General features: G+C 28.1%; 52 protein-coding genes, 2 tRNA genes and 1 pseudogene (1 of these 55 running past the window's edge). 15 read left to right on the forward strand and 40 right to left on the reverse strand.

All coding sequences use genetic code 11. The features are described 5' to 3' along the window. Window positions 1-149 precede the first annotated feature (149 nt). The 10 genes from B5D11_RS03880 to B5D11_RS03925 all read right to left on the reverse strand — a co-directional run bounded on the left by B5D11_RS03880 (window position 150) and on the right by B5D11_RS03925 (window position 7,084). Window positions 150-225 (reverse strand) — tRNA-Thr (locus tag B5D11_RS03880). A 29-nt stretch (window positions 226-254) separates the two neighbouring features. After that, window positions 255-328 (reverse strand) — tRNA-Gly (locus B5D11_RS03885). A gap of 80 nt (window positions 329-408) precedes the next feature. Next, window positions 409-1,053, reverse strand: coding sequence for an RNA polymerase sporulation sigma factor SigH (sigH, locus tag B5D11_RS03890; protein WP_078681749.1), 645 nt, complete (start codon window positions 1,051-1,053; stop codon window positions 409-411). Window positions 1,054-1,124: 71 nt separating this feature from the next. Continuing rightward, a complete protein-coding gene (locus tag B5D11_RS03895) occupies window positions 1,125-1,637 on the reverse strand; it encodes an NYN domain-containing protein (protein WP_078681750.1) in 513 nt (170 codons plus the stop codon). Window positions 1,638-1,639: 2 nt separating this feature from the next. Then, window positions 1,640-2,485: a 23S rRNA (guanosine(2251)-2'-O)-methyltransferase RlmB gene (gene rlmB, locus B5D11_RS03900; RefSeq protein WP_078681751.1), complete on the reverse strand. Its 846-nt coding sequence runs from the start codon at window positions 2,483-2,485 to the stop codon at window positions 1,640-1,642. A 1-nt stretch (window position 2,486) separates the two neighbouring features. After that, entirely contained in the window at window positions 2,487-2,918 is a 432-nt protein-coding gene (locus B5D11_RS03905) for a Mini-ribonuclease 3 (RefSeq protein ID WP_078681752.1), read from the reverse strand. 6 nt (window positions 2,919-2,924) lie between these two features. After that, window positions 2,925-4,322 carry a cysteine--tRNA ligase gene (gene cysS, locus B5D11_RS03910; RefSeq protein WP_078681753.1) on the reverse strand — a complete coding sequence of 466 codons (1,398 nt, stop codon included), beginning with the start codon at window positions 4,320-4,322 and terminating at the stop codon, window positions 2,925-2,927. A 344-nt stretch (window positions 4,323-4,666) separates the two neighbouring features. After that, window positions 4,667-5,362: a 2-C-methyl-D-erythritol 4-phosphate cytidylyltransferase gene (ispD, locus tag B5D11_RS03915; RefSeq protein ID WP_078681754.1), complete on the reverse strand. Its 696-nt coding sequence runs from the start codon at window positions 5,360-5,362 to the stop codon at window positions 4,667-4,669. 21 nt (window positions 5,363-5,383) lie between these two features. Beyond that, complete coding sequence (locus tag B5D11_RS03920) at window positions 5,384-6,487, reverse strand: PIN/TRAM domain-containing protein (RefSeq protein WP_078681755.1); 1,104 nt, start codon at window positions 6,485-6,487, stop codon at window positions 5,384-5,386. A gap of 123 nt (window positions 6,488-6,610) precedes the next feature. Continuing rightward, entirely contained in the window at window positions 6,611-7,084 is a 474-nt protein-coding gene (locus tag B5D11_RS03925) for a CarD family transcriptional regulator (protein ID WP_078681756.1), read from the reverse strand. Between the two features lie 262 nt (window positions 7,085-7,346). Here B5D11_RS03925 and B5D11_RS03930 point away from each other — a divergent pair, with 262 nt between their 5' ends. Beyond that, window positions 7,347-7,751 (forward strand): DUF1573 domain-containing protein, encoded by a 405-nt coding sequence (locus tag B5D11_RS03930; RefSeq protein WP_078681757.1) that lies wholly within the window; start codon window positions 7,347-7,349, stop codon window positions 7,749-7,751. A gap of 139 nt (window positions 7,752-7,890) precedes the next feature. Here B5D11_RS03930 and disA read toward each other — a convergent pair whose 3' ends face one another. From disA to B5D11_RS03975, 9 genes are all read right to left on the reverse strand, one after another. Next, complete coding sequence (gene disA, locus B5D11_RS03935; RefSeq protein ID WP_078681758.1) at window positions 7,891-8,955, reverse strand: DNA integrity scanning diadenylate cyclase DisA; 1,065 nt, start codon at window positions 8,953-8,955, stop codon at window positions 7,891-7,893. Between the two features lie 126 nt (window positions 8,956-9,081). Next, window positions 9,082-10,446 carry a DNA repair protein RadA gene (gene radA, locus B5D11_RS03940; protein WP_078681759.1) on the reverse strand — a complete coding sequence of 455 codons (1,365 nt, stop codon included), beginning with the start codon at window positions 10,444-10,446 and terminating at the stop codon, window positions 9,082-9,084. Window positions 10,447-10,701: 255 nt separating this feature from the next. After that, window positions 10,702-11,460, reverse strand: a complete 759-nt coding sequence (nagB, locus tag B5D11_RS03945) for a glucosamine-6-phosphate deaminase (protein WP_078681760.1) — start codon at window positions 11,458-11,460, stop codon at window positions 10,702-10,704. Beyond that, entirely contained in the window at window positions 11,457-12,182 is a 726-nt protein-coding gene (locus tag B5D11_RS03950) for a GntR family transcriptional regulator (RefSeq protein ID WP_078681761.1), read from the reverse strand. Before B5D11_RS03950 ends, nagB begins: the two co-directional genes overlap by 4 nt. Before the next feature lie 162 nt (window positions 12,183-12,344). After that, window positions 12,345-14,393 (reverse strand): penicillin-binding transpeptidase domain-containing protein, encoded by a 2,049-nt coding sequence (locus B5D11_RS03955; RefSeq protein ID WP_180376949.1) that lies wholly within the window; start codon window positions 14,391-14,393, stop codon window positions 12,345-12,347. A 115-nt stretch (window positions 14,394-14,508) separates the two neighbouring features. Continuing rightward, window positions 14,509-16,974 (reverse strand): ATP-dependent Clp protease ATP-binding subunit, encoded by a 2,466-nt coding sequence (locus B5D11_RS03960; RefSeq protein WP_078681763.1) that lies wholly within the window; start codon window positions 16,972-16,974, stop codon window positions 14,509-14,511. A gap of 22 nt (window positions 16,975-16,996) precedes the next feature. Next, the gene (locus B5D11_RS03965; RefSeq protein WP_078681764.1) at window positions 16,997-18,028 is read right to left on the reverse strand and encodes a protein arginine kinase; all 1,032 of its coding nucleotides are present in this window, start codon (window positions 18,026-18,028) and stop codon (window positions 16,997-16,999) included. Between the two features lie 14 nt (window positions 18,029-18,042). After that, complete coding sequence (locus B5D11_RS03970; protein WP_078681765.1) at window positions 18,043-18,561, reverse strand: UvrB/UvrC motif-containing protein; 519 nt, start codon at window positions 18,559-18,561, stop codon at window positions 18,043-18,045. Window positions 18,562-18,589: 28 nt separating this feature from the next. Then, on the reverse strand, window positions 18,590-19,042 hold the full coding sequence (locus B5D11_RS03975; RefSeq protein WP_078681766.1) for a CtsR family transcriptional regulator: 453 nt from the start codon (window positions 19,040-19,042) through the stop codon (window positions 18,590-18,592). Window positions 19,043-19,599: 557 nt separating this feature from the next. Here B5D11_RS03975 and argH point away from each other — a divergent pair. Continuing rightward, window positions 19,600-20,916, forward strand: coding sequence for an argininosuccinate lyase (argH, locus tag B5D11_RS03980; protein WP_078681767.1), 1,317 nt, complete (start codon window positions 19,600-19,602; stop codon window positions 20,914-20,916). Between the two features lie 92 nt (window positions 20,917-21,008). Here the strand turns inward: argH and B5D11_RS03985 are convergent, their stop codons facing one another. Then, complete coding sequence (locus B5D11_RS03985; protein ID WP_078681768.1) at window positions 21,009-21,644, reverse strand: HAD-IA family hydrolase; 636 nt, start codon at window positions 21,642-21,644, stop codon at window positions 21,009-21,011. A gap of 403 nt (window positions 21,645-22,047) precedes the next feature. Between B5D11_RS03985 and B5D11_RS03990 the strand changes: the two genes are divergently transcribed. The 5 genes from B5D11_RS03990 to B5D11_RS04010 are packed head-to-tail and all read left to right on the forward strand — an operon-like array spanning window position 22,048 to window position 26,336. Continuing rightward, entirely contained in the window at window positions 22,048-22,587 is a 540-nt protein-coding gene (locus B5D11_RS03990; protein ID WP_078681769.1) for a helix-turn-helix domain-containing protein, read from the forward strand. Between the two features lie 24 nt (window positions 22,588-22,611). Then, window positions 22,612-23,670 (forward strand): spermidine/putrescine ABC transporter ATP-binding protein, encoded by a 1,059-nt coding sequence (potA, locus tag B5D11_RS03995; protein ID WP_078681770.1) that lies wholly within the window; start codon window positions 22,612-22,614, stop codon window positions 23,668-23,670. Further along, window positions 23,670-24,500, forward strand: a complete 831-nt coding sequence (locus B5D11_RS04000) for an ABC transporter permease (RefSeq protein ID WP_078681771.1) — start codon at window positions 23,670-23,672, stop codon at window positions 24,498-24,500. The genes potA and B5D11_RS04000 overlap by 1 nt, the downstream gene beginning before the upstream one ends. Further along, the gene (locus tag B5D11_RS04005; RefSeq protein WP_078681772.1) at window positions 24,494-25,285 is read left to right on the forward strand and encodes an ABC transporter permease; all 792 of its coding nucleotides are present in this window, start codon (window positions 24,494-24,496) and stop codon (window positions 25,283-25,285) included. The genes B5D11_RS04000 and B5D11_RS04005 overlap by 7 nt, the downstream gene beginning before the upstream one ends. After that, window positions 25,278-26,336: an ABC transporter substrate-binding protein gene (locus tag B5D11_RS04010; RefSeq protein ID WP_078681773.1), complete on the forward strand. Its 1,059-nt coding sequence runs from the start codon at window positions 25,278-25,280 to the stop codon at window positions 26,334-26,336. Before B5D11_RS04005 ends, B5D11_RS04010 begins: the two co-directional genes overlap by 8 nt. A 94-nt stretch (window positions 26,337-26,430) precedes the next feature. Here the strand turns inward: B5D11_RS04010 and B5D11_RS04015 are convergent, their stop codons facing one another. The 18 genes from B5D11_RS04015 to B5D11_RS04100 all read right to left on the reverse strand — a co-directional run bounded on the left by B5D11_RS04015 (window position 26,431) and on the right by B5D11_RS04100 (window position 45,259). Continuing rightward, entirely contained in the window at window positions 26,431-27,375 is a 945-nt protein-coding gene (locus B5D11_RS04015; RefSeq protein ID WP_078681774.1) for an acetyl-CoA carboxylase carboxyltransferase subunit alpha, read from the reverse strand. 17 nt (window positions 27,376-27,392) lie between these two features. After that, window positions 27,393-28,283 carry an acetyl-CoA carboxylase, carboxyltransferase subunit beta gene (gene accD / locus B5D11_RS04020; RefSeq protein ID WP_078681775.1) on the reverse strand — a complete coding sequence of 297 codons (891 nt, stop codon included), beginning with the start codon at window positions 28,281-28,283 and terminating at the stop codon, window positions 27,393-27,395. A gap of 21 nt (window positions 28,284-28,304) precedes the next feature. Next, window positions 28,305-29,654 carry an acetyl-CoA carboxylase biotin carboxylase subunit gene (locus B5D11_RS04025; protein ID WP_078681776.1) on the reverse strand — a complete coding sequence of 450 codons (1,350 nt, stop codon included), beginning with the start codon at window positions 29,652-29,654 and terminating at the stop codon, window positions 28,305-28,307. Between the two features lie 41 nt (window positions 29,655-29,695). Next, the gene (gene fabZ / locus B5D11_RS04030) at window positions 29,696-30,118 is read right to left on the reverse strand and encodes a 3-hydroxyacyl-ACP dehydratase FabZ (RefSeq protein WP_078681777.1); all 423 of its coding nucleotides are present in this window, start codon (window positions 30,116-30,118) and stop codon (window positions 29,696-29,698) included. 15 nt (window positions 30,119-30,133) lie between these two features. Beyond that, on the reverse strand, window positions 30,134-30,598 hold the full coding sequence (accB, locus tag B5D11_RS04035; protein ID WP_078681778.1) for an acetyl-CoA carboxylase biotin carboxyl carrier protein: 465 nt from the start codon (window positions 30,596-30,598) through the stop codon (window positions 30,134-30,136). A 16-nt stretch (window positions 30,599-30,614) separates the two neighbouring features. Next, window positions 30,615-31,850 (reverse strand): beta-ketoacyl-ACP synthase II, encoded by a 1,236-nt coding sequence (gene fabF, locus B5D11_RS04040; RefSeq protein ID WP_078681779.1) that lies wholly within the window; start codon window positions 31,848-31,850, stop codon window positions 30,615-30,617. 69 nt (window positions 31,851-31,919) lie between these two features. Beyond that, window positions 31,920-32,660 carry a 3-oxoacyl-[acyl-carrier-protein] reductase gene (gene fabG, locus B5D11_RS04045; protein WP_078681780.1) on the reverse strand — a complete coding sequence of 247 codons (741 nt, stop codon included), beginning with the start codon at window positions 32,658-32,660 and terminating at the stop codon, window positions 31,920-31,922. A gap of 2 nt (window positions 32,661-32,662) precedes the next feature. Then, window positions 32,663-33,604, reverse strand: a complete 942-nt coding sequence (gene fabD / locus B5D11_RS04050) for an ACP S-malonyltransferase (protein ID WP_078681781.1) — start codon at window positions 33,602-33,604, stop codon at window positions 32,663-32,665. 12 nt (window positions 33,605-33,616) lie between these two features. Continuing rightward, window positions 33,617-34,552: an enoyl-[acyl-carrier-protein] reductase FabK gene (fabK, locus tag B5D11_RS04055; protein ID WP_078681782.1), complete on the reverse strand. Its 936-nt coding sequence runs from the start codon at window positions 34,550-34,552 to the stop codon at window positions 33,617-33,619. Window positions 34,553-34,660: 108 nt separating this feature from the next. Beyond that, on the reverse strand, window positions 34,661-35,641 hold the full coding sequence (locus B5D11_RS04060) for a beta-ketoacyl-ACP synthase III (RefSeq protein WP_078681783.1): 981 nt from the start codon (window positions 35,639-35,641) through the stop codon (window positions 34,661-34,663). Window positions 35,642-35,742: 101 nt separating this feature from the next. Continuing rightward, window positions 35,743-36,231, reverse strand: coding sequence for a MarR family winged helix-turn-helix transcriptional regulator (locus tag B5D11_RS04065; RefSeq protein WP_078681784.1), 489 nt, complete (start codon window positions 36,229-36,231; stop codon window positions 35,743-35,745). 302 nt (window positions 36,232-36,533) lie between these two features. Then, on the reverse strand, window positions 36,534-37,370 hold the full coding sequence (locus B5D11_RS04070; RefSeq protein WP_205693957.1) for a carbohydrate ABC transporter permease: 837 nt from the start codon (window positions 37,368-37,370) through the stop codon (window positions 36,534-36,536). 14 nt (window positions 37,371-37,384) lie between these two features. Continuing rightward, the gene (locus tag B5D11_RS04075) at window positions 37,385-38,341 is read right to left on the reverse strand and encodes a carbohydrate ABC transporter permease (RefSeq protein ID WP_205693959.1); all 957 of its coding nucleotides are present in this window, start codon (window positions 38,339-38,341) and stop codon (window positions 37,385-37,387) included. A 58-nt stretch (window positions 38,342-38,399) separates the two neighbouring features. Beyond that, complete coding sequence (locus B5D11_RS04080) at window positions 38,400-39,626, reverse strand: ABC transporter substrate-binding protein (RefSeq protein WP_078681785.1); 1,227 nt, start codon at window positions 39,624-39,626, stop codon at window positions 38,400-38,402. 149 nt (window positions 39,627-39,775) lie between these two features. After that, window positions 39,776-40,798 (reverse strand): LacI family DNA-binding transcriptional regulator, encoded by a 1,023-nt coding sequence (locus tag B5D11_RS04085; protein WP_078681786.1) that lies wholly within the window; start codon window positions 40,796-40,798, stop codon window positions 39,776-39,778. Between the two features lie 70 nt (window positions 40,799-40,868). Next, window positions 40,869-43,151 (reverse strand): glycoside hydrolase family 65 protein, encoded by a 2,283-nt coding sequence (locus tag B5D11_RS04090; protein WP_078681787.1) that lies wholly within the window; start codon window positions 43,149-43,151, stop codon window positions 40,869-40,871. A 433-nt stretch (window positions 43,152-43,584) separates the two neighbouring features. Further along, on the reverse strand, window positions 43,585-43,773 hold the full coding sequence (gene dmpI, locus B5D11_RS04095) for a 4-oxalocrotonate tautomerase DmpI (RefSeq protein WP_078681788.1): 189 nt from the start codon (window positions 43,771-43,773) through the stop codon (window positions 43,585-43,587). Window positions 43,774-44,026: 253 nt separating this feature from the next. Beyond that, complete coding sequence (locus B5D11_RS04100) at window positions 44,027-45,259, reverse strand: competence/damage-inducible protein A (RefSeq protein WP_078681789.1); 1,233 nt, start codon at window positions 45,257-45,259, stop codon at window positions 44,027-44,029. A 221-nt stretch (window positions 45,260-45,480) separates the two neighbouring features. On the opposite strand from B5D11_RS04100, the gene B5D11_RS04105 reads away from it, so the two are divergent. Beyond that, window positions 45,481-45,900: a hypothetical protein gene (locus B5D11_RS04105; protein WP_078681790.1), complete on the forward strand. Its 420-nt coding sequence runs from the start codon at window positions 45,481-45,483 to the stop codon at window positions 45,898-45,900. 128 nt (window positions 45,901-46,028) lie between these two features. Here B5D11_RS04105 and rd read toward each other — a convergent pair whose 3' ends face one another. Further along, window positions 46,029-46,190: a rubredoxin gene (gene rd, locus B5D11_RS04110; RefSeq protein WP_078681791.1), complete on the reverse strand. Its 162-nt coding sequence runs from the start codon at window positions 46,188-46,190 to the stop codon at window positions 46,029-46,031. A 766-nt stretch (window positions 46,191-46,956) separates the two neighbouring features. Here rd and glgB point away from each other — a divergent pair. Genes glgB through B5D11_RS04135 form a run of 5 tightly spaced genes read left to right on the forward strand, consistent with a single transcriptional unit; the run spans window position 46,957 to window position 55,152 of the window. Next, window positions 46,957-48,903, forward strand: coding sequence for a 1,4-alpha-glucan branching protein GlgB (glgB, locus tag B5D11_RS04115; RefSeq protein WP_078681792.1), 1,947 nt, complete (start codon window positions 46,957-46,959; stop codon window positions 48,901-48,903). Between the two features lie 47 nt (window positions 48,904-48,950). Next, complete coding sequence (locus tag B5D11_RS04120) at window positions 48,951-50,078, forward strand: glucose-1-phosphate adenylyltransferase (RefSeq protein WP_078681981.1); 1,128 nt, start codon at window positions 48,951-48,953, stop codon at window positions 50,076-50,078. Window positions 50,079-50,089: 11 nt separating this feature from the next. After that, window positions 50,090-51,199, forward strand: a complete 1,110-nt coding sequence (gene glgD / locus B5D11_RS04125) for a glucose-1-phosphate adenylyltransferase subunit GlgD (RefSeq protein ID WP_078681793.1) — start codon at window positions 50,090-50,092, stop codon at window positions 51,197-51,199. 23 nt (window positions 51,200-51,222) lie between these two features. After that, window positions 51,223-52,653, forward strand: coding sequence for a glycogen synthase GlgA (gene glgA / locus B5D11_RS04130; RefSeq protein ID WP_078681794.1), 1,431 nt, complete (start codon window positions 51,223-51,225; stop codon window positions 52,651-52,653). A gap of 60 nt (window positions 52,654-52,713) precedes the next feature. Continuing rightward, on the forward strand, window positions 52,714-55,152 hold the full coding sequence (locus tag B5D11_RS04135) for a glycogen/starch/alpha-glucan phosphorylase (protein ID WP_078681795.1): 2,439 nt from the start codon (window positions 52,714-52,716) through the stop codon (window positions 55,150-55,152). Between the two features lie 69 nt (window positions 55,153-55,221). On the opposite strand, the pseudogene B5D11_RS12515 reads toward B5D11_RS04135, so the two are convergent. After that, window positions 55,222-55,302 (reverse strand): annotated as a pseudogene (locus tag B5D11_RS12515) (methionine gamma-lyase family protein); the annotation flags it as partial. An 83-nt stretch (window positions 55,303-55,385) separates the two neighbouring features. On the opposite strand from B5D11_RS12515, the gene B5D11_RS04140 reads away from it, so the two are divergent. Both B5D11_RS04140 and B5D11_RS04145 read left to right on the forward strand, forming a co-directional pair. Continuing rightward, window positions 55,386-55,814: a hypothetical protein gene (locus B5D11_RS04140; protein ID WP_078681796.1), complete on the forward strand. Its 429-nt coding sequence runs from the start codon at window positions 55,386-55,388 to the stop codon at window positions 55,812-55,814. A gap of 245 nt (window positions 55,815-56,059) precedes the next feature. Beyond that, window positions 56,060-57,671, forward strand: the 5' portion of a protein-coding gene (locus tag B5D11_RS04145) for a sensor histidine kinase (protein WP_078681797.1). Its footprint extends 155 nt past the window's final position; the window shows 1,612 of its 1,767 coding nt (coding positions 1-1,612); it begins with the start codon at window positions 56,060-56,062; its stop codon lies off the right edge, out of view.

The following is a 57,671-nucleotide window of genomic DNA, read 5'->3' on the forward strand; positions in this document are numbered from 1 at the left end:
ACCATGGTCTACGTGTCCTATTGTTCCAATATTTACATGTGGCTTGCTTCTTTCAAATTTTGCCTTTGACATTTTTATTTCCTCCTTTATTTCAAATACACTTACCCTGGTGTGTTATTAAATTAAATAACATAAAAAATATATTTTTATGGAGCCCATAACCGGGATTGAACCGGTGACCTCCACCTTACCAAGGTGACGCTCTACCTACTGAGCTATATGGGCAATTCAAACTTTTTAATAAATTAAATTTTTGGAGCGGGTGAGGGGAATCGAACCCCCGTAACTAGCTTGGGAAGCTAGGGCTCTGCCATTGAGCTACACCCGCTCATTAATTAAATTATATGTATATCACATACCAATTACTAATTTTAATATAAAGATTTTTATATGTCAATAGGTATTTTTTTACTTACCATATAGACTTTTTTCAAGTTTTCTTTTTACTCTTTGAAGTGCATTATCTATAGATTTTGCATGTTTATTTAAATCACATGCAATTTCTTGATAAGACTTTCCATCAAGATAAGAAGATAAAACTTCCAATTCCAAATCGGACAAAACTTCTCCAATTTCTACTTTTATATGTTTTAATTCTTCTTGGCTTATTACAATTTCTTCAGGATCTGTTACCTTAGCCATTGATAATATATCAAGCAAAGTCCTGTCCGACTCTTCATCATATATAGGCTTATTTAAAGATATATATGTGTTAAGCGGAATATGCTTTTGCCTAGTTGCAGTTTTAATGGCTGTAATAATTTGTCTTGTGATACAAAGTTCTGCAAAAGCTTTAAAGGAAGTCATTTTATCATTTTTAAAATCTCGTATAGCTTTATAAAGGCCTATCATACCTTCTTGATATATATCTTCCTTATCAGCTCCAATTAAAAAGTAAGATTTTGCTTTTGCTTTAACAAAATTTTCATATTTATTAATGAGGTATTCTTGAGCTACAGTATTACCATTTTTTGCTTCAATTGCTATTTCCTCATCTAGTTTGTTTTCAAAGTCAGAAAAATTTTTTGTAGAAAATATAACGTTTTTATACAATATAATCCCCCCAAGTATGCCATGCCCTAAGATTAATTATACATTTAAACTATTTTTTTCGTCAAGAGGTTTTACTTGCTTCTTCGTATTTTTTCAAGTTTTTCCAAAATATCTTTTTGAATTCTATCTTCTATTAAATGTCTTTTCTCTGAATACTTTTTTTCTGATTTAGTTCTAATCTTATTTTCAGCTTCTTTTACTTCAAAGTAAAATTCCAAAGATGACATTCTTATAGCTCCTCTTTGAAATGTAACCTGTTGTTCTAAAGAATCAGAAGTTACTACACAAACCTCTGTATTTCTGCCAATTTTATTTACAGTTTTTTCAATATAACTATCAGCAGTTTCTCCTTCTTTTGTATATACAATTATGAGATTATCTGTAATTTTTTCTTTTTTCTCTAAACTCCCACTGACCATATGAGCATCAAACACAATATAAACTTTATATCCCTTAAAGGTAGCATAATTTTGAATGTAATCTATAAGTTTTACTCTAGCTGCTTCTAAACTATATTCTTTAATTTTTTTAAGTTCGGGCCAACTATTTATAACATTATATCCATCAACAAAAACGTTTCTCAATTTTAATCCCTTTTAATCCTTTGTTTCAAAACTTCATACATCATTATTCCACCAGCAACAGAAGCATTTAATGAATTAATTTTACCTACCATAGGTATTTTTACAAGCATGTCACATTTACTTTTAGTAAGTTTTGAAATTCCTTTACCTTCGCTTCCTATAACAAGTGCTATTGAGCCTTTTAAATCTACATCAAAGCAATAACTCTCTCCTGCCATATCTGCTCCATAAATCCAAATATTTTTTCCTTTAAGTTCATCTATTACCGAATTAATATTTGTAACTTTTGCTATTTTCATATGTTCTACTGCTCCTGCAGAAGACTTATATACTGTTGAAGTTATACCTACATTTCTTCTTTTTGGTATAATAATTCCATGAGCTCCACAAACTTCAGCACTTCTTATTATTGCACCAAAATTATGAGGATCTTCAATTTCATCTAAAATAATTATAAATGGATTTTCTTTTTTTTCTTCTGCATATTTTAGTATATCTTCTACTTCAAAATATTTATAAGGAGTAACTAAAGCTATAACTCCTTGATGTGCTCTGGAGGCAGACATGCTATCTAATTTTTTTCTATCTACTTCTTTTATAACAATGCCCTTATCTTTAGCTAGTGCTATTACAACATTTATAGAACCTTGAGAATCGCCTTTTGCAATCATAATCTGTTCTATTGTTCTATCAGATCTTAAAGCTTCAATAACTGCATTTCTACCTTCAATAATATCTTCTCTAACTGGTGCATTTTCAATATTTTTTTTATATAAATTATCATTTTTAGCCGCCCGAACATTTTCATACTTTTCTTTTAATTCATCTTTAGTTTTTTCTTTTTTCATTTTATCCCTTCCTTTGATCTTCACATCTTAATTTTATAACAGTATTTAATATATAATTAAGTCTTTCATTTTGCTCTGTTAAGTATAAAAAACCTAATAGACTTTCAAAACCTGTAGCTATTCTATACTCCTGCACGTCAGCATTTTTAGGTACAGTTGCTGATTTTGAATTTCTTCCCCTTTTAAATATTATTATTTCCTCTTTTGAAAGTTCATTTTCTAATTTTTTCATAAACTCACTTTGAGAGTGAGCTTTTACAAAAGAAATGGCTTCTTTATGAAGTTTATGCACAGACATATCTCTATTTTTATCTATAAGATATGTCCTTATAAAAACTTCATATACAGCATCTCCTACAAAAGCAAGTACTAAAGGATTTAGCTGCGCTGCTTCTTTTGTTGTAAATTTTTTCTTGAATAAATCAAAATCCATTAAATATTATACCTTCTTCCATCTTACTCCTTGTGGAGTATCTTCAAGAATAATTCCTTTAGCTTTAAGCTCATCTCTTATTTTATCTGCTAAAGCCCAATTTTTATCTTTTCTAGCCTGCTGTCTTTTAGCTATAAGTTCTTCTATTTCTTTTTCTAAATTTCCTTTGGTAGATTTTTGGAGTATACCAAGAGGTTTACCAAGTTCTCTTATAAGATCTAATGACAATTTTACAAGTTCTTTTGAAGAAGTTAATGTTACGTTAGTATTAATATCTCTTACTAAATCAAATATAACTGAAATAGCATCTGCAGTATTAAAATCATCATCCATCTTTTCTATATATTTATCTCTATAGCCATTTAATTTTTCTAAATAATTTTTTTCATCTTCATTCATTTTATCTATTTTTACTTCTTCTAAAAGACTTTCAAGGTTAGCTATAGCGTTATATAATCTTTCTAAAGAAGCTTTAGAAGCTTCTAAAAGTTCTTCACTAAAATTAAGAGGAGTTCTATAATGTGCTGAAAGCATAAATAATCTAATAACATCTGCATCATATTTTTCTAAAACTTCTCTTGCAGTAAAGAAATTATTTAATGATTTAGACATTTTTTTATTATCAACATTTATAAAAGCAGAGTGCATCCAATAATTTGCAAATGGTTTTCCGTTTCTAGCCTCACTTTGTGCAATTTCATTTTCATGATGTGGAAATGCTAAATCTTCTCCCCCAGCATGTATATCTATTGTTTCTCCTAATAGTTTATATGCCATGCATGAGCATTCTATATGCCAGCCTGGTCTTCCCATTCCCCAAGGACTTTCCCAAGCAGGTTCTCCTAATTTTTGTTTTTTCCATACCGCAAAATCCATTGGATCTTTTTTTCTTTCATCAATGCTTATTCTCGCTCCAGCTTGAAGCTGTTCTAAATTCTGCCCTGAAAGCTTACCATAATCTTTAAATTTTTTTGTACTAAAATATACATCTCCATCAACTTCATAAGCATACCCTTTATCTATTAAATCTTTTACAAAATTAATTATTTCAGAAATAAATTCAGTAGCCCTTGGATTAACAGTTGCTCTTTTTATATTTAATGCATCTGCATCTTTATAATATTCTTTTATAAATTTATCTCCAAGCTCTTTAACTGTTATATTTTCAGCATTAGCTCTATTTATCATTTTGTCATCTATATCTGTAAAATTTTGAACAAATTTTACATTATATCCTTTATATTCTAAGTATCTTCTAAATGAATCGAATACTATAAATGTTCTTGCATTACCTATATGAAAAAAATTGTAAACAGTAGGTCCGCACACATACATACTTACTTCATTAGGCACAATTGGAACAAATTCTTCTTTTGTTTTTGAAAGGGTATTATATATTTTCATATTTTTCAACTCCTTTATAACTAATATTCTACCATACTTTTATTTTTATCCTATATATAATACTACAAATTAATATATATTTGCTACTTTAAAGTTAATTTTAGTCATAGTTTATAATAATCTTTATCGTAAAATCAATTAATTTTATAATACTTTCCCCTAAAAATTATATCATAAAAAAAATACTCACCAAAAGGCGAGAATTTATATTTAATACTATATATTTTTTATATAGATATAAAACTTAAAAATTTAATATAGCTTCATGATAAAATAATCTTCTTTGTTATAAACAAAATATATTATATACTTGGATTATTATTTTACTTAATTATATTTAGTTTTTATGTTGTATGTCTATACTCTAATATTTTTTCTCCAATAATTAAGTCTTCAGGTGTAGTTATTTTGATATTATTATAACTTCCTTCATAAAAATATACTTTGTTTCCAAAATACTCAGCAATGCTTGTATCATCAGTAAATTTAATATTATATTCAGCTGCTTTTTTATGGCAATTAAATATAATATCATATTTAAAACATTGAGGTGTCTGAACAGCAAAAAGTTTATCTCTATCTAAAGTTTCTTTAGAAAAATTATTTTCATCTATAATTTTTATTGTATCTTTAACCTTAACTCCACAAGCAGCCGCTCCAAATTTTTCAGCATATTTTATACCTTCTAAAATATTTTTATTATCTACAAAAGGTCTTGCTCCATCATGAATTAATACTATATCATACTCTGATGCAGCTTTTAATCCATTATACACTGAATGCTGTCTTTCTTCTCCACCGTAAACTACAGCTGAAACTTTATTAATGTTATATTTTTTTATTATTTCATTTTTACAATACTCTGCTTCTTTTTCTGATGTAACAAGAATTATACTGTCTATTAGATTGCAATTTTGAAAAGCCATAAGTGTATAATAAAGTATAGGTTTATCTTTTAATTTTAAAAATTGCTTATTTATATTAGTACCCATTCTTTTACCTTTACCAGCAGCAACTATAATTGCACAAACTTTATCCATAAAATACACCTTAACCTTTACTTAAGCTTCCATTTCTTCTTTACGTCTTGCAAAAATCATTCTTCCTGCAGCAGTTTGAAGTACAGAAGTTACTACTACATCTTTTGTTTCTCCAATATACTTTCTTCCGCCTTCAACTACTATCATAGTACCATCATCAAGATAAGCTACCCCTTGTCCTGATTCTTTACCATCTTTAATTATTTGAATTTTCATCTCTTCGCCTGGTAAAACTACAGGCTTAACTGCATTTGCTAATTCATTTATATTAAGAACTGAAACACCTTGAAATTCTGCAACCTTATTTAAATTATAGTCATTTGTTATAACTTTTCCGTTTAAAACCTGTGCAAGTTTTAATAATTTACTATCAACTTCTGCTATATCCGGAAAATCTTTTTCATATATTTGAACATCTATATTAAGTTCTTTTTGAATTTTATTTAATATATCTAGACCTCTTCTTCCCCTGTTTCTTTTTAAAGCATCTGAAGAATCTGCAATATGTCTTAATTCTTCAAGTACAAAATTAGGTATAATAAGAGACCCCTCTATAAAACCAGTTTGACATATATCAAATATTCTTCCATCTATTATAACAGAAGTGTCTAAAATTTTTGCATCTCCCTTTTGGGGTCCTTTAGATTTTTTTTCCTTTGAAACACTTCCTTTTTTTATATTTGAAAAGAAATTTATAAGTTCTTCTCTTTTCCTTACAGCTATATCAGCTCCTATAGATGCTAAAGCCACAGCTATAAGTACAGATATAATTGTCCAAAAAAATGATATTTGTGCAAGTAGTATTCCAAATAATGATGCAATAATAAGTCCTACAATACCTCCTGTTGTAGCAAAAATAATTTCATTTACAGGAATTTTTTGAATGCTCTTTTCCATATAATCAATTGCAGCAAATATAAACTTGTTAATCCAAGGAGAAATTAAAAATAAAATAAATCCAAAAATTAATGTACATAAAATTAAAAATATTACTTTTAAAATAATATTACTATTGAAATAGTTTAAACTGTGGAAATAATTAGGTTTTAAAAGAAATTTTCCAATAAAAAAACCAATTATTAACCCGGTTGCAGTAAAAAGACCTCTAAAAATCTTTTTAAGCAATAAAATCACCTCCCTTTACATTATTAGCAAATTTTTCAAATTTAAATCTGTTTATATCTAATATATATTATAAAAATATTTTTTTCAATAATTAGAGGCCTTATTTAATAATAATTTATTATATTATTTTAAATTTCTTATAATTTTTAATGCTTCATTTAAGCTTATATCTAAAACAAGCATTATTTCACTTCCAACTAGTTCTTCAGCTTTATTTAATATTTTTTCTTCTCCTAAAGGCATAATGCCCTTACTTTTTAGATAATATAAATCCCTTAAAACTTCACATTCTTTCTCTAAAATTCCAGTAGATATTTTATCATTATTATTTCTATATCTTTTGCTCCATTTTTTTTCTATTTTCTTAGGTTCCTCTTTAATTATATTAATGCAGTTATATAACTGTTCTTTTGTTACAATTTCTCTTATTTTGTAATTTTTTATTCTATTTATAGGTATAGACAAACTTATTTCGTTTATAACTAATTCTATATAAACAAATTCACATACAGTATTATATATATTTTTTAATTCAATATTTTTTATTATTCCAGCGCCATAATTAGGTACAAATATTTTATCACCATTAGTTAACATCTTTTTTCCCCCTATCTTTATAAGTGTTCTTGATTTATTATATAAATGTACATAAAAATTTGTCCTATGGTTTGTTGACAAAATTATCTGAAAAATTTTATAATTACATTAAGATAATGGAAAAAATAATTTTCAGAACAAATTTTTTGTATATTTTGTTGTTTTATAAGCAGAGAATAAAAATCAAAATTATTTTTTTAATATTTTTATTTTTCAAGTATTTTATAGAAGATATTAAACTTATTTAAGGAGTTGAGACCCAATGAAAGATGTTATCTTCGACGATTTTCAAAACTGCGTAAGCGAATCTTTGTTAAGACATAGAAGTGTTTTAGATATAATGACTAAACTTCAAGAATCAGACAGCAGAATTAATAGAGCTGTTGCTAAAGCTGTTACAAATTGTGGCTGTATGTCTATAGAGGCTAAAAAGCAAAAAATTGAAGATTTAGATGACAATATAAGTATTGAAGATTTAAAAGATCAATTTGAAACCCATCTTAAAGGAGTACCTTGCGATAACTGTAGAGATGTATTAGAAAAAGAAATAGGAAATCATTTATTTTATATTGCTTCTTTATGTAATCTTCTTGATTTAAATATGTACGATATACTTTTAAAAGAATATGATAGAATAGAAACTTTAGGTAAGTTTTCTTTAAAATAAAAGCACTACAAGAATTTTTTTAAAGCTAAAATAACTCTAAAATCTAATATAATTAAATTTTCTTAAATAAAATAAAAGCGGCACTAACTTTTGTGCTGCTTTTTAAGTTTAATTTTATTAAATTTCTTTAAGTTCTAACTTATATAGGCTTATCAATCATTATCTGCTCTCTAAGTCTTCTTAACCCATTTTTAATAGCTTTTGCCCTAGCTTCTCCTATTCCTTCTACTTTATCAAGCTGCTCATAAGAAGCTTCCATAACTCCTTTAAGCTCTTTAAATCTTTTGATTAAATTTTCTATAACTCCTGAAGGTATTCTAGGTATTTTACTTAACATTCTAAATCCTCTTGGAGAAATAAATGTATCTACTAAAGGTACTCCTGTATATCCAAGTATTTTAGATAAATAATCTAAATCTAAAAGTTCTTCTTGTGATATACTTTGAATCTGTTTATAAATATCATTGTAATCTAACCCATTTTGACAATAATCTCTTATTAAATATATTTCATCTTGTTCAACAGATTTTACAAGTTCATTTAGCTGCATAGAAACAAGCCTGCCTTCGTTGCCAAGCTCACATATATACCTTTCTATTTCTCCTACAATTCTCATAACCATTTCTGTTCTTTGAATAACTGTTATAACATCAAAAAGTGTAGCTATATCCTGAAATTCTAGCATATTTAAATTACTTATAACTCTATCAAGTACAACAACATATTTTTCTAAAGTTTGTATAGCTTGATTGGCTTTACTAAGTATTACACTTGTGTCTTTTAAAATATATTTAAAATTATCCTTGTATATAGTTATAATATTTCTTCTTTGAGATATAGCAATAACTATAGCACCTGTTTGTTTTGCAACCCTATCTGCAGTCCTATGCCTGGTACCTGTTTCAAATGTAGGTATGCTTGAATCTGGTACAAGCTGAGTATTAGCATATAATATTTTTTTAAAATCACTGCTTATTACTATAGCTCCATCCATTTTAGCAAGCTCATATACATAAGTTGGAGTATATTCAGAGTTTATATAAAAACCTCCATCTACTATATCTAAAACCTGCTCACTATCTCCTAAAACTATAAGTCCACCTGTTTTAGCCCTAAGCACATTTTCAAGTCCTTCTCTTAAAGGTGTACCTGGAGCCATAATTTTAAGTATATTTAAAAGTTCTTTATCTTTTTCAATTCTCATAATTAATCACCCTATTTATATACTTTATTTAATTAATTTATATTTGAGTAACTAAAGTTCTTATTTTTATTTTTTATATTAGTCTCAAATCTGTTTAAATTAAATAAATTTACTTTTAAATTAAATTTATTTAAAAACCTTTTTTATGGCTTCCTTAAGAGAGGAAATCAATATAACATCTGCATCCTTTGATTGTGCTTTTTCTCTATTTCTATATGGTATAACTATATTTTTAAAGCCCATTTTAATTCCTTCATTTACTAATCTATCACAATAAGAAACTGGTCTTACTTCTCCAGTAAGCCCTACTTCTCCAATAATTAAAGCTTTTTCTAAATTTAATTCTTTACCTTTTAAACTTGATATAAGAGCCAAAGCTAAACCTAAATCTCCATAAGTTCCATAAATGTTTAAACCACCTACTACATTAACATATACATCGCAATTATAAAAGGGGATTTTAAGTTTTTTTTCAAGTACTGCTAAAATTAAATTTAATCTAGAATTATCTATTCCTACTGAAGTTCTTCTTGGTATAACAGCTTTAGTCTCACTTACAAGTGCCTGTATTTCTACTAGTATAGGCCTTGTGCCTTCCATAACACCTATAACAACTGCTCCTTCTTTTGTAGAGCTATTTTCTTCTAGAAATACTCTTGATGGATCTGTTATTTCTTTAAGTCCAGTACTAGACATTTCAAATACACCTATTTCACTTGTAGTTCCAAAACGGTTTTTTACTGTTCTTAATATTCTAAAGTCTTCTGTTCTTTCTCCTTCAAAAGTAAGCACAGCATCTACCATATGTTCTAAAACCCTTGGTCCTGCTAATTCTCCTGCTTTAGTTACATGAGCAACAATAAAAAAAGGTATATTTCTAGTTTTCCCAATACGCATTAAATCACTAGAACATTCTCTAACCTGAGAAACACTTCCTGGAGCAGAAGTTAAGTTATTTTTATACAAAGTTTGAATAGAATCTACTATTACAAATATAGGGTGAACATCTTCTATATGCTGCTCAATAATATCTATATTAGTTTCAGATAATATATAAAGCTCTGAAGAAATAGCTTCTAGTCTATCTCCTCTCATTTTTATCTGTTCTTCTGACTCTTCTCCAGATACATAAAGCACCTTACCATATCTTTTTGCAATATTATTTGCAGTTTGAAGAAGTAATGTTGACTTCCCAATACCTGGATCCCCGGAAATGAGTACTAAAGAGCCTTTTACAAGTCCCCCTCCTAAAACTCTATTAAGTTCTGATATACCTGTATCAAATCTTTCGTATTCTCCAGATTTTATATTTATAATACTTTGAGGCTTGTTACCAGTACTTATAGTAACTGCCCTTGTAAAGTCTTGAGCTGGACTTTTTTGCTCTTCTGTCATACTATTCCACGATCCACATTCTGGACACTTCCCCATCCATTTAGGATTTTCATAACCGCACTTTTGGCAAATAAATACCGTTTTTGATTTAGCCATAATTCTATCACCCTTAGTTTATAAGATTCTATTATTATACTCTTTTAAAGTAATGCTTTCAATTGATAATAAAATTTTTCAAATTCTAAACTTTTAAAAATTTAGTTATAATATATTTTTATAATTATTAAAATTATTAATCAAATTTTAATAAAAAAATCTGCAAAATTTAATTATTTTGCAGATTTTTTGTTATATATATTATTTCATTGTAATAATATTTAACTACAGTTTTATCCAACAAATTTTCTTTTGTTATACATATTTTATTTCATTGTTTGAATTGTGTTTTAAAAGTGAGGCTGCTTCCTTATCTACTATTACAAGTACATCTGGATGAACTTGTAAAATAGATGCTGGAACTTTTGTACTTATTTTATCCTCTACTAATTTAGCTATTATTTCAGCTTTCTTTTTTCCGCTTGCTAAAAGAATTATTTTTTTAGCTTTCATTATACTCCCGAGTCCCATAGTTATAGCCTGAGTTGGTACTTCTTCTATATTTTCAAAAAATCTTGAATTTGCTTTTATAGTTTCTTTAGTAAGATCAGTTAAATGAGTGTTTAAATTTAAATAATCTGAAGGCTCATTAAATCCAATATGCCCATTTGTACCTATACCTAAAAGCTGAAGATCAATTCCACCTGCTTTTTCTATAGCTTCATCATATTCTCTGCATTCTTTTTCTATATCTTCTGCTACACCATTTGGAATATGAGTTTTATTTTTATCTATATTTACATGATTAAATAAATTTATATCCATAAAATATCTATAGCTTTGAGGATGGTCGCCTTTTAATCCTCTATATTCATCTAAATTAAAAGAAGTTACCTGTGAAAAATCTACTTTATGTTCTTTATTTAATTTTACTAATTCTTTATAAACTCCTTCTGGTGTACTCCCTGTTGCAAGACCAAGAACTGCATTAGGTTTTACATATAAAAGTTTAGCTATTTCATTAGCTGCAATTTTACTCATTTCATTGTAATTATCTGCTACTATAACTTTCATTTTATTTTACCCTCTTTCCTAAGCATATTAACTTCTAATATATATTTATCTGATCTATAAATAGATTCTTCAATAAAAATTAATTTACCATTATTAGTTATATTTTTACTAAAAGATTTTAAAAGAGGAACATCTTTTTCAATTCTAAATAGCTTTTTATAATTATCATCTATAAGTATAGCTTGTATAGAAGCTTCAGAATGATCTATAAATATTCCTTTTTCTTCTAATATGTTATATAAAGAATACTCAAGCTTTTTTCTTTCTACACCTTCTAGATATTGTAACGGAATATATACAAGTTCTTTAGCAATTACCTCTCCTTCTACAATTCTTAATCTATCTAATTTATAAACTTCATCATATGGAAGTAAATTTTTAAGATTTTCTAAAGTATGCACTTTTTCAAATGTTAAAATTTCTGTTTTAAGTTTAAGGCCTATTTTTTCAACCATCTCTGAAAAGCTCATTATATCTCTTTGCTTAACCTTAGGTTCACAAACAAAAGTTCCTTTGCCTTTTTCTCTATAAAGAACGCCTTCTTGTACAAGTTCTCCAAGTGCCTGTCTTACAGTCATTCTGCTTACATTGTGTTCTATAGAAAGCTCTCTTTCGCTGGCAATACATTCTCCAGCTTTCCAAACTCCTTTATTTATTTTTTGTTTAATATCTTCTTTTAATTGATAGTACACAGGAATTGGACTATTTTTATCTACACTCATACTTAAACACCACTCTTTATTTATATAATAAATTCTATTTATTATATATTATAACCTATATACCTATAGATGTCTATACCAGTTTAAATTTTTTCTATATAAAAAGCAGTTTAAATTAAGTTAAACTGCTTTTTAATGTTTCAGCTATTTTTTATAAGCTTTTTAGTGTTTTAAGTATTTTTCCATAACATTCTTTACTTTAGGAACTACATAAGAACTTCCACCCTTATTTTCTACATTTTCAATCATCATAACAGTCATAATGCTTGGGTTTTCTGTGTTATAAGAAATAAACCATCCATTTTCTTTTCCAGTTTTCCCTTGATTTTGTTTTAACTCTGCAGTACCAGTTTTTCCTGCTAAAGTTATACCTGATATTTTGGCATCATGTCCTGTCCCATTTGGATTTTCTATTACTTGAATTAAATCTTTATTTATAATATCTGCAATTTCCTTTGATATAACATTTTCTTTCCAAATTTTAGGATTATCTGTTTTATCTTTCATGTCCAATATAGGTTTTAGTATATTACCGTTATTTACAAAAGATCCATAAATAAGCGCAAGCTGAAGTGGATTCATAAGCACATCACCTTGTCCATAACCGCTATCTGCAAGTTTAATTCCATCTTTATCATTTATATCTCCTATTTGCGATGAAACCATAGGAAATGGAAATTCTATCTTTTCCCCAATTCCAAAATCTTTAGCTCCATTTATAAAATTATCTTTCCCTATATCTAAAGCTGTTTTAGCAAAATATATATTATCTGAATATATAAGAGCTTCCATTAAATTTAAAGATGTATATTCACTATGTACCCTTGTTACAAAATAATTTCCCCAAGAAGAATCTTTTTGCCATTTTTCTCCTTGAATTGTAATCTTTTTAGAAGGATCTAGTTTGTTAGTTTTGAGCCCTATTGCTGCAGTAATTGGTTTAAAAGTAGAACCTGGAACAGTAGCATTACTAAATTTACTTAAAAGAGGCTTGCTTTCATTTTTTTCTAAAGCTATATAATTTCTATTACTTATTTCACTTACAATTAAATTAGGATCGTAGGAAGGAGTGCTTACCAATGCTAAAACTTCTCCTGTTTTAGGATTTACTGCTACTCCTGTTCCACTATCGCCTTTAATTTCATTATAAATATTTTTCTGCAAATTTATATCTATAGAAATAGTAATATCCTCTCCATCTTTTTTTTCTTTTTCAAGTACAACTTCCTTTTGTACACCTTTATCATCATTTATATAAATAGCACCACCAGCTTCTCCCCTAAGTCTTTTTTCATAAATTGATTCAAGTCCTGTTTTTCCTATAATATCACTACTATCATAACCTTGATCTTTATATTTTTTAAGTTCTTCTGCAGTAATATTATCTACATATCCTATAAGCTGTGCTGCAGCTTCTTTTTCAGGATAATATCTTATAGTAATATCTTCAGAGGCAGTTGAAGTAAAAACTCCAGGAAGTTCTATAGCCTTTTTGGCTTTATCTATATCATCTTCTCTAGAAAGCCTCATTACAAATGCTCTTTGATCTGGATGAGACTTAACGTAAGGCTGATTTAAAACATTTTCAATTTCTTCTTTAGTAACTTTTAATATACTTGAAAGCTGATTTATGATATTTTCTTTATCACTTTGAATTTTTTCAGGAACAATATAAATATCAACAGCCTTTCTATTTACTGCCAAACCTTTCCCATTTCTATCTTTTATTTCGCCTCGCTTACCAATACTTTTTACATAAGAAATACTATCTCCTTTAGTAAGATTAGGTAAAATCATGCTTTCATCCCAAACTACATACCAATCTTTGCTTTTCCCCTGCTTTTCGTTTATAAGACTTACTTCATATGTAAAATCTTTATTACCTATAGGGGTTTGTAATGATATTTTTACTGGAAATTTAACTTTATTATCTTTATCTTTTTCAAACTTTTCAGGATAGCTTGGACTTATAATTATCTTACTTACATGTGCTGCATCGTATATATTTTTATATCTTTCAGTAAAATATTTCTCATCTATATTTTTTTTAGATTCACTAGATAACATATTATACATTGATGAGTAATCCTTTTGAGCAAGAAATTTACTAAATTCATCAAAAACAACATTAGGACTTTTACTTTTAAAGCAACCTGTTAATGAAAATACTATAATTAATAATAAACCTAATAAATGTTTTTTATTTTTCACCACACTCATCTCCCTTATAATGAAAGGACTGAAGCAAAATATATTTATGAATTATTTATTTTGCTTCAGTCCTTTCTTACTTATTATATTAAAAATAATTTATATTAAAAATGATTTAAATTCTAATAAATTTGAGCTCATTATCTTCTGCTGTAACTTTAACCTTTTGACCTGAAGATATATTTCCTTTTAATATTTCTTCTGATAATTTATCTTCTACAGCTTTAGTTATAGCTCTTCTAAGAGGTCTTGCACCATAAGTTATATCATAACCTTCCTTAGTAAGATAAGTTTCTGCACTATCATCAAAAACAAGTTCTATTCCTTGCTCTTTAATTCTATCTGAAACATTTTTAAGCATAAGTTTAACTATTTGCTTTAAGTTATCTTCATTAAGAGGATGGAATACTATAATATCATCAATTCTATTTAAAAACTCTGGTCTGAAAGAACGCTTAAGTTCATCCATAACATTTTCTTTCATTTTTTCATATTCATTTTCTGCCTCTTTAGTATTAGGTGCAGAAAATCCTAAGCTTTTTTGTTTTTTAATTGTACTTGCTCCTACATTTGAAGTCATTATTATTATAGTATTTTTAAAATCTACAGTTTTACCTTTTCCATCGGTAAGTCTACCATCTTCTAAAATTTGGAGAAGTATATTAAATACTTCTGGATGAGCTTTTTCAATTTCATCAAAAAGCACTACTGAATATGGATTTCTTCTTACTTTTTCAGTAAGCTGTCCTCCTTCATCATATCCTACATATCCTGGAGGTGAACCTATAAGTCTAGATACTGTATGCTTTTCCATGTATTCAGACATATCTATTCTAATCATACTATTTTCATCACCAAACATAGCTTCAGCAAGTGCCTTAGAAAGTTCTGTCTTACCTACTCCAGTAGGTCCTAAAAATATAAATGACCCTATTGGCCTTTTTGGATCTTTAAGACCAACTCTGGAACGTCTTACTGCTCTTGCAATAGATTTTACAGCCTCATCTTGACCTATAACTCTGCTATGAAGTATTTCTTCAAGCTTTAAAAGTCTTTCAGATTCTTTTTCAGTAAGCTTTTCTACAGGAACATTAGTCCATCTTGAAACTACAGATGCAATTTCTTTTTCTCCCACTATATTGTGAGTAGAGCCTTCATTTTGTGCTTTCCAATTATTTTTTTCACTTTCAAGCTTATCTTTTAATTCTTTTTCTTTATCACGAAGTTGTGCAGCTTTTTCAAAATCCTGAACTCTAATAGCATCTTCTTTTTCCTTTGTTGTCTTTTCTATTTCTTCTTCAAGTTTCTTTAAATCTGGTGGTGCAGTTAAGTTTGCAATTCTAACTTTAGCTGCAGCTTCATCTATAAGGTCTATTGCCTTATCTGGAAGATATCTATCTGTAATATATCTATCTGATAAATTAACAGCTGCCTCTATAGCTTCATCTGTGATTTTAACTCTGTGATGAGCTTCATATTTATCTCTTAAACCTCTCAATATTTGAAGTGCTTCTTCTTTTGTAGGCTCTCCAACTGTTACTGGTTGAAATCTTCTCTCTAAAGCTGAATCTTTTTCTATATATTTTCTATATTCATCAATAGTTGTAGCACCTATGCATTGAATTTCTCCTCTAGCTAATGCCGGCTTTAATATATTAGAAGCATCAATAGCTCCTTCAGCTCCTCCAGCTCCTATAATTGTGTGAATTTCATCAATAAATAGTATTACATTTTGAACTTTTCTTATTTCTTCCATTACTTTTTTTAATCTATCTTCAAATTCTCCCCTATATTTAGAACCTGCTACCATAGATGAAAGATCTAATGTTACTACTCTTTTATTTTTTAATATTTCAGGAATATTGCCTGATACAATTCTTTGTGCTAAACCTTCTACAACTGCTGTTTTACCAACACCAGGATCACCAATTAAGCAAGGATTATTTTTAATTCTTCTGCTTAATATTTCAAGAACTCTTTGAGTTTCTTTATCTCTTCCTATAACAGGATCTAGCTTTCCTTCAGCAGCCATAGCAGTTAAATCTCTCCCAAATTGATCCAAAGTAGGAGTAGATGTACCACGTGATCTATTAGAAGAACCTGAAACCCCAATATTAGGCTCACCTTCTTGCTCTCCCATACCTCCTGAAAGACTATTTATAAGTTCTTTTCTTAATGCTTCAAAGTTAGCACCTAAACTGCTAAGTATAGTAAAAGCTACACCTTCTGATTCTCTTATAAGAGCCAAAAGCATATGCTCTGGACTTATATAATTATGCCCTAAATTTCTAGACTCTAAAAGGCTTAATTCTAAAAGTCTTTTGGTTCTTGGTGTTAAAGGAATTTCGTTTTTAAATAAATCTGCTTCACCTTTCCCTTCATATTCTTCTACTAAACTTCTAACCTTTTCTACTGTTATACCAGACTCATTTAAAAGTCTTCCTGCTATTCCATTTTCTTCTCTTAAAATTCCAAGAAGTATATGTTCTGTACCTACATAACCATGTCTAAAATTTTGTGCTTCCTCTTGAGCGTACATAATAACTTTTTGAGCTCTTTCTGTAAATCTTGAAAACATCATAAAAATCACCACCTAAAATCTATTATTCTATATTATTTCCTCCAAGCCTCTGTCTTATAAGCTTAGCTCTTCTATAATCTCTTTCTTTATCAGAAAGATTCATATTTGATATAAGCTGCAAAGTTGCAGGCTGTACTTCTACCAAAAGGGAATTTAAAACTCCACTTTCTACATCTTTAATTATACCCATTTCTACTCCCATTCTTACACTAGATAAAAGATTTAAACATTCTTTTGAATCTATTAATACTGCTGATTTTAAAATTCCAAGAGATCTATATATTTTATCTTCTAACTCAAGCTTATGAGTTTTCATAAGATGAGATCTATAAAATTGTTCTTTTTCAATTATTTGACTTACTACAGCTTTTAAATTGTCTATTATTTCTTCTTCACTTAATCCTAAAGTTATTTGATTAGATATTTGATATAAATTCCCTTCAGCTTTTGATCCTTCTCCGAATAATCCTCTAACAGTCATGCCAACTTGAGTAACAGCATTTAAAATACTTCCTATAGCATTATTCATAGCTAATGCTGGTAAATGAAGCATGACAGAAGCTCTAAGACCAGTTCCAATATTAGTTGGGCAAGCTGTTATATACCCAAGTTTTTCATCGAAAGCAAAATCTAAGCTTTCTTCTAATAGATTATCTAATTTATCAGCAGTATCATAAGCTTCTTCTAAATTAAATCCAGAAGTTATACACTGAAGTCTTATATGATCCTCTTCATTTATCATAATACTTACAGTTTCTTTATCATCTACTATAAAAGCAGACTTTTTATAATTAGATAAAAGTTTATTACTTATTAAATGTTTTTCAAAATATGATGCATTAACAATATCGTCATTTTCCCATAAATACTTACTTTTATAATTTTTTTGAGCATAAGAAGATTTGTAGAAAGCCTCTTCAACTTTTTTTACTATCTTCTTACCATTTTCTGTATCTAACTTATCTGGAAAAGGAATATTTTTTATATTTCTTGCAAGCCTTATTCTACTACTTAAAACTATATTGTTACCTTGAGGCTCTAACCAATTTTGCACAAAAAATTCCCCCTTTACTCTTCATTCTTTTGAAGAGATTTAATCATATCTCTTATTTCTGCAGCTTTTTCATATTCTTCATTTGCAATAGCCTTTTGTAATTCTTCTTTAAGTTTTATAATTCTTCTTTTCTCTATAATACCTTTACCCAATTTTTTAGGTATTTTCCCTGTATGTTCTATATTTCCTTGAACTCTTTTAATTACAGGAGATAAACCTTGAGCAAAAGTTTCATAACATTCACTGCATCCAAGAAGTCCATTTTTTTTAAAATCTTTAAAAGTTGTTCCGCAATTTTTACAAGAAACCTCTGAAACTTTATTTATTTGAACCGCTGGAGACATATAATCCATAAGTCCGCTTAATATATTTTGAAATGAAAAAGAAGGTCCAAATATAAAATCATTTTCCATAGAAATACCTTGAATCTTATTAGCACAACTTTCACATAAATTTAACTCCTGTTTTTCCCCATTAATTATTTGAGTAAAATGCACATTAGCTTCATTTTTGTGGCAATTCTCACACAACATATTATTCACCTCAATTTTTTAAATATTATTATAGTATGTTCATTATCATTGCTCTTAATAAATCTGCTCTTAATTTATTTTTATTTTCTATAGCTCCTAAAACTCTATCATTTATAACTATTTTCATTATAGAAGCTTCTCTTTTAGTAATAATTTTACTATCTAAAAGAGTATTTATAATTTGAACTCCACTATCATATGTCAAACTATTTCCTATTTTTTCATTAATAGCCTTTAATAGTACATTATTGTGTGTAAATTCTATTTTCTTTATTAATATACATCCGCCGCCACCTCTTTTGCTTTCAACGCAATAGCCTTTATCTATAGTAAATCTTGTGGTTAAAACATAATTTATTTGAGAAGGAGCACAACTAAAATAGCTTGCAAGTTCATTTCTTTGTATTTGAAGTTCACCTTCATCATTATTTTCAACTAAATCCTTTATAAATTGCTCTATAATATCTGATAATCTAGCCACGAAAATCCTCCTTCTGACTTTGACTTTCTTTGACTTTAATTTAATAGTAATACTCTTATACCTTAAATTCAACAATTAAAATTCCCTGAATTTTATCAATTAATTCGTTTAATTTAAATTTTTTTACTTAATCTTATGTATATCTTAGTTTTTCTTAGAATTTTGGAAAATATTCCATTAATGTTATTAATATTATTTTTATACCTTTAAATATTTATATAGTTAAATTTAATAATTATAGTTAAATTTAATATAAAAAAATAAATTTTGAGATTAATTGTAAAATTAAATGTAGCAGATAAAAATGTTAAAGCAATGAATTTTAAAAATTTACTGCAAAATAATTATTGCATATTTATAAATATTTATGTATAATTATTTTTAACATGCAATATATATTTTTTCTATATAATCCTTATATAATTTAGTTTTATCTAAAAATTTTATTATTAAATATTTGCATAACAATTAATTTTTATTTGTATAAATATAATATTTTATTTAAATAATTAACTTAATATAATCATAAATAAAAAGTAAAGGTGGTTTTTAAGTATATGAAGCTATGGGGTGGAAGGTTTAAGGCAAGTGAAAGCAAATTAATGGAAGATTTTAATAGTTCATTAAGTTTTGATAAAAGATTATATAAAGAAGATATTATAGGAAGTAAAGCTCATGTAAAGATGCTTGTAAAATGTAATATATTAACAGCTTCTGAAGGTGATCTTATTCTTAAAGGGCTTGAAAGTATTTTAAATAAAATAGAAAACGGAACTCTTAAATTAGAAGGAGATTATGAAGATATACACAGCTTTATAGAAACTAATCTTATTTTAGAAATAGGAGAAACTGGTAAAAAACTTCATACTGCAAGAAGCAGAAATGATCAAGTTGCTTTAGATATGAGGCTTTATGCAAAATCTGCATCTTATGAAGTAGTAAATCTTTTAGAAGAACTTCAAAATGTAATTTTAAATATTGCTGAAAAAAATGCTGTTATTATGCCTGGTTATACACATCTTCAAAGAGCACAAGTAGTTACATTTAAGCACCATCTTTTAGCCTATTATAATATGTTTTTAAGGGATAAAAAAAGAATTTTAAATTCTATTGATATTTTAGATGAAAGTCCATTAGGCTGTTGTGCTTTAGCTGGTACAACTTACAATACAGATAGAGAATTTACAGCTAAAGAGTTAGGTTTTAAAAAACCTGTAGATAATTATTTAGACGGCGTAAGTGACAGAGATTATTTAATAGAACTTTGCTCTGATTTTTCAATTTTAATGATGCATCTTAGCAGACTAAGCGAAGAACTTATTTTATGGAGTACTAAGGAATTTGATTTTATAAGCATTGATGATAAATTTGCAACAGGCAGCAGTATTATGCCTCAAAAGAAAAATCCCGATGCAGCTGAGCTTATAAGAGGTAAAACAGGAAGAGTTTACGGCTCGCTTATGTCTCTTCTTACAATAATGAAAGGAATTCCTCTAGCTTACAATAAAGATATGCAGGAAGATAAAGAGCAGTTCTTTGATGCATTAGATACTGTAAAAAGCTGTATTAAAGTTATGTCTGGAATGCTATCTACATTAAAAGTTAAGGAAGAGAATATGAAAAAAGCTGTAAAAAAAGGCTTTTTAAATGCTACTGAAGCAGCAGATTATTTGGTTAATAAAGGTATGCCATTTAGAGATGCTCATGCCATAATAGGTTCTATAGTACTATATTGTGAAGAAAATGATACTTCAATAGAAGATTTGTCTCTTGAAGAATTAAATAAATTTAGTACTCTATTTGAGGAAGATGTTTATTCATTTATAGATTATGAAAATACTCTAAAAAGAGGTATAAAGAAAAATCTTTTATAAAATATAATATATAGCCCGAAAAACTTTCAAACATATAAGTTTTTCGGGCTTTTTGTAATTCTTATAAAAGTAACTCTAATAAATTATACTTATTAAAATACAATATTTTTTAATTCATTCAATGAATTTATAATATATTCTGGTTTTTCTTTATAATCTATATTATTAGTATTGTAAAGACATACTTTTATATTAGCTGCCTTACCTGCTAAAATTTCAAAATCTCTATCTCCTACAATAAGAGCATTTGATTTATCTATATTATATTTTTTTAATAAATATATATACCCCTCTGGATCTGGTTTCCTTTTAAAACCACTGTGCTTTGTAATTATCTCTTCAAAATAATTTTCCATACCGTAAGCTTTTAAATATTTTAAAGTGCTATTCCCTCTATGTGTTAAAATAAAATTTCTTTTTCCTCTATTTTTTATATACTCACAAATTTCTTTTGCATATGGAAAAGGCTTTACACTTTCAGGTGAAGTGCTTTTTTCATATGCATTAAACTTTTCAACAAATTTTTCATCTAATCCATATATACTCATATAATGTTTCCTAGCTTCAGATTGAGAAATTTTCATATATTGAAGTATATTTTCTTCTTTTTCATCTATTCCATAATCTTTTAATGCTCTTTTAAAAGCACTGACCATAGAAGGATATGTATCAAACAAAGTACCATCAAAATCCCAAATTACATCTGTAAATATTTTTATCACTCCCATGTAAATTAATATTTTATATATTATATATTAAACCACAATAAGCTGTAAATTAACTTCCATTATATAATTTATAGAGTTTAATTTTTACTATTATACCTATATATAGTGGCTAATTTTTAATAAAAATACTTTTTGCGGAATAGTCATTATATATTATAAAATAATTAAAAATATAGAGCAAATGTTTTATTTATAAGTTTATAAGCTACTCTTACTTTATATAATACATATTATCTAAAAATAATACAAATTTTTTAAGTATTTTTCTATTTTATATTGATTTATTATTATTTTTTTGTATAATTGTATATTGTAAGTTTAGTATTCTTAAACTTTGTGTTTATACAAATTATAATTTAGTACTATTAAATTTTAAATTTAATATAATTTTAGAAGGTGAAGTATGCAAATCGGAGAAAAAATCAAAAGATTAAGAATTGAAAAACAACTTACTCAAGAAGAATTAGCAAACAGGTGTGAATTATCTAAAGGTTTTATATCTCAATTAGAAAGAGACTTAACCTCTCCTTCTATAGCAACTTTAACTGATATATTAGATGCACTTGGTACAAATTTAAATGAATTTTTTAGAGAAGACCCCGAAGAAAAAGTTGTTTTTACAAAAGATGATATGTTTGAAAAATCTGATGAAAAATTAAAATATACTTTAATGTGGCTCGTATCTAACGCTCAAAAAAATTCTATGGAACCAATTATGTTAATATTAGAACCTCATGGAAGATATGTTGAAGAAGAACCCCATGAAGGCGAAGAATTTGGTTACGTATTATCAGGATCAATAACACTGCATTTAGGTAAGAAAAAATATAAAGTTAAAAAAGGAGAAAGTTTTTATTTTAAACCTAACTTTAATCATTATATTTCAAATAATGGCACAAGTTTAGCTAAAATTATATGGATAAGTTCTCCTCCATCTTTTTAAAGTTTATAAAAGAGGTGTTGAAATTTGCAAAATGTAAATAATGATATAATTATAGACTTAAAAAACATAACAAAGAAATATGGAGATAATACTGTAATCAAAAATCTAAACTTATATATAAAAAGAAATGAATTTATAACTTTACTTGGTCCAAGCGGCTGTGGAAAAACTACAACATTAAATATCATAGCTGGTTTTGAAGATGTAAATGAAGGGAGTATTATATTTGAAAATACAGTTATAAATAACGTACCTCCTCATAAAAGGCAGATAAATACTGTATTTCAAAAATATGCACTTTTCCCTCATATGAATGTATTTGAAAATATAGCCTTTGGGCTTAGAATAAAAAAACTTCCTGAAAAGAATATAAAAGAGAAAGTTTCTAAAATGCTTAAACTGGTAGATCTTGAAGGCTATGAAAAAAGATCTATAAATTCTTTAAGTGGTGGTCAGCAGCAAAGAGTAGCTATAGCCAGAGCTTTAGTTAATGAACCAAAAGTTTTGCTTTTAGATGAACCTCTTGGAGCTTTAGATTTAAAGCTTAGAAAAGAAATGCAGATTGAACTAAAAAGAATTCAAAAAACTTTAGGTATAACTTTCGTATTTGTTACTCATGATCAAGAAGAAGCTTTAACAATGTCTGATACTATTGTAGTTATGAATGAAGGCAAAATTCAGCAAATAGGAACTCCAGAAGATATATATAATGAACCTAAAAATAAATTTGTTGCTAAATTTATAGGTGAAAGCAACATTTTAGATGGAGTAATTCACGAAGATTTTAAAGTAAGCTTTGAAGGAAAAGAATTTAAATGTGTAGATAAAGGCTTTTTAAAAGATGAAAATATAGATGTTATTATAAGACCTGAAGATATTAAAATTGTAGAATATGGAAAAGGTATGCTTAATGGAACAGTTACTTCTGTTATTTTTAAAGGAATTCATTATGAAATTGAAGTTGAAACAACAAATAAAAAATGGCTCATACATAGCACTAAAAATGTTAAGATGTTTGAAAAAATAGGTATGGATATATACCCTGATGATATTCATATTATGAAAAAGGTAAGTATTGCATAATGACAAAAAAACGTTCTATATATCAATACCCTTATATTGTATGGAGCCTTATTTTTATTGTTGTTCCAATTTTTCTTGTAGTATATTTCAGCTTTACAAACAAAAGCGGGAATTTTACATTAGAAAATTACAAAAAGCTTTTTGATCCAAGATACATGAAAGTATTTTTTAACTCACTAAAATTAGCTTTTATATCTACAATATTATGCCTTATATTTGGTTACCCTATTGCGTATTTTCTTTCTAAATCAAATTTAAAAACAAGAAATATACTTGTACTTCTTTTAATTATTCCTATGTGGATGAATTTTCTTTTAAGAACTTATGCTTGGATGTCTATAATAGGTAAAAATGGTATTATAAATACTATTTTAAAAGCAATAGGTATTCCTGCTATAAATATATTGTATACGGATTCCGCCGTTATATTAGGTATGGTTTATAATTTTCTTCCTTTTATGATTATACCTATATATACTGTACTTATTAAGATTGATGAAAATATTATAAAGGCTGCCTCTGATTTAGGTGCTAATAAATATATAATTTTTAAAAGAATTATTTTTCCTTTAAGTATACCTGGAGTTATGTCTGGTATAACTATGGTTTTTATGCCTGCAGTTTCAACCTTTGTAATATCAAAACTACTAGGCGGCGGTCAATTTATGCTTATAGGTAATTTAATTGAACTTCAGTTTACAACAATTGGAGATTGGTATTTTGGATCCGCTATATCTATACTTATGATGATAATAATACTAATATCTATGGCTATTCTTTCAAAATATGAAGACAAAGATGAAAAAGAAGGCGGTGGATTATTTTGGTAGGCAAATGGATTAAACGTATATATTTATCCGCAGCTTATATATTTTTATATGCTCCTATAATTTTTTTAATAATTTTTTCTTTTAATTCCGCAAAAAATTCTTCAAGTTGGGAAGGATTTTCTCTTAAATGGTATGTATCTCTTTTTAATAATGTCAGAATTTTAAAAGCTTTATCATATACAGTTATAGTAGCCCTTATATCTTCTATATTTTCTACAATTCTTGGAACTATAAGTGCTATAGGAATTGATAAAATGAGCGGATGGGGAAAAAAGCTTATACTTAATGTAAATTATCTGCCTGTACTAAATCCAGATATAGTAACCGCTATTTCTTTAATGACACTATTTATATTTTTTAAAATAACTTTTGGATTTAAAACTCTTATTATATCTCATATAGTTTTTTCTACTCCTTATGTTATAGTTTCTGTTCTTCCAAAACTAAAACAGATGCCTAAAGATTTAGTAAAAGCAGCTCAAGATTTAGGAGCAACACCTTTTTATACTTTAAAAAGAGTAATACTTCCACAAATAGCTCCTGGAATATTTGCAGGTTTTTTAATATCTTTCACAATGTCTATTGATGATTTTGTGATAAGCTTTTTTAATACAGGTTCTGGTATTACAAATCTATCAATTGAAATTTATTCAATGGCAAGAAGAGGAATTAGTCCTGAAATAAATGCATTATCCACTTTAATGTTTGTAGCAATATTTATATTACTATTTCTTGCAAATGGAAAAGACTTAATAAAATCTGAAAGGAGAAATGTAAATGAATAAAAAAATAAAATTAATATCTTTAGCTGCTGCTTTTATACTTTCTACATCATTATTTCAAGGCTGCAATACTAAAAAAAATGCATCCCCAACTATTAATGTATTTAATTGGGGCGAATATATAGACGAAGAGATTTTAAAAGATTTTACAGCCAAAACAGGTATAAAAGTTAATTACGAAACTTATGCAACCAATGAAGAAATGTACGAAAAAATAAAAGCTGGAACAACGAATTATGATCTTATATGTCCTTCTGATTATATGCTTGAAAGAATGATAAATGAAGGTCTTGTTCAAAAAATAGATTACAGTAAACTTTCAAATTATAAAAATATAGATGATAGCTATAAAAATTTATCTTATGATCCTCAAAATGAATATTCTATTCCTTATATGTGGGGAACCATAGGTATAATTTATGATAAAACTAAAATATCAGATTCCATAGATAGTTGGAATACTCTTTGGAATCCAAAATATAAAGATGATATTTTTATGTCTGATGATATGAGAAATTCTATAGGAATATCCTTAAAAAGACTAGGTTACTCTTTAAATTCTACAAATCCTGAGGAAATAAAAAAAGCTACTGAAGAACTTATTAAGCAGCGTAACGAAGTAAACCCTGTTTATATAGGAGATCAAGTTAAAGATTCTTTAAGAAGCGGTGAAAAAAGTATAGCTGTTATATACTCTGGAGACGCTGCTGTATTAAAACAAGAAAAACCTGATAGATTTGAATATGTGATACCAAAAGAAGGGACAAATCTTTGGTTTGATGTTTGGGCAATCCCTAAAAATGCAAAACATGTAGAGGAAACTTTAAAATTTTTAGATTATCTTCTTGATGAAAATGTAAATAAAAAAAATGTTGAATATATAGGGTATGCTACTCCAAATAAAGCAACATTAAGTCTTCTTGATGAGAAGATTAGAAATGATAAATCTATTTATCCTCCAAAAGAGATACTAAATAAATCAGAAGTTTTTATAGATCTTAAAGATGCAAGAGAGCTATATAATGACGCTTGGCTTGAAGTTACCTCTAAATAAAAGCTAAATAAGATGTACTTATAAAACTACTTTTTAATAGTTTTATAAGTACATCTCTTATTATATTAAATATTTCACCGCAGATTTTTATTTTTTATTCTTTATATTCTCCAAAATTCCTAAATTTTTCATATCTTTTATTTAAAAGCTCATCTATACTTAATTGACATAACTTAGGAAGCACTTCATCTAATGCTTTTTTTATATTTTGCGCTGTTTCTTCTGGATTTTTATGTGCTCCACCTAAAGGTTCTTTTATAATTCTATCTATAATTCCAAATTTTTTTAAATCTTCTGATGTTATTTTCATTACTTCTGCTGCTTCTTTAGCTCTGGAACTATCTTTCCAAAGTATACTTGCAAAACCTTCTGGAGAAAGTACAGAATAAATAGAATTTTCAAGCATCCAAACTTCATCTGCTACAGCTATAGCTAAAGCTCCTCCGCTTCCTCCTTCTCCTATAACCATAGATATTATAGGAGTTTTAAGCAGTGCCATTTCCATTAAATTTTTTGCTATAGCTTCTCCTTGTCCTCTTTCCTCAGCACCTATTCCTGGATAAGCTCCAGGAGTATCTACAAAACAAATTACTGGTCTTTTAAATTTTTCTGCCTGTTTCATAAGCCTTAAAGCTTTCCTGTAACCTTCTGGATTTGGCATACCAAAATTTCTTTTTATATATTCTTTAGTATCTCTTCCCTTTTGCTGAGCTATAATAGTTACAGGCTTTCCATTTAATCTTCCTATTCCTCCTACTATAGAAGGATCATCAGCAAAATATCTATCTCCATGAAGTTCTATGAATTCATCAAAAATCTTTTCTATATAATCTAATGCTGATGGTCTTTCTACAAGCTTTGCCAAAGTTACTTTTTCCCAAGGAGTCAAACTTTTATAAGCTTCTTTTTTCATTTCTTCAAGTTTAGTTTCCATCTTTTCTATTTCAGATGATAAATCTACTCCTTGTTCCTTTGAAAAATTTTTTAAGTCTTCTATCTTTTTAGTAAGCTCTTCTATCTTTTTTTCATATTCTAACATAGCTATATTTCACCACCTTAGACTCTGTGCAAGCTTAAAAGCTCTGAAAGAGTTTCCTTTAACTTTTCTCTTGGTACAACAGCATCTATAAAACCATGTTCTAATAGAAACTCTGCAGTCTGAAAGCCTTCAGGTAAACTTTGTTTTATAGTCTGTTCAATAACCCTTTTGCCTGCAAAACCTATAAGAGCACCAGGTTCAGCCAAAATAATATCTCCAAGCATAGCAAAACTAGCTGTAACTCCACCTGTAGTAGGATCTGTAAGAACAGGTATATATAAAAGTCCTTCTTTATTATGTTTAGCAAGTGCTGCACTTACTTTTGCCATTTGCATTAATGAAAACATACCTTCTTGCATTCTTGCTCCACCTGATGTAGTAAATATAATTACTGGAAGCCTTTGTGAAGTTGCTTTTTCAATTGCTCTAGTAATTTTTTCTCCAACAACAGAACCCATACTTCCCATCATAAAACGGCTATCCATAACTCCAATTACACATTCTTCACCATTTATTTTGCATTTACCTGTTATAACTGCTTCATTTAAGCCCGTTTCTTCTTTAAGCTTTGATATTTTTTCTTCATAACCAGGAAAATCTAAAGGATTTACGCTGGTCATAGACTTATCAAACTCTACGAATGTACCTTCATCAGCAATTAATTCAATTCTATCTAAAGCAGACATTCTAAAATGTTTGCCACAATACATACAAACCTGCATATGCTTTTCTAACTCTTTTTTATATATAGCTTTCCCGCAGGAATCACACTTTATCCACATACCATTGGGAATAATAGGCTTTTGTTCTTCTGCTTCTTTTAAGTCTCCAGATTTTTCTCCATTATTTTCTACAGAAGTTTGGCTTACAGTTATATATTTAGTTTTTTTGAAAAGTCCATTGAACATAGTTTTTCACCAACTTCCAAATTAAGATTTAATTTTTAACTCCTTAGCTATAAAACTAGTATCAAAATCTCCACTTACAAATTTTGGGTTGCTTAATATTGTAAATTGGAAATCTATATTAGTATCTATTCCTTCTATAACAAATTCTCCAAGAGCTCTTTTCATTCTGTTTATAGCTTCTTCTCGTGTTTTACCATGTACAATAAGCTTACCTATCATAGAATCATAAGCTGATGGAATAACATAACCTTGATAAACTGCACTATCAAGCCTAACTCCAAGCCCTCCTGGAATATGCATTCTTTCTATTTTGCCTGGAGAAGGCCTAAAGCCTTTTTGTGGATTTTCTGCATTAATACGGCATTCAATAGCATGCCCTGTTATTTTAATATCTTCTTGTTTTATGTTAAGTTCCTCACCTGATGCAATTTTAATCTGCTCTTTCACTAAATCAATTCCTGTTACCATTTCTGTTATAGGATGCTCTACTTGAATACGTGTATTCATTTCCATAAAATAATAGTTTCCATATTTATCTACAAGAAATTCTATAGTACCAGCATTTTTATATCCTACTGCCTTTGCTGCACGAACTGCCACCTCACCCATTTCACGTCTTAACTTTTCAGTCATTATAGGTGAAGGTGCTTCTTCTAAAACTTTTTGATTTCTTCTTTGAATTGAGCAGTCTCTTTCCCCTAAATAGATAGTATTACCATAATTATCAGCTAAGATTTGAAATTCAATGTGCCTTGGATTTTCCACAAATTTTTCTACATACATTGTGTCATCTCCAAAAGCATTTTTAGCCTCTGTCTTTGCAGTTTCAAAAGCCTTGGCAAATTCTTCTTTATTTTTAACTACCCTTATGCCTCTTCCACCGCCTCCAGCTGATGCTTTAATCATAACTGGATAGCCTATTTTTTCAGCAATAGCTAACCCTTCTTCAATTGTATCTACTGAACTGTCAGATCCAGGTACTACAGGAACATTAGCTTGCATCATTATTTCTCTAGCTTTAGATTTATTACCCATCTTTTCTATACTTTCGGCATCAGGTCCAATAAATGTAATATTACATTCTTTACACATCTCTGCAAATTCACTGTTTTCCGAAAGAAAACCAAATCCTGGGTGTATAGCTTCAGCACCAGAAAGTACTGTAGCACTTATTATATTTTGCATGTTTAAATAGCTGTCTCTTGCTCTGGCTGGTCCTATACATATAGCCTCATCAGCCATTTCAGTATGAAGAGCATATCTATCAGCTTCAGAATAAACAGCTACGGTTTCTATTCCCATTTCTCTACATGCACGAATAATTCTAACTGCTATTTCTCCTCTATTTGCAATAAGTATTTTTTTAAACATATTTATTTTCCCTCCATAAGCTCTAAAGAACGCGGGGTAGTTTACTGAATTATAAATGAAAGTTCAGCTTCAGCTGCTTTTTTATCTTCAACATAAGCAACGGCCTTACCAATACCTACAGGTCCTCTTCTTTTTATAATTTCAACTTCAAGTCTTAAAGTATCCCCTGGTACTACTTTTCTTCTAAACTTAGCTTTATCTATTCCAGTAAAATATCCTATTTTACCTTTAAATTCTTCTAGGCTCAAAAGAGCTACTGCTCCAGTTTGAGCTAAAGCTTCAATTATTAAAACACCAGGCATTACAGGTTCTTCAGGAAAATGTCCTTGAAAAAAATATTCATTCATAGTTACATTTTTATAACCGACAGCTTTTACTCCCGGCTCTAAACTTTCTATTTTATCTACAAGAAGGAAAGGATACCTATGAGGTAAAATTTCCTTAATTTCTTTTATTCCTAACATTTTTTGTCCTCCAAATTAAATAATTCGAAATAAAGGCTGACCATATTCTACCATTTGCTCATTTTCAACTAATATTTCTGTAACAGTACCGTCAACTTCACTCTCTATTTCATTCATTAATTTCATAGCCTCAATTATACATAAAGTATCGCCTTTTTTTACCTTTGAGCCTACCTTAACAAAAGGTTCTGCTCCAGGCCCAGATGAAGCGTAGAAAGTACCAACAATTGGAGAAGTTACAATAAATCCTTCTTCTTTTTTATCTTCCAAAAATTCTTCTTTAACATTATTTACTTCTTTTAAAGCAGGTTCTTTTTCTTCATATGCAATAGTTCTAAGAACTTCAGGTGCTCTATCAACAAATACCTGCTCATTCTTTTTTTCCATTTTTATTTTAATTCCATTTAATTCTACTTCTAAAGAAGTCAGCTTTGAATCACTTACTGTTTTTATAAGTTCTTCAATAACTTTATAATCCATAATAATCTCTCCTTATTTAGCAGCTTTTTTTGAAAACTATTGTTGCGTTGTGTCCACCAAAACCTAATGAATTAGACATAGCATAAGTAAGTTCTGCTTTTCTTCCTTCATTTGGAACATAATCTAAATCACAATCAGGATCTGGATCTTTATAATTAATAGTTGGAGGAATAAATCCTTCTTCAAGTGCTTTAACACATACTATAGCTTCAATAGCTCCTGCAGCTCCTAAAAGATGACCTGTCATAGATTTTGTTGAGCTTACTGGTACTTTATAAGCTGCTTCTTTTAATACTGACTTTATAGCCATAGTTTCATATTTATCATTATAATAAGTACTTGTTCCATGTGCATTTATATAAGAAATTTCTTCTGGTTTTATTCCAGCATCTTCTATAGCAAGCTTCATAGCTCTTGCTCCGCCTTCTCCTTCTGGAGCTGGCTGTACCATATTATAAGCATCACAAGTAGAACCATAACCTACAAGCTCAGCATAAATTCTTGCTCCTCTTTTTTGTGCATGTTCTAAGCTTTCTAAAATAAGTATTCCTGCACCTTCTCCTATAACAAAACCACTTCTTTTTGCATCAAAAGGTATTGAAGCATTATTAGGATCATTGCTTGTAGTTAAAGCAGTCATATTAGCAAACCCAGCAACAGCTAATTCTGTAATAGATCCTTCTGAGCCTCCTGCAATCATTACATCAGCAATACCCTGCTGAATGATTTTCATAGCATCTCCTATAGCATTTGTACCTGTAGCACAAGCTGTAACTACAGAAGTACATACTCCCTTAGCTCCATATTTTATTGCTACATTTCCAGCTGCCATGTTACTTATTGCCATAGGAATAAAAAATGGTGAAACTCTATTAGGCCCTTTTTCTAAAATATTTTTAACTTCTTTTTCTATAGTTGAAAGGCCCCCTATACCTGAACCAATTAAAACTCCAAATCTTTCTTTATTAATGCTTTCTAAATCTAAGCCTGAATCTTCTACAGCTTCTTTTGCTGCAGCCATAGCAAGCTGACCGTATCTATCCATTCTTCTAGCTTCTTTTTTATCGATATAATTTTCTGGTTTAAAATCTTTAACTTCAGCAGCTATTTTAACTTTACTTCTTTCTGCATCAAAAAGAGTTATAAAATCTATTCCATTCTTACCTTCTTTTATGCCTTTCCAAAAGGAACTAACATCATTTCCTAGTGGAGTTATAGCACCCATCCCAGTAACCACAACTCTATTTTTCATATTTTCACCTCTTATTTAAATTTAAAATAGAATAATAAATATTAATAAATAAAATACATAAAAATATTTTTACATTACCATTCCGCCGTCTACATTTATAACTTGACCTGTTATATAATTTGAACTATCTGAAGATAAAAATGCTACTAAGTTTGCTACATCTTCAGGACTTCCAAGTCTTTTTAGTGGTACATTTTCTAAAAGTTTTTCTTTAATTTTGTCAGATAATACCTCTGTCATATCTGTAGTTATAAAACCTGGTGCAACAGCATTTACTGTAATTCCTCTTGCTCCTAATTCTTTAGCTACAGACTTTGTAAAACCTATAATTCCAGCCTTTGCAGCAGCATAATTAGCCTGACCTGCATTACCTATAAGCCCTATAACTGAAGAAATATTTATTATTTTCCCGCTTTTTTGTTTAAGCATTATAGAACTTGCATGTTTTGTACAATTAAATACACCTTTTAAATTTACTTCTATAACCTTGTCAAAATCCTCTTCTTTCATTCTAAGAAGAAGAGTGTCTCTAGTTATTCCAGCATTATTAACTAGAATATCTAATCTTCCAAATTTTTCTACTGCAAATTTTATAACTTTTTCTGCATCTTCTATTTTACTTACATCGCCTTTAATTGCCTCAGCTTTTCCACCAAAACTTATTATTTCATCAATAAGTTCTTTAGCTTCCTTTTCACTGCTTCTATAGTTTATAACTACAGAAGCTCCTAGTCTAGAAAGCTTTAATGCAATGGCTTTCCCTATGCCTCTACCAGCTCCTGTAACTACAGCTACTTTACCAGTTAACATTATTATCTCTCCTGACTATTTAATATTTCTAAAGTTTTTTCTAAAGACTTTAAATCTTCAACATTTAAAACCTTAACTTTTCTATTAATTTTTTTAATAAATCCACTTAAAACTTTTCCAGGTCCAAGCTCTACAAAAGTATCAACTCCATCTTCAAGCATTCTTCTTATAGAGTTTTCCCATAAAACTGAGCTTTTTACCTGTTTTTCTAAAAGTCCTTTAATTTCAGAAGTTTCTTCTACATATTGAGCCGTAACATTGGTTATATATGGGATATTTATATTATTAAGTTCAACATTTTTTAATTCTTCTTTAAGCTTTTCAGCTGCACTTTCAAGCATAGATGTATGAAAAGGTGCACTAACTGAGAGAGGAATAACTTTTGCTCCTCTTTCTTTAGCTATTTTACTTGCAGCTTCAACTGCAGCAATTTCCCCGCCTATAACTATTTGTCCTGGACAGTTAAAATTTGCTGGTTCAACTATACCTTTATCTCCTGCCTCAGCACATATTTTTCTTACATCTTCAGCATCTAATCCTAAAATAGCAGCCATAGTACCTACACCTATAGGTACAGCTTCCTGCATAAATTTACCTCTTTTTTTAACCAATCTGACAGCATCAGAAAAGTTTAAAACACCGCTGCATACTAAAGCTGAATATTCTCCAAGACTTAAACCTGCAGTAACATCTGGGACTATACCCTTTTCTTCTAAAGCTTTTAAACAAGCTATGCTTACTGTAAGAATTGCAGGTTGAGTATTTTCAGTTATATCTAAAGCATCTTTTGGTCCTTCAAAACATATTTTACTTATTTCAAAGCCTAAAGCTTTATCAGCTTCATCAAAAATATCATAACAAACCTTTATATTATCTGCAAGTTCCTTTCCCATGCCAACATATTGAGAGCCTTGACCGGCAAATACAAATGCAACTTTACCCATAATTACTGTCTCCTATACCGTAAATTTTTTTATTACAGCCTCTGCTTCTGTAAACATCTCTTCAATAATTTCTTTGCAAGTTTGTTTTTTATTTATAAGACCTGCTATTTGTCCAGCCATTACAGAACCAAAATCTACATCACCATCACGAACTGCTCTAGGAAGGCATCCTTTACCTAAAGCATCATATTCTTCAAGTGGTGCTCCATTTTTCTCAAGAAGTTGAAATTGTCTTGCAAGTTTATTTCTTATAACTCTTACAGGGTGTCCTGTAGGTCTTCCTGTAACTACAGTGTCTATATCTTTAGCAGCTAAAACTTTTTGCTTATAATTTTCATGCACTGTACATTCCTCTGCAACTAAAAATCTAGTTCCTACCTGAACCCCTTCTGCACCAAGCATAAATGCTGCAGCTACACCTCTTCCATCACCAATTCCTCCTGCTGCAATTACAGGTATATTTACTGCATCTACAACTTGAGGAACTAATGCCATAGTAGTAAGTTCTCCAACGTGTCCTCCTGATTCACAGCCTTCAGCAACTACCGCATCTACTCCTGCTCTTTCCATTCTTTTAGCTAACGCTACAGAAGGCACTACTGGTATTACAGTAATCCCATGAGATTTCCACATATCTATATACTTTCCAGGGTTTCCTGCTCCTGTAGTTACAACTTTTACTCCTTCTTCACATACAAGCTTTGCTAAAGCTTCTGCATTTTCGCTCATAAGCATTATATTTACGCCAAAAGGTTTATCAGTAAGTTCCTTTGTTTTTCTTATTTCTTGTCTTATATAATCAACTGGTGCATTAGCTCCCGCAATAAGGCCTAATCCTCCTGCATTAGAAACAGCTGAAGCTAAAGAACTGTCAGCTATCCAAGCCATACCACCTTGAATAATTGGATATTTTATCCCTATCATATCGCATAAAGCAGACTTAAACATAATATTCCTCCTAATTTAAAATTTAAATAAATTTATCTTTTATTTTTTCTTTAGAACATTTAACTTATACTATTTATAAGTCTTACTAATTTGACTACATATACAATTTTACCACTCTATTAAACAAGCTGCCCATGTAAATCCTGCTCCAAAAGCTACTAAAATTAATTTATCACCTTTTTTAATAAGCTCTTTTTCAGCCATTTCTTCTAATGCTATAGGTATACTTGCAGCTGAAGTGTTACCATAATGCTGTAAATTTAAAAAGAATTTATCCTTTGAAACTCCAAGTTTTTTAGCTGCAAGTTCTATTATTCTATAATTAGCCTGATGAGGAACTATATATTTAATATCATCTAAGCTATTGCCTGAATCTTTAAGCACTTTATCCACTGCTTCTAAAATTATGTTTGTAGCAAATTTAAATACTTCTCTGCCATCCATAGTTATTTTTATATCTTTAATACTTTCTTTGGAATTAACTAAAGGATTTTTTACTGGAATGGCTCCTTCTCCTATACCTAAAAATTCACTTTTTCTTCCATCAGCACCACAAAAAATTGATGAAATTCCTTTTTCTTCACTTGGCTCAAGAACTACTGCTCCTGATCCATCACCAAAAAGCACACAAGTATTTCTATCTTCCCAATCAGTAACTTTGGAAAGTACTTCTGCACCTATAATAAGTGCTTTCTTACTTTGTCCTGTCTTTATAAATTGTGAACCTATATTTAAGGCATATATAAAACCTGAACAAGCTGCAGATATATCAAAGCAAGCAGCATTAAAAGCTCCAATATTCTTTTGAACAAAAACTGCCGTAGATGGACTTAAAGCATCAGGGGAAGAAGTAGCAACTACAATTAAGTCTATTTCTTCTGGTGAAATTTTAGCATTATCTAACGCTTTTAATGCTGCTTTAGATGCTAAATCAGATGTGTTTTCTCCAGAAGAAAGTCTTCTTTCTTTAATTCCTGTTCTTGTACTTATCCACTCATCACTTGTATCTACAAATTTTGATAAATCATCATTAGTCATAATATGATCTGGAACGTATTTACCCACTCCAGTAATTTTAACTTCTTTCATTATATTCATCCTTTCAAACTAAACAGATTAAATTTAAATTTATTTATAAATTTTATTATAATACTTGCACATAAACAAGTATATCATTTATTAAGTATTATTTACACTTTTAATTTTAAATTTAGTCGATTTTTTCCATTAATTTCAATATTGTATTTAGATTTAAAAAAATCATTTAGATTTTTTAATGAATATACTAAAATTTGTTCCTGTTCTTGACTTAATCCTTTTATAATTGCTTTAATCATATCTTTATGAAATTTATCATGTATCCTATAAACTAATTTACCTTTTTTAGTTAGTTGTATTAAAACAACTCTTTTATCTTCCTCTAATCTCTTTCTTTCAACATAACCTTTTTTTACAAGATTACTTATAGCTGTAGTTAAAGTTCCTACAGTTATTTTTAAATCTTTAGCAACTTCAGACATTGTTCTTGCTTCATTAATTCCAATTGCTTCTATTGTATGTATTTCTGTAATTGATAAATCCTTAAATTCTTCTCCACTTAAAGCTCTTTGTTCAATTATTAAAATATTATTAAAAATATCTACTAAAAGTTCATTTAAAACATTTATTGTCTTGTCCATAAAATACACACTCTCCATTTATTTAAGGCACTTTCATATAATTGTGCTTTTTATCAACCCCTAATTTCAATATTAAAATGTTTGACTATCAAAATAAATACTTTGACAGTCAAAGTATATAGAAAAAGTAAATGATTGTCAATAATAATTTCCAAAAATAAACAATTAACAATGTATGAACAAATTTTTATCTAAAATGAATAAACAATAAATAAGCACAAAATTAAGTGTTTTTTAATTTTATCTTAAAAAGAAATCAACACTAATTTTTGTGCTTTAATAAATATTTTCTAAATATTCTTCTATTCTTTCATTCCTGAAGTAGCAATTCCTTTTACAAAATTTTTCTGAAATATTAAGAAAAATATTATTGTTGGTATAGTAAGTATCATAACTCCAGCTGTTACCTGATTCCATAAAGAATAATACTGTCCATAGAAAGAATTAAGCCCTACAGGGAGAGTATAATGTTCTGAAGTTGAAGCTAAAAGGCTAGGCCACATAAAACTATTCCAGTTTCCTGCAAAAGTTAATATAAATTGTGTTGACAAAGCTGGTTTAGCAAGAGGCATAGCTATTTTCCAAAATATTTTAAATCTTCCCATTCCATCTATTAATGCTGCTTCTTCAAGAGATTTAGGTATATTAAGAAAAAACTGTCTCATTAAAAATATATTAAAAAGACTATATAAAAATGGTATAGTTAACCCTTGATAAGAATCTACCCATCCAAGTTTTGACAAAAGCATATAAGTAGGTACCATTACTACCTGACCTGGAACCATCATCATAGCCAAAATTACATAGAAAATAATTTTTTTACCTGGGAACTCCATCCTGGCAAGAGCATATCCTGCCATAGAATTTATTATCATATTACCTGCTGTAACAATAAAAGCAACTATAACACTATTTAAAAACCATCTTAAAAAAGGAAACTTAGACCATATATAGGTATAATTTTCAAATGTAAGTTTAGAAAAATCTACGCTCATTTTGGCTGTTTCTGAAGCTGGTTTAAAAGATGTTATTAAAGTCCATATAAAAGGTGCTAAGCAAATAAAAGCATAGAATATAGCAATGGCATAAAATATAATTTTAACTATTGAAATTTTTTTAATTTTTTTTGTATTTTCCATATACTATATCCTCCTTACATTGATGTTTCTTCACCAAACAGTTTTCTTTGTATAACTGTTAGTGCAAAAATAATTAAAAATAATATAAAAGCAACAGCACAAGCCTCTCCCATTTTAAATTCTCTAAAACCTGTTCTTGTTAAATAAAGTACTACGGTCATAGTAGAATCCAAAGGGCCTCCTGTCCCTTGTGATACAACATATGCTTGGTCATATACCTGAAAACATCCTATCATTGAAACTACTAAGTTAAAAAATACAGTTGGCTTAAGCATAGGTAAAGTTATATATCTAAATAACTGCCAGCTATTAGCACCATCCATATCAGCAGCTTCATATAAAGAATCTGGTATGTCTTGAAGCCCTGCTAAAAATATTACCATATAAAGCCCAACTGAAGACCAAACTGCCATAGCCATAATAACTGGTAGTGCAAATTTAGGTTCAGATAAAAAATTATATGACTTTATTCCAAATATTGATGTAATTTTATTTATAACACCATCTTGTTTAAAAAGAAATAAAAATATTACTGATACAGCTACAGCAGAAGTTTGAGTTGGTATATAATAAACAGTTCTAAAAAAAGATTTGCCTTTTATTTTACCATTAACTACAATAGCAAGTAAAAGTGCTATAATAAGCTGGATAGGAACTACACCAAGAGTATATTTTGTTGTGTTTTTTAAAGCTTTTAAAAATGTTTCATTTTTTAATACTGAAATATAATTATTTAGTCCTACCCATTTTGCTTGAAACATAGAATTAGCATCTAAAAATGAATACTCCTTAAAACTTAACATAAAAGCTACAAAAAGTGGACCTATAAAAAATATAGATACTAATATAATAAAAGGAGCCATAAAAAGCAGTCCTTCTATTTTCTCTTTTTTAGCTAAAGTTTTCATACTGCTTTTTTTATTAGTTTTTCTATTTTTTAAAATTACGCTATCTTTCACATTAGATTCCATAAAAGTCCCTCCATCCCCTATTTTTTAAAAGGGGCGTGAAGGCCCCCTGTAATTATAATTATTTAACTGCTTCTTCTGCTTCTTTTAAAGCTGTTGCAGCATCTGCTTTACCAAACTGAATTTTTTCACCTGCTTTAGATAAAGCATCTAAAATTTTGCTTCCATTTAATCCATAATTTGCAACCGTTGCTCCTTCAGTAGCATCTATTAGGGCTTTTCTTTCTGGGAATTTAGAAATATAAACATCTGCCATAGATTTTCTTGAAGGTATTGCAAGACCGCTTTCTGCAACTATTTTTAATCCTTCTTTGCCTGTTAAAAATTTAGCAGCTTCCATAGCTTCTTTTTTAACTTTTGAGTCTTTATTAAGAACATAAGCAACTGTAAACATTAAATTCCCATTTTGCTTTCCTTTAGGAAGCGTAACCATGCCATATTTAACATCTGGAGCATTTTGAGCCATATAAGGTATTACCCATCCTCCAGCCATAATCATAGCTGTTTTCTTTTGTGCAAAAGCTGCACCTGCCCAGTCAGTTCCCATATCTTTGAATGTAGCACCTGTCTTATTTTTTATGAAAGAATAATAAAAATCTAATGCTTCTACTGCTTCTTTACTATTAAAAGCAGGTTTATCCCCATCGTTAATTTTTCCTCCATTTTGAAGTATAAATGCTCCAAATCTTTGAGGGTCATTTTCAATACATAAACCGTAAACTCCATCTTTAGTTGTTTTTTCTGCAGCAATTTTTAATTCTTCCCATGTTGTAGGTGGATTAATTCCTGCTTTTTCAAACATGTCTTTATTATAATAAAGAACTAAAGGATTGTAATCTTTTGGTATACCGTATGTTTTTCCATTCATTTGATAACCTTCTAAAAGGTTAGGAAAGAAGTCTTTCATATCTTCTTTATCTAAATATTCATCAATTGGATCTATAATTCCTTCTTTCATAAACTTTGAAGCAAGAGATACATCAAGATAATATATATCCGGAGCTGTTTTTGAGGCTATTTTACTTTGAATAGCTTGTAAATAATCACCAGTTATAACTTCTTTTTTAATTACTATATTTGGATATTTATTTTGAAAAGCTTGAATTTGATCGTCTAACATCTTAGTTTCTGCATCATTTGATCCCCAACATCCTAACCTTACAATTTTTACATCTTTATCATCTGAATTTTGGTTAGTTGAGTTAGTATTATTTTTTGTACATCCTGCAAATATACTTGTACTAATTAAAGCACTTAATAATAAAGCTGATAATTTTTTTCTTTTCATTTTCATTCCCCCTGTATTATAATAATATTGGATATTTATTTAAACCTACAATTTGATAAACGTTTTCTTTATTAATCATTGACTTTATAAAAAAATCTGCATCTTTTATAAAGCCTTATATTATGAAAATTGTTTATCAATTGTAGTTTTTAAATCAATTCTTTAGTAGATTCTCTTATTACAAGTTCTGGCATCACCACTATTCTATCAAAGCTTTGACCATTTATAAGATTTATAAGAGCTGTTGCCGCACTTTCTCCTATTTTGTATCTATCCTGCCTTATAGTTGTAAGTTTAGGACTCATATATTGGGCTATTGTAATATCATCAAAGCCAACTATAGATATATCTTCTGGAACTTTTAGTCCAAAATTATCAAACATTTCAATAGCTCCAACTGCCATAAGATCACTAGCACAAAATACAGCTGTAAATTCTTTATTAGAGTTTATAAGTTTTTCTGCAGCCAAACCTCCTCCTTTACTTGTAAAGTCTGAATATACTATTAAATCTTCATCTATAGGAATACTATATCTATTTAATGCTAAATAATAACCATCTAATCTTTCAAAGCTTACAAAAGCATCTTTGTGTCCATTTATAAAAGCTATTTTTTTATGTCCAAGATTTATAAGATGTTCTACCGCCATAAAAGCCCCTTTAGTACTATCAACTCCTACACAAGTTGTTTTAGGATTTTTTATGCTTACATCAAACATTACACATGGATATTCTATATTAGTAAGCTCTTTGTAATAATCATCGCTTAGTTTAATTCCCATTATAAATGCACCATCTAAATTTTTTTCATTAAAAAGAGTAGATAAATTTTTATTTTTCTGCATATCTGTTGTAGTTGAAAGTATAATAGTTTCATATCCCTGCTTTGAAGCAGAATTTTTAAAAGCCATTAAAGTTTCAAAAACTATTGGATTTAAAATAGCATCATTATCATAATCTTCTATAAGCATACCAAGCCTGTAATTTTTCCCATTATTTTGAGTTTTATTTATTACATTAGGCTTGTATCCTAACTGCTCTGCTATTTCTAAAATATTTTTTCTTGTCTTTTCACTAATGTCGCTGTAATTATTAAAAGCTCTTGAAACTGTGCCTACAGATACTCCAGCTTTTTTCGCAACATCTCTTATTGTAACTTGCTTATTTTCCATATGAATACCCCCAATTTATATAACTAATTAAATTAATTATATCTATAAGCACAAATTAATAAAATATCAATTATCTTTTTACTGAAAGTACTTTATCTTTTTCTAATTTGCAGCACTTATTATATACCAATATTTCTACAGGCTCTGATGCTTCAAATAACACTTCATCTTCTTTTATAGTTACTTTAATTATATTTTTTCTCCAATTTATATTAAATGAAAGTTCATTCCACTGTTTTGGTATCCATGGATTAAAATTAAGTCTTTGATCTTTATCTACACTTAATCCACCAAATCCAAATACTACACTTTGCCAAGCTCCTCCAGTATTTGCCGCATGAATTCCAAGTTCTGTATTACCTTGGTTATCATTTAAATCTGTCATAATAGCTTTAATAAAATATCTATAAGCATTATTGCTATCTCCTACAGAAAGTCCCATAATAGAATACATAGATGGACTTAGAGATGACTTATGCATAGTTCTTTCTTCGTAGTATTTATAATTTTCTCTTCTAACATCTTCATCAAATTCTTCTCTGAGCATAAGCATAAGCATAATTACATCTGGCTGTTTTATAAGCTGTGTTTCTCCAAGTTTATCTAACTCTACATCTTTAGGCCATACTGGCATACCATTTTCATCATATTCAGTTATTTTTATATATTTCAAATCAAAATATCCTTCAAACTGCTCTATAATTCTTCCATCCTTGCTTTTAGGAATATACATTTTCTCTTGAATATCTTGCCATATTTTAAAATCTTCATTATTTAATCCAAGTTTAATACAAATATTATTAAAAAATGACATATCTTTATTCTTTATCCATTCAACTAATTCAAGAGATTTTTTAATACTCCATTTAGCAAGATAATTTGTATAAACATTATTATTCACATGTTCATGAAATTCATCAGGGCCTATAACATTGTTTATTTCATATCTATCTTTAAGTTTATTATATTCTACTCTGCTTTGCCAAAATTTTGCAGTGTCTAGAAATATTTCAAGCCCATAATTTTTTAAAAAATCTTCATCATTGGTAGCTCTATAATATTCCCAAATAGCAAAAGTTATATCTGAATTTATATGAAATTCTTCATCTCCAGTCCATATTCTAACTGGATTCCCTAAATAATCTATTCCCCACTTTGGAGTAACCTCAACACCTTCATCTGCTGATTCCCAAGGGAATTGTGCTCCTTTAAAGCCATTAAGCATAGCATTCTTTCTAGCTCCTTCTAAAGTATTGTATCTATACATTAAAAGTGCTTTTGCTGTTTCAGGACTTGTATATATAAAAAATGGAAGCATAAAAGTTTCTGTATCCCAGAAAACATGTCCTTTATATCCTTCTCCATGAAGTCCTTTTGCAGCTATGCTTATTTTGTCATCTCCTTCATAAGCTGATGAGGATAAATGAAAAAGGTTAAATCTTATTCCCTGTTGTGCTAAATCATCACCTTTAATTTTTATATCAATATTAGTCCATATTTTTTCCCAAATTTTTATATGTGCATCTTTTTCTTTTTCGTAACCATCATATATAAAATCTTTAAGTTCTTTTTCAAAGGCTTCTTTTATAGAACAATTTATATCTCTAGAAGTATAAGTAGCTCCAAGCTTATAAATCGTATATTCATTATCCTTTACAGCAAAAATTTGATAAAGTTCCCTTACCTTTTCTCCAAATTTATTGAATTTTCTCTCTTTTAAAAAATTCCCTTCTTCATTTAGCCCAATAAGTGAAGTACCTTCCATGATTTTAATTTTTTTATCAATAGTAGATGTAATAAGAGCTATTCCTGGTTTTAAATCTATTAACTCTTCTACATTAAAATGTTTAGTAGTATTAATAGGATCTAATGTATTATTTGTAATTGTCCCATCTATAATATTTTCAATCAAAATTTTCCCATTAAAATTAATTGGTGTAATTAAATATTTTGCTGCCCATCTATGTACATTATTTCTACTTACAAATCTTTCTGATGCTACCTTTATTATTTTTCCCTTTGGAGTTTTTATTTCAAATTGAAAACTTAATATACCTTCTTTCATATTAAGTTTTCTTGTAAAATTTAATATTTCACATATATCTAAATCTACAAGTTCTTCTTCAATATATAAATTAAATCCTAATATGTCTTGACAATTTACTATTTCAGTAACTTGAGCAGTATTTTTATCAAATATTCCCGCAATAAAATTTCCTCTTTCTCCTAATTTAGAAAATTCCAATGCTCCTCTTAGTCCTTTATATCCATTAGCTAAAGTAAATAATGTTTCATATTTTCTATTTTCTCTTGAATTATATTTATCTTGAACTATTTCCCATAGCAAGTCCATATTTTCGCCCCCAATTCAATATTGTTATTCCGAAAAATTTATATATATTTTTGTATTTTATTTTTGTTATATTTATTATATATCCTTTTAGTAATCATTTTCAAACATTAAAATAGATTAAATTTTAAAATTAGAACTGTTTTTCTTTATAATTCATCTATTTTATCAAAAACTCTTTTTATTTGTTTTTGTGAAATTTTTGTTTTGTTTTTGTAGATTTGTTTTGACATATGTTAATATGGATTTTAAAATATTCAACATAGTATACAAAAATAAAAAAATAAAAAAATTAAAATAATAAAAAAATTAAAATTAAAAATAAAATTTGTTATAAAATTAAAAAAGTCATGAATAAATAAGGATTTTCCTTATTTATTCATGACTCTTTTTAAATTACAAAAACATTGCTTTATTTTAGTTTATATTTATAAATTTATTTATGTCTTTCAGATAACAATTTGCCTCCTGCTCCTATGTTATCCATACTATTTTCTCTTATTAAGATTTGAAATGCTTGTTCTGGAATTCCTAATACTTCTGAAGAAGTTTTAGTAAGTTTAGCTACAAGCTCAGCTTTTTTGTCTTTAGTAAGCTCTGGCCCATCAAATTGAATAAATGGCATAAAAATCACCTCCCTTCTAAAAATTGAAACATTTCACTATCTTTTCTAAATTTGCATATCTATACTGTAATCCTGTTGAATTTTTAATCAAATTTTTCTTTATTTATAACAATTTAAATTATAACTCAATTTTTAGTTTATAAATAACTATACTCAAGCTAGAATGGCAGAAATTTTTTGTATTGATTTGTAAAAAATATATATATAATTATATAGACTAAATTATAAATAAATATATAAACTATAAGCTATTCTAATTTAAAAGTTCTCTTCTTATCCAGTCAAGTGTGTTTATAACTGTGCTATTTCTTATCTTTTGTCTATCTCCTGATAAGTTTAATTTTTTTGTTTTTATATTTCCATTGATATATAGACCAACATACACAAGTCCTACTGGCTTTTCTGCTGTTCCTCCTGATGGACCTGCTATACCCGTTACAGAGACCCCTATATTTGTTCCTGCAGCTTTTGCTATCCCTTCAGCCATCTCCCTTGCTGTTTCTTCACTTACTGCGCCATATTTTTCAAGAGTTTCTTCTTTTACTTTAAGTCTTTTCATTTTAGCTTCATTACTATAAGTTATTGCTCCTTCTATAAATACCGAAGAAATACCTGGATAATTTATTAAAGTTCCTGCCAAAAGTCCTCCTGTACAAGATTCTGCTGTAGCTATAGTTAAGTTTTTCTCAATAAGCATCTTCCCAACAACATTTTCTAAAGTTGTTTCACCTTCACCATATATATTATCTTTTAATCTTTCTCTTATCTCTTTTTCAACAGGAGCTATTAATTCATAAGCTTCTTCTTCTGTTTTTGCCTTTGCTGTTATCCTAAGTATTGCTTCAAAATCCTTTGCATATGGGGCTACTGTAGGATTTTTACTTTTCTCTATTATATCATCTACCATCTCTGCCATAGCACTTTCACCAAGTCCCGCTACTCTAAGTACCTTTGAGAGCAAAACTCCCTCCGAAAATTTTTGTAAATATGGTACTACATAATTTTCAAACATAGGTATCATTTCTTTTGGTGGTCCAGGAAGCATTATAAGTATTTTATTATTTTCCTCTATAATACATCCTGGAGCAGTTCCATTAGGATTAGGTAGAACTATTGAATCTTTTGGTATATATGCTTGCTTTATATTATTTTGCACCATAGTTTTCCCTGATTTACTTAAAAATTCTTTAATATGATTTAATGATTTTTCATGCAAAATTAATTCTTTACCAAAATATTTAGCACCTATTTCTTTTGTCAAATCATCTTTAGTTGGTCCAAGTCCCCCTGTGGTAATCACCATATCTGCTCTTTCAAAAGCTAATTCATAAGCTTTTGAAAGTCTTTCTTCATTGTCCCCAACTACTGATTGATGATATACATTTATACCTAAATCTGACAGTCTTTTTGCTATATACTGAGTATTAGTATTTACTATATCTCCAAGCAATATTTCTGTTCCAACAGCTAATATTTCTGCCTTCATATTTAAACCTTCTTTCATATATAAAAATTTATGGTTTATATAATCATATAAATTATAAAGTCTAACCTAATATGGAAATTAAAAAATTTTCCAATCTAAGTTATAAATTTATTTAAACATTAATTTATTAATTAATTATTCATAATATTGCCAAGCTACTGCAATATAACAGGTTTACTATATAACTAAAATAAATATTTAAAGTTAGGAGATGATAAAATATGAATTTTGAAAATGAAAAACAACAGTTTGAGAATACTTTTGAAAATACTGATGATAAAAATATTATTCTTACTAATGATACAAATTCTTTAAATATAGATGCACCAAAAGATTTTAATGAATCTTCTAAAAACCCAGGTAAAATTAATAATAATTTTTCAAATGCTTCTTCGCCAAGCAAAAGTAAACCCAAAATACACACTGCTTTAAAAAATAAAATAAAAAGTATTAACCCTAAGTTAAAAAAAACAGTTCTATTCGTACTTATATGTATTATTTGTTTTGGTCTTGGAATATTAACAGATAGAACAATAGTTAAACATCAAAGAGCAAGAATTCTTGATAATAAAAATATTATTAGAGAAAAAATCCCTAATAATAATGCTCCTTTTAATAAAAAAAATAGGAATTGGCAGTAAAAACACTAGCTGATGAGTACATATAACTACTCATCAGCTAGATATTTTGAAGTTTATTTAATGGGGATGCATTAATTCTCTTATCTAAATTCTCTTGCCTGTTTAAATTTTATATATTATTTTTAATATTATTCAGCTTCTTCGAATTGATCTTTTCCAACTCCACAAAGTGGACAAACCCAATCTTCTGGTACATCTTCCCAAGCAGTTCCAGGATTTACACCATTATCTGGATCTCCTAGCTCTGGGTCATATATATATCCACAAGCTATACAAACATATTTTTTCATAATTTTTTCCTCCCTAACATTTAATATCAATTAATACTAATTATATTTTATCAATATCTTTCCAAAGTGTAAATAGCTAGTTAAAATATAATTGTTAAATTATTGTATCATAGATATTATTTTACCTTGCACTAAATTATTTTATTCTTTTTTAGTAAAATTATTAGTAAAATTAAATGTTTTAATATCAATTATAATTTAGCCACAATAAGCTGTAAATTAATTTGCACTATACAATTTATAGTGCTTTTAAATTTCTATTATATCTATATATAGCGGTCAATATTTAACAAAAAACTTTTGGTGAGATAATTATAGTTATTAATTGGATTTCAATAAAAATATTTATGATAAATAAAATTAATAAATAAATTGCAAAAATACAGATTATATTAAAGTTTTAATTTATAATATTTTTAATAATAGTATGTAAATGATATAATTAAAATAATTTCAAATATTTAAAATTATATGCTAATTAAGCATTATATTGTTGACGTTTTACAAAAAAAACTGTAATATGTTGTTAAGGAATAAAAAACCATAGAGTTTTGACTTAGGTTATTTGACAGCTGAATTAGGCAGAACAATTATTGTTCTGCCTTTTTTAGTAAAAAACACTATATTAAAATTTTTGTAATGGTTTAATTTTTTATAATACACTTGACAAATGCTTACTAAAACGAATAAAATTGTAATGTTTTTACAATTTTATTTAAATTTACTATTTTTATTCTGTTTATAATTATAAAGAAAGGGTGAACTTATGAATAAGCCTAAATATGCAAAAAAAGTTATATTAAATTCAAATAAAATAAAAAAATTTAGAACCTATAATATTTTTGGAAGCCATTTAAAAACAATAAATGGTATTTCTGGAGTTAGATTTACCCTTTGGGCTCCTAATGCAAAATATGTAAGCGTTGTTGGTGATTTTAATAATTGGACAGGCTCGTTACACAAAATGAAAAAAATAAAAAGTTCTGGAATTTGGACTTTATTTATACCTAATTTAAAATGCGGTGACATATATAAATACGAAATCATAACTTTAGATAATAAAAAATTTTTAAAATCAGACCCTTATGCTTTTTATTCTGAACTTAGGCCAAACACAGCCTCAAAAATAGTATCTCTTGATAAATATACCTGGCACGACGAAGAATTTATATTTAAAAGAAGTACAACCCCTCTTTATGACAAAGCTTTAAATATATATGAGGTGCATTTAGGTTCTTGGAAAAGAGATGAAAATAAAGATGATGAAGATAATTTTAAAAATTATAAAGACATAGCTGACGAATTAGTAGAATATGTTATAGATATGGGTTATACACACATAGAAATACTACCTGTTACAGAACATCCTCTTGATGCTTCCTGGGGATATCAAAGCACAGGATATTATTCAGTTACAAGCAGATACGGTACACCAGAAGATTTTATGTATTTTGTAGACAAATTTCATCAAAACAATATAGGTGTTTTGATAGACTGGGTTCCTGGACATTTTTGTAAAGATTCTCATGGTTTATATAGATTTGATGGTACACCTCTTTATGAATACGATAATCCTATTTTAGCTGAAAATTTTGATTGGGGAACTGCTAACTTTGATTTAAGCAAAAAAGAGGTACGTCATTTTCTAATAAATAATGCTCTATTTTGGTTTGATGTATATCATATAGACGGCATAAGAGTAGATGCAGTAGCTAATATGCTTTACTTAAACTATGGTAAAAAAGAAGGAATGTCTATAAAAAATAAATTTGGTGGAAATGAAAATTTAGATGCTATTGATTTCCTAAAAACATTAAATAAAACTGTATTTAGATATTTCCCTAATGTACTTATGATAGCTGAAGATTCCAGTTGTTTCCCATACATAACAGCACCTACTTATTTAAATGGTGTAGGTTTTAACTATAAATGGAATATGGGTTGGATGAATGACATGCTTAAATATATGCAAATGGATCCAATTTACAGAAAATATCACCATAATTTAATAACTTTTTCGCTTATGTATGCATTTTCAGAGAATTTTATACTTCCTCTTTCTCATGATGAAGTTGTACATGGTAAAAAATCTCTTTTAGATAAAATGCCTGGAGATTATTGGCAGAAATTTGCAAATTTAAGACTTTTCTATGGATATATGATGTCTCATCCTGGTAAAAAACTTTTATTTATGGGAGCAGAAATAGGGCAATTTTTAGAATGGCGTTATACTCATAGCTTAGATTGGACACTTTTAGATTATCCAATGCATAAATCTCTTAATTTATATTTTAAAGAGATAAATTCTCTTTATAAAAAAGAAAAAGCTTTATGGGAAGTAGATCACAGTTATGAAGGTTTCCAATGGATAGATCATCAAAATTTTGAGCAAAGCATAATATCTTTTATGCGTATAGGTAAAGAAAAAAAAGATTTTATTATAGTTATTTGTAATTTTACACCAGTTGTATATCATAATTATAAAATAGGTGTACCAAGTTTTGTTCATTATAAAGAAATATTTAATAGTGACAATGAAGCTTTTGGTGGTTCTAATGTTTTAAATAAAGATGTTATAAAACCTCATATAGAAAATTGGCACAATCAGCCTTATCATATAGAAATCACTATACCACCTTTAGCTACAATTTTTATAAAACCACATTATAAATATAAAATAAAGCTTCCATCAAAAGCTATTAAAATTAAATAGCATTTTGATTTAATAAAATTATAACTTTAAGGGGGATAAAAATGAGTATTCAAAAGAAAGAAATGATTGCAATGATACTAGCGGGAGGACAAGGCACCAGACTTGGGATACTCACAAAAGGAATAGCTAAACCTGCTGTACCTTTTGGCGGGAAGTATAGAATTATTGATTTTCCACTTAGCAATTGCTCAAATTCAGGTATAGATACTGTAGGGGTTCTTACACAATATCAGCCTTTTATTTTAAACACCCATATTGGTATAGGTACTCCTTGGGATTTAGATAGGCACACAGGAGGAGTAAGTATATTACCTCCTTATATGAGAGATAATGGCGCAGATTGGTATAAAGGTACTGCAAACGCCATATATCAAAACATGAACTATATAGACAGATACAATCCTGAATATGTATTAATATTATCTGGTGATCATATATATAAAATGGATTATTCAAAGATGTTAGAATTTCATAAAGAAAAAAATGCAGATGCAACAATAGCAGTTCTTAATGTTTCTTTAAAAGAAGCTAGCAGATTTGGAATAATGAATGCAAAAGAAAACTATGAGATATACGAATTTGAAGAAAAACCTAAAAATCCAAAAAGCACTCTTGCATCAATGGGAATTTATATATTTAATTGGGATGTATTAAGACAATTTCTTATAAAAGATGAAAATGATAAAAATTCTAAAAATGACTTTGGTAAAAATGTAATTCCAAGTATGCTTGAAGCAGGAAAAAGAATGTTTGCCTATCCTTTTAAAGGATATTGGAAAGATGTAGGTACAATAGAAAGTCTATGGGAAGCAAACATGGATTTATTAAATGAAAACAATGAGCTTAATATTCATGATAAATCATGGAAGATATATACTGTAAGTCCTACTCTTCCTCCACAGCATATTGGTAAAAATTCAAAAGTTATTAACTCTCTCATATCTGATGGCTGCGAAGTTTATGGAGATGTTATAAATTCTATATTATTCCCTGGAGTTCATGTTTCAGAAGGAAGTAAAATAGTTGATTCTGTTGTAATGTCAAATACTAAAATTAAATCTAATTCTACTATCAATAAAGCTATTATAGGAAGCGATGTAATAATAGGAGACAATATAAATCTTGGTGACGGCACAAATATTACAGTTGTTGGCGAAGGACAAATAGTTGATTAAGGAGGGGTACTATGCTTAAAAATTATATGGGAATATTAATGCTTAATGAAGATGAAAAAAGAATACACAGACTTGCTAAAAATAGGCCTTTAGCCTCGATACCTTTTGGTGGAAGATATAGAATAATAGATTTCGTATTATCTAATATGGTAAATTCAGGAATTACAAATATAGGAATATTTACAGATGGAAAAACCCGTTCTCTTATGGATCATCTTGGTTCTGGCAAGCCATGGGATCTAGATAGAAAACTAAATGGAATGTTTGTTTTTAATTTTGAACAAAAAAATCATATGAGTGAAATAGAAACATTAAAAAACAATATAGAATATTTTTATAAAAGTAAAGAAGATTATGCTATCTTAGCATCTTCTAATATGATTTGTAATATAGACTATAAAGCTGCTGCTGCATATCATGAAGCTTCTGATGCTGATATAACTGTAATATATAAGAAAATTAATGATGGAAGAGTCAATTTTATTGATTGCAGCACTCTTAACATAGATAAAAATAATAGTGTATTAAGTGTTGGTAAAAATATAGGTATTGAAAATGAATGTAACATATCTATGGAAATGTTTATAATGAAAAAGAAAACACTTATTAATTTAATCATTGAATGTATAAAAACTGGTTATTATGCTTCCCTTAAAGAAGCTATATATAGAAAACTTGATTTTTTACAAGTAAATGCCTATGAATTTACAGGTCATCTTGATTGTATTAATTGTATAAATTCTTACTATAACGCAAATATGAATCTTTTAGACTTAAATATAAGCAGTGAATTATTTTTTAGAAATGGTCTTATTTATACCAAAACTCAGGATGAACCTCCTACAAAATATATTGAAGGTTCAAAAGTATCTAATTGTTTAATTGCAAATGGATGCATTATCGAAGGAAATATAGAAAACAGCATAATATTTAGAAGAGTTAAAATACACAAAGATGCTGAAATAAAAAACTGCATTATAATGCAAAACTGTGAAATTAAATCTGGAGCTAAATTAATTAATGTTATAATTGATAAAAATTGTATTATTGAGGAAGGCAAAGAACTAAAAGGTGATTTAGATTTTCCTCTTGTTATAGAAAAAAAAGGAATATTTGATTAAAATTTAGAAGGAGGACAATTGTAATGAAAATATTATTTGTTGCTTCAGAAGCAGATCCTTTTATAAAAACAGGAGGACTTGGGGATGTTGCTTATGCTCTTCCAAAGGCTCTTAGAAAATTAGGATTAGATGTAAGGGTTATTATACCTAAATATTTAGGTATAAAAGAAGAATTAAAAAATAACATGCTTACTTTAGCTACATTTAATGTACCTGTAGGTTGGAGAAATCAATATGGTGGTCTTCAATACTTAGAATATGACGGCATACCATTTTATTTTATAGACAATGAATATTATTTTAAAAGAGATAATCCTTATGGTTATGATGATGACAGTGAAAGATTTGCCTTCTTTGACAGAGCTGTTTTAGAATCCGTAAATTATATGATAGATTTTACTCCTGATATAATTCATCTTAATGATTGGCATACTGGAATGATTGCACCTATTATGAGAGAACATTTTAAAAATAAACCTAGATTTAATGATATAAAAATCGTATATACTGTCCATAATTTAAAATATCAGGGTATTTTTTCAAAAGATATTTTAGGGGATTTATTAAGTTTTGATGATGATTATTTTAGAGAAGATATGCTCAAATACTATGATGGAGTTTCATTTATGAAAGGGGGCTTAAATTTTTCAGACAAAATAACAACTGTAAGTAAAAGTTATGCCGAAGAAATAAAAACTTCATTTTATGGCGAAGGTCTTCATGGTCTCCTGCAAATTAGGAGTAAGGATTTAAGTGGTATAGTAAACGGAATTGATACTGAAATATTTAACCCTGAAAAAGATAAAGAACTTTTCTATAACTATGATTATAATAATATATCTCTTAAATTGAAAAATAAAGTTAAGCTTCAAGAAGAACTTAATATTTCAAAGGATGAGTCTATACCAATGATTGGTATGGTTACAAGACTTACTTCTCAAAAGGGATTAGATCTTGTATCTCATGTTATTGAAGAGATTTTAAATTTAAATCTACAGCTTGTAGTATTAGGTACTGGAGACAGAAAATATGAAGAAATGTTTAGATATTATTCTGGAATTTATCCTTCAAAATTATCTGCTAACATAACATTTAGTAATACATTAGCTAAAAAGATTTATGCTTCTTCAGATATGTTCCTTATGCCATCTTTATTTGAGCCTTGCGGCATAGGTCAGCTTTTAGCTTTAAGATATGGAAGTATTCCTATAGTTCGTGAAACTGGAGGTCTAAAAGACACAGTTAAAGCTTATGATGAATATACTAAAGAAGGTAATGGTTTTTCATTTAAAAATTATAACGCACATGACATGCTATATACTATAAAAAGAGCATTAAGCTTTTATAATGATAAAAAAACTTGGAATAATTTAGTTAAAAAAGCTATGTTAGAAGATAATAGCTGGAAAAAATCCGCCATAGAATATAAAAAACTTTATTCTTCCATGTTATAAATTTGTAAGTAGACAGCAGTTTCCTTGCTGTCTACTGTATATTTGAGGAGGTAAATTTGCATGAATTTAAGCAAAGAAAAATTTAAATCAGACTATAAAGAAAAGCTATTAAATACATTTGCAGAAGAAATAGATGATGCCTCAAAACTTCATAAATATTTTGCACTTGGCGGCTTAGTAAGAGATTATGTATCAAAAAATTGGCTAAATACAAATAAATGCTATAAAGAAAATAAAGAAAAACAAGTTTATTACTTTTCCATGGAATTTTTAATTGGAAGACTTCTTGGAAGCAATCTTTTAAATCTTGGAATTAGAGATGTATGTGCTGAAGGTCTTAAAGAACTTGGTATAGATTTATCTGAGCTTGAAGAAGTAGAAAATGATGCAGGACTTGGAAATGGAGGTCTTGGAAGGCTTGCTGCCTGTTTTTTAGACTCTATGGCCTCTCTTTCAATACCTGGTCATGGATGTGGAATTAGATATAAATATGGTCTTTTTCAGCAAAAGATAGTCAATGGATATCAAGTTGAAATACCAGATAATTGGCTTAGAGAAGGTAACGTTTGGGAAATAAGAAAAGAAGATAAAGCTGTAGATGTTAAATTTTATGGTAAAATTATAACAACTTATGAAAATCAAAGACTTACATTTATTCATAAAGATTATGAAACAGTACGTGCAATTCCATATGATACTCCTATTATAGGTTACGATAATAACACTATAAATACTTTAAGACTTTGGAGTGCAGAGCCAGTAGAACAAGATTTTGATTTTTCAACTTTTAGTCAAGGTGATTATGTAAGGGCACAAGCTTATAGAGCCTCAGTAGAATCTATATCTCAGGTTTTATACCCTGATGACAGTAACAAAGAAGGAAGACTTTTAAGACTTAAACAAGAATACTTTTTTGTAAGTGCAGGGCTTCAGAGCATAGTTAGAAGATACAAAAAATGCAAGCTTCCAATAAAAGACTTTCATAAATATATAGCAATTCACATAAATGATACTCATCCTTCTGTGGCTGTAGCTGAACTTATGAGAATTCTCGTAGATGAAGAACTTTTATCTTGGGAAGATGCTTGGTATATTACAACTAATACTATGGCCTATACTAACCATACTATTTTAGCAGAAGCACTTGAAAAATGGCCTGTAGATATGTTTAGAGAACTTCTTCCAAGAATTTATATGATTATAGAAGAAATAAATAGAAGATTTTGTGAAGAATTAGCTTATAAATATCCTAATCAGTGGAATAAAATAAACAGTATGTCTATTATTAATAATGGAGTTATTAATATGGCATATCTTGCTATAGTAGGCAGTCATTCTGTCAATGGTGTTGCTAAACTTCACACTGAAATATTAAAGCATAGAGAATTATCAAATTTTTATGACTTTTATCCTGAAAAGTTTAACAATAAAACTAACGGAATAACTCATAGAAGATGGCTTTTAAAAGCTAATCCAAGGCTTGCTTCCCTTATCAATGAAACAATAGGAACAAATTGGATTAAATCTCCTAAAGAGCTTATTCATCTAGATTCTTTTAAATATGATAGTTCTTTTAAAGACAAAATTGATGACATTAAAAGAAATAATAAAATTGATTTTTCAAATATGGTAAAAAATAAATATGGAATAATTTTAGATCCAAACTCTATATTTGATGTACAGGTAAAAAGACTTCATGCTTATAAAAGGCAGCTTTTGAATATACTTCATATAATGTATCTTTATAATACTCTTAAAGAAAATCCTAATTTAGATATATTTCCAAGAACATTTTTCTTTGGAGCAAAAGCTTCTCCTAGCTATCATCTTGCAAAGCAAACAATAAAACTTATAAACAGTGTAGCAGATAAAATTAATAACGACCCAAGTATAAATGGAAAGTTAAAAGTAATATTCCTTGAAAATTATAGTGTTTCTTTAGCTGAAAAAATAATTCCTTGTGCTGATATAAGTGAACAAATATCAACAGCTACAAAGGAAGCTTCAGGAACAGGAAATATGAAATTTATGATGAACGGAGCTATAACCGTTGCTACCTTAGATGGAGCAAACATCGAAATAAAAGAAGCTGTAGGAGAAGATAATATTATAATTTTCGGGCTTAAAGCAAATGAAGTATTAAGCTATAATAAATACGGAGGATATTCTTCCTGGGATGTTTACAACAACGATATGAGAATAAATAAACTTTTAAACCAACTTATAGATGGAACTTTGGCTCCTTCTCGTTCTGAATTTAAAAACATATATGAATCACTTTTAATGTTTAATGATGAATACTTTGTTCTTAAAGATTTTGATGCATATTCAAAAGCCCACGAAAAAGCAAATGAATTATATACTCAAAAATCTAAATGGCTGGAAATGTCTATAACTAATATAGCTCATTCTGGAATTTTTTCAAGCGACAATACTATTAGAGAATATTCTAAATATATATGGGGTACTAAAGAATTAGGCAGACTACCTATATTATAATTATATTAAAATTAACTTTTAGTGCAAAGGCACAATAGATATTTATCTGCTGTGCTTTTTTATGTTATATAAAATATCTCTGCCTATATCTCCATATCCATAACCACTTAAATTAGTAAAAAGTAAATCACTTATTCTTTCTTCTTGAAAAGTGTTTTATAATGCTAGATAATAATTTATAATAATTTATATAAACTCTATTAATTTTAATTCTATAAAAGGGGTAAACAAAAATGTACGTATTATTTGGTAATCAAATTATTGACAGTAAAGAAATGAAAGAAATTATAGAAAAAAACTCAGAATTTAAAGTAATTAAAGATATGAGCAAAGGATCAAAGAGAGACGATGTGCTTGCTTTTAATCTTAGCATAAGTATAGATAAATTAAATAGCATAATATCAGAAAATATGAATATATTAAACAATTCTAAAGACAAAATCAGCGAAGATGACCTTTTTTTAGAATATCTTAATTTAGCAGAAGAATTAGCCTCAGATATAGAAGAATTTATACCAAAAGACGCTATATTAGATATTAAATCTTACAAATGGGATAAATCAGATAACGATATAAAATTAGTTATTGCTATATCTCATGAAGAATTAGGTAAAACAAAATTAAGCAAAGTTATGAAAACACTTTTAAAACAAATTGAATAAGGTTAATTTTTAACCTTATTTAATTTGTTTTACTAATCTTATGTATATATAGTTTATCTTAATTTTATCAAATAATATGATTAACTCACAAAATGTCTTTTATTAAATATTGACCATTATATATAATATAATAGAAATTTAAAAACACTATAAATTGTATAGTAGAAATTAATTTAAAGCTTATTGTGAGTTAATAATACTATAATATTATTTTTATAATATTTAAATTACATGGAGGAAATATCGTGAAATTTTATAATATAAAATCTTCCTTTAATTATTTTAAGTTTAAGACCCTACATCAAAGGCTGATTTTTATTTTAGTTATTGAAACTTCTATAATTTTATTATTACTGTCTTTAGCATCTTATTATACAATTCATTCTATTGAAAAAAATAAACTAAAAGCTTCAATGGTATCTGATTTAGAACAAATTACTTATACAATGACTGAAAGCTATCTTAATATGATACAAATTTCACAGCAAATGTCTCCTGAAGGTACTGTTGGTTCATTACTTGAAAATTATTTTCAAGAAGACTCAACTTTTGATAAATACTTAATAAGTCAGCAAATTTTAGATAGTTTAGTTAAAATTACTTTTGCCAATAGTGATATCGTTTATAGAGCGTATTTTGATCCATCAAATAACTGTACTTATTTTTATAATTTTGCTTCTAAGGATAATTTTTTACCTCAAAATATTAATGTTTTAAAACAAAATGGCAGCATTTATTATCATTCTATACATAAATCTATTGCTATGGGACTTTCTACATGGGATGTTCTTTCAATATCCCGTAAAATTAATATGTCTAACGGAAAAGAACTTATAATTTATATAGAATCTAAAATAGAATCAAAAGAAATTATAGATGCACTTTCAAAATCACAGAATATGAATTATATTCTTTTGCAATTAGATTATAATAACAAAATAAAATTTTCCAGTACAAACGATTTTACTTTAGGTAAAGTTTTTCAATTAAATAATGAAAGCAAAATAGGAAACGGTTACTTCGGTAAATATGAAAAATATGTAGGTGTAAGGGTTCCTTCTAATACTGGATATACAAATGTATTATTATTGCCTGCTAAAGACTACAATCACGAATTTTATATATGGATTAGGAATGTTATAGGAATATTATTTATATCCTTATTCTTATTTGGTTTTTCATTTATTGCTTTATATCGTCTTATTTATACACCACTATTTATATTTTCAAAAGAAATGAAAAAATTGGGCAAAGGTGATTTAAAAGCTGTTTCTATTTCTACTGGTGTAATGGAATATGATGAACTTTTTAAGCAATTTGATATTATGAAACACAGAATACAGAATCTCTTATTAGATGTAGAAAAAGTAGCACAAGAAAAACATCAACTAGAAATTGAAAAAATTTATCATCAGATTAATCCACATTTTTTAATGAATACACTTCACTCTATTCACTGGCTTGCAAAAATGCAAAGCCAAACTGAAATTGAGATTTTTACAAAAGAGTTAAATTATATTTTAGCTTATAGTCTAAACAAAGTAGATAAACAAGCTACTATAAGGACAGAAATTAAAATACTTAAATCTTATCTTAAATTACAAAAAATGCGATACGACTTTCAAGTAAAAGTAAACATAGAAGAAGGAGATTATCTTGACACACCTACAGCACGGATGATTTTACAGCCTATTGCAGAAAATGCTATACAACATGGACTTGGAGAATCTGGCTGTTTAAATATTTCCATATCCCATTTAGATAAAGATAATATTATAATAATTACATTTGAAGATAACGGAAAAGGTCTTAGTGCTGATGAACTTAATAATATTAAACAAGCTCTTGATAAAAAAT

This window comes from Clostridium sp. USBA 49 (assembly GCF_900167505.1).
GTDB lineage: Bacteria > Bacillota > Clostridia > Clostridiales > Clostridiaceae > Clostridium_AT > Clostridium_AT prolinivorans.

Bases quoted from the DNA above. Each gene is read 5' to 3' on its own strand.
- rlmB (WP_078681751.1), bottom strand. From the start codon at position 2,485: ATGAAAAAAGAAAAAACTAAAGATGAATTAAAAGAAAAGTATGAAAAT.
- B5D11_RS03905 (WP_078681752.1), bottom strand. From the start codon at position 2,918: ATGGATTTTGATTTATTCAAGAAAAAATTTACAACAAAAGAAGCAGCG.
- cysS (WP_078681753.1), bottom strand. From the start codon at position 4,322: ATGAAAATATATAATACCCTTTCAAAAACAAAAGAAGAATTTGTTCCA.
- ispD (WP_078681754.1), bottom strand. From the start codon at position 5,362: ATGGATAAAGTTTGTGCAATTATAGTTGCTGCTGGTAAAGGTAAAAGA.
- B5D11_RS03925 (WP_078681756.1), bottom strand. From the start codon at position 7,084: ATGTTAACTAATGGTGATAAAATATTTGTACCTAATTATGGCGCTGGA.
- B5D11_RS03930 (WP_078681757.1), top strand. From the start codon at position 7,347: ATGAAAGATGTTATCTTCGACGATTTTCAAAACTGCGTAAGCGAATCT.
- disA (WP_078681758.1), bottom strand. From the start codon at position 8,955: ATGAGAATTGAAAAAGATAAAGAACTTTTAAATATACTTAAAATTATG.
- radA (WP_078681759.1), bottom strand. From the start codon at position 10,446: ATGGCTAAATCAAAAACGGTATTTATTTGCCAAAAGTGCGGTTATGAA.
- nagB (WP_078681760.1), bottom strand. From the start codon at position 11,460: ATGAAAGTTATAGTAGCAGATAATTACAATGAAATGAGTAAAATTGCA.
- B5D11_RS03950 (WP_078681761.1), bottom strand. From the start codon at position 12,182: ATGAGTGTAGATAAAAATAGTCCAATTCCTGTGTACTATCAATTAAAA.
- B5D11_RS03960 (WP_078681763.1), bottom strand. From the start codon at position 16,974: ATGATGTTTTCAAGATTTACAGAAAGAGCTCAAAAAGTTATTATGTAC.
- B5D11_RS03970 (WP_078681765.1), bottom strand. From the start codon at position 18,561: ATGTTGTGTGAGAATTGCCACAAAAATGAAGCTAATGTGCATTTTACT.
- argH (WP_078681767.1), top strand. From the start codon at position 19,600: ATGAAGCTATGGGGTGGAAGGTTTAAGGCAAGTGAAAGCAAATTAATG.
- B5D11_RS03985 (WP_078681768.1), bottom strand. From the start codon at position 21,644: ATGGGAGTGATAAAAATATTTACAGATGTAATTTGGGATTTTGATGGT.
- B5D11_RS03990 (WP_078681769.1), top strand. From the start codon at position 22,048: ATGCAAATCGGAGAAAAAATCAAAAGATTAAGAATTGAAAAACAACTT.
- B5D11_RS04000 (WP_078681771.1), top strand. From the start codon at position 23,670: ATGACAAAAAAACGTTCTATATATCAATACCCTTATATTGTATGGAGC.
- B5D11_RS04010 (WP_078681773.1), top strand. From the start codon at position 25,278: ATGAATAAAAAAATAAAATTAATATCTTTAGCTGCTGCTTTTATACTT.
- B5D11_RS04015 (WP_078681774.1), bottom strand. From the start codon at position 27,375: ATGTTAGAATATGAAAAAAAGATAGAAGAGCTTACTAAAAAGATAGAA.
- accD (WP_078681775.1), bottom strand. From the start codon at position 28,283: ATGTTCAATGGACTTTTCAAAAAAACTAAATATATAACTGTAAGCCAA.
- B5D11_RS04025 (WP_078681776.1), bottom strand. From the start codon at position 29,654: ATGTTTAAAAAAATACTTATTGCAAATAGAGGAGAAATAGCAGTTAGA.
- fabZ (WP_078681777.1), bottom strand. From the start codon at position 30,118: ATGTTAGGAATAAAAGAAATTAAGGAAATTTTACCTCATAGGTATCCT.
- accB (WP_078681778.1), bottom strand. From the start codon at position 30,598: ATGGATTATAAAGTTATTGAAGAACTTATAAAAACAGTAAGTGATTCA.
- fabF (WP_078681779.1), bottom strand. From the start codon at position 31,850: ATGAAAAATAGAGTTGTGGTTACTGGGATGGGTGCTATAACTCCACTA.
- fabG (WP_078681780.1), bottom strand. From the start codon at position 32,660: ATGTTAACTGGTAAAGTAGCTGTAGTTACAGGAGCTGGTAGAGGCATA.
- fabD (WP_078681781.1), bottom strand. From the start codon at position 33,604: ATGGGTAAAGTTGCATTTGTATTTGCCGGTCAAGGCTCTCAATATGTT.
- fabK (WP_078681782.1), bottom strand. From the start codon at position 34,552: ATGTTTAAGTCTGCTTTATGCGATATGATAGGGATAAAATATCCAATT.
- B5D11_RS04060 (WP_078681783.1), bottom strand. From the start codon at position 35,641: ATGAAAGAAGTTAAAATTACTGGAGTGGGTAAATACGTTCCAGATCAT.
- B5D11_RS04065 (WP_078681784.1), bottom strand. From the start codon at position 36,231: ATGGACAAGACAATAAATGTTTTAAATGAACTTTTAGTAGATATTTTT.
- B5D11_RS04070 (WP_205693957.1), bottom strand. From the start codon at position 37,370: ATGGAAAATACAAAAAAAATTAAAAAAATTTCAATAGTTAAAATTATA.
- B5D11_RS04075 (WP_205693959.1), bottom strand. From the start codon at position 38,341: ATGGAATCTAATGTGAAAGATAGCGTAATTTTAAAAAATAGAAAAACT.
- B5D11_RS04080 (WP_078681785.1), bottom strand. From the start codon at position 39,626: ATGAAAAGAAAAAAATTATCAGCTTTATTATTAAGTGCTTTAATTAGT.
- B5D11_RS04085 (WP_078681786.1), bottom strand. From the start codon at position 40,798: ATGGAAAATAAGCAAGTTACAATAAGAGATGTTGCGAAAAAAGCTGGA.
- B5D11_RS04090 (WP_078681787.1), bottom strand. From the start codon at position 43,151: ATGGACTTGCTATGGGAAATAGTTCAAGATAAATATAATTCAAGAGAA.
- dmpI (WP_078681788.1), bottom strand. From the start codon at position 43,773: ATGCCATTTATTCAATTTGATGGGCCAGAGCTTACTAAAGACAAAAAA.
- B5D11_RS04100 (WP_078681789.1), bottom strand. From the start codon at position 45,259: ATGAAGGCAGAAATATTAGCTGTTGGAACAGAAATATTGCTTGGAGAT.
- B5D11_RS04105 (WP_078681790.1), top strand. From the start codon at position 45,481: ATGAATTTTGAAAATGAAAAACAACAGTTTGAGAATACTTTTGAAAAT.
- rd (WP_078681791.1), bottom strand. From the start codon at position 46,190: ATGAAAAAATATGTTTGTATAGCTTGTGGATATATATATGACCCAGAG.
- glgB (WP_078681792.1), top strand. From the start codon at position 46,957: ATGAATAAGCCTAAATATGCAAAAAAAGTTATATTAAATTCAAATAAA.
- glgD (WP_078681793.1), top strand. From the start codon at position 50,090: ATGCTTAAAAATTATATGGGAATATTAATGCTTAATGAAGATGAAAAA.
- glgA (WP_078681794.1), top strand. From the start codon at position 51,223: ATGAAAATATTATTTGTTGCTTCAGAAGCAGATCCTTTTATAAAAACA.
- B5D11_RS04135 (WP_078681795.1), top strand. From the start codon at position 52,714: ATGAATTTAAGCAAAGAAAAATTTAAATCAGACTATAAAGAAAAGCTA.
- B5D11_RS04140 (WP_078681796.1), top strand. From the start codon at position 55,386: ATGTACGTATTATTTGGTAATCAAATTATTGACAGTAAAGAAATGAAA.